Source organism: Sphingobium sp. L-44, assembly GCF_056859495.1.
Genome location: NZ_JBSXOQ010000096.1, coordinates 1 through 57,671, shown reverse-complemented (window position 1 = coordinate 57,671; position 57,671 = coordinate 1). Strand labels below are relative to the sequence as shown.

Sequence of the window (57,671 nt, the reverse complement as noted above, 5' to 3'; positions counted from 1 at the left end):
ACGCTCGACGATGCGGCCGCCGTCCAGCACGATGATCTCGTCGGCATCGACCACGGTCGACAGGCGATGGGCCACCACCAATGTCGTGCGCTTGCGGCTGATGTCGCGCAGCACGGTCTGGATTTCGGTCTCGGTGCGACTGTCGAGCGCGCTGGTCGCTTCGTCCAGCACCAGTAGCGGTGGGTCTTTCAGCAGGGTGCGGGCGATGGCGACGCGCTGTTTCTCGCCGCCCGACAGCTTGAGGCCACGCTCGCCGACGCGGGTGTCATAGCCCTGGGGCAGGCTCATGATGAAATCATGGATCGACGCCGCCTTGGCTGCGGCCTCGATTTCATCCTGGCGCGCGCCTTCGCGGCCATAGCCGATATTATAGCCGACCGTGTCGTTGAACAGGACCATGTCCTGCGGCACGATGCCGATCGCGGCGCGCAGCGATGCCTGCGTCACGGCGGCGATATCCTGCCCGTCGATCGACACGGTGCCGCCCTGGATATCGTAGAAGCGGAACAGGATGCGGGCGATGGTCGACTTGCCCGCGCCCGATGGGCCGACGATGGCGAGCGTCTTGCCCGCCGGCACCGCGAAGCTGACGCCATGGAGGATTTCGCGCTCGGGATCATAACCGAAGCGGACAGCGTCGAAGCGAACCGCGCCGCCCGCCACCTGCAGCGCCGGGGCGCCGGGCGCGTCCGCCACCTCCGTCTCGGTATCGATCAGCTTGTACATCGCCTCCATGTCGATCAGGCCCTGGCGGATGGTGCGATAGACCATGCCGAGCAGGTCGAGCGGGCGGAACAGCTGCGACAACAGCGTATTCACCAGCACCACGTCGCCGGTCGAGAATTGCCCCCGGCTCCAGCCCCAGACGGTATAGGCCATCGCTCCGCCCATCATCAGGTTGGTGATCAGCGACTGGCCGATATTGAGCCAGGCGAGGCTGTTTTCCGATTTTACCGCCGCCTTGGCATAGCGGCGCATGGCGGTGCCGTAGCGCCGCGCCTCGCGCTCCTCCGCACCGAAATATTTGACCGTCTCGAAATTCAGCAGGCTGTCGACGGCATGGGCGACGGCGCTGGTGTCCATGTCCACCATGTCGCGGCGCAGCTGGTTGCGCCATTCGGTGACGAGCCGGGTGAACCAGATATAGAGGGCGACCATGACCAGCGTCGCGGCGACCAGGCCGGGGCCGAACTTCACCAGGAAGATGGCGCAGACGGCAAGCAGTTCCAGCACCGTCGGCGCGATGTTGAACAGCAGGAAATAGAGCATCGTGTCGATGCTTTTCGTGCCGCGCTCGACGATCTTGGTGACGGCGCCGGTGCGCCGGTCGAGATGGAAGCGCAGCGACAGGCGGTGGAGATGGACGAAGACGTCGTCGGCCAGGCGCCGGCCCGCTTCCTGCCCGACCTTCTCGAAAATGGCGTTGCGCAGATTGTCGAACAACACGCCGCCAAAGCGCGCGCCGGCATAGGCGACGACCAGCGCCATGGCGAGGCCGGCGGCCGGTTCCAGCCCCGGCGCCATCCGGTCGATCGCGCCCTTATAGGCAAAGGGCATGGAGAGGGTGACGACCTTGGCCAGCGCGACCAGCGCCAGCGCCACCGCGACGCGGCGACGCAGCGCCGGCGCATCGGCCGGCCAGAGATAGGGGATGAAGCGCCGCAGCGTGGCCCAGGCGGGCGGAAGGGGCGTGGAATCGGGCGTGGCTGGGGGCATTTGTCGCTATTTAGGGCATGACGGGCGGCAATCCAGTGGCGCGACCATCCGGCCGGCCACGCAAAAGCGCCCCTTGTTGGAGATGATCCGCTTAACTTCGCATATTTCCCGCACATTCTGACATTTTCTTGCGCCCCGCCGATCCTATCGAAAAGTCGGGAACCGGGTGGCAAGAATAGCAAAGCGGGCTGCTGTAGGACAGCATCTTGCCCCGATGCGGCGCCCATGGCAGGCTTCGCCTCCGTCATCCTTCCCCGACAAGGAGCACGGCATGGAACCCTTTAGTGTGGCCCCCTTCAGCATGGCTTTGGCCCCCGAACGACTGTGGCAGGCGATCAATCCCCTGACCTGGACGCAGAGCGGTGGTCAGGTCGGCCTCATCAATATCGCGCTCGGCCAGACGGCACGCCCCGACATAGAGCGCACGGTGCTGAACGAGGTCGGCAGCTATGGCCGGCAGATCGGCCGGATCGGCGATGCGCTCGAAGTGCTGATCCGCCATTTCGAGACCAGGGATCTGCCACAGACGGAGCGCGATGCGCTGACGATTTTGATGGGCCAACTCGCCGAGGTCCGCAAGGTCAAGGCGCGCGAACGGGAGGGGTGATAGGGGGTTGGAACAAGGCATAGCCCCTCCCTTCCAGGGAGGGGTTGGGGTGGGTTGCGAGCGTAGCGAGCTTCTGCCCTATCGATCGTAGACCGCCGCTACGCAGCGCACCCACCCCCGGCCCCTCCCTGGAAGGGAGGGGAGTAGGGAACAGCCGCTTCTGCTCGAAGCCTGCCAATCCCCACAGGCGTCATCCTGACGACAGTCAGGATCCATTCTGCACTGCGCCAGATAGGGATTGCTGAATGGATCCCGGATCAAGTCCGGGATGACGACGATGGAGAGGGCAGCATTGGGCCGTCAGCCATCAATGACGGGAGATAGTCGCTTCCGCTCATCCCCAGCAATGTCGCGCCGGACGCGATCCGGTCGCGCGCGTGGCCGTCATCGCCCACCGCTTTCCTATTCGCCCTGTCTCTGGTCTACCCTTGGCGATGCGACAGCGCTGTTCCTCACCAACCCACCTTCTCCATCCGGCGCCTGCCCGGCGCGCAACCGGTGCGTGGGCGTCGCTTCGGCGGCGCGCGGCGGGGGCGATCCGGGCGCGGTGCGCGGACCCGCCCCCTGTTGGAGGTGACGCGTTTCCCGCGCGTGACCGGCGCGTCGCAGAGGCAAAACCGGCGCAAAAGGCCCTAAAAGCCCGTTTACACTGTGAACTTCGGGAGAGGCGTTCTCTATCTGCCCTGGCGCAGGATCGCCGGCGCCTCCCGCCATGTGCCCGGCGCAATGTCGTCGATCGTCCAGTCGCCAATGCGCCAGCGGACCAGGCGCAGGGTCGGCAGGCCGACCGCCGCGGTCATGCGGCGGACCTGGCGATTGCGGCCTTCGCGGATGGTGAGGCGCAGCCAGCAATCGGGCACGCTCTTGCGGAAGCGCACCGGCGGGTCGCGCGGCCACAGCGCGGGATCGTCGATCCGCTCGACCTCCGCCGGCAGGGTCATGCCGTCCTTCAGTTGCACGCCGCGCCGCAGCGCCGCCAGCGGCGCATCGTCGGGGTCGCCCTCCACCTGGACCAGATAGGTTTTGGGCATCTTGAAGCGCGGGTCGGCGATGCGCGCCTGCAACCGGCCATCATCGGTCAGCAGCAACAGCCCCTCGCTGTCGAGGTCGAGCCGGCCGGCGGGATAGACGCCGGGCTGGTCGACATAATCGGCCAGGGTCGGGCGCGGCGGGCCGGTGCGCTCGTCGCTGAACTGGCACAGCACGCCATAGGGCTTGTTGAGGAGGATCAGTCGTCCCACGCGTCGTCCTCCTCATCCTCGAACGCGATGCTGCCCTGATTATGGAGCAGCACCAGCAGGGCGATCGCCACATCGTCGTCGGCCAGCGCCGGATCAAGCTCCAGCGCGTCGTCCGCGCACAATTGCTGCGCCAGCGCCGCGCTGGCGCCGGTGCAGTCATGCGATGCGCCATCGACGAACAACGTTATGGCGTCTTCCGCCCGGACGAAGGCGAAGCGGCTGGCCGGATTGCGGCGCAGGGGTGCGCCTTCCGCTACCAGCGCCTGCATGGATGCCGGGTCGATCGCTTCCTCGGGTGCCCAGTCAATCTCGGGATATTTGCGGGTGCTGCTATATTCGCCGAACCAGCGGGCAAAGCCGGCGGAATCGCCCAATTGCTCCAGCACCATCGCCTGCAACCGGGCCAATGCGGCTGGCGCGATCTCGCCGGGATTGGCCTGGCGCGCCAAAGCGGGGTCGGCATAGCGGTCATCCTCCCCCAGCCCTTCGAGCAGGCGATCGGTCCAGCCCTCGATCAGTTCGCTGCGCGCCGGCGCGCGGAAGCCGACCGAATAGGTCATGCAGTCGGCGCCCACCGCGACGCCATCATGGGCGATGCCGGGCGGGACATAGAGGATGTCGCCGGGTTCCAGCACCCATTCGTCGGTCGCGTCGAATTCGGCCAGCAGGCGCAGATCGGCATGGGGGCGCAGCGGGCTGCTATCGTCGCACATCTGGCCGATGCGCCAGCGGCGGCGGCCCGCGCCCTGGATCAGGAAGACGTCATATTGATCGAAATGCGGGCCGACGCCGCCGCCGTCGCTGGCATAGCTGACCATGACATCGTCGATCCGCCAGTCGGGGATGAAGCGGAACGGGGCGATCAGCGCCGCGACATCGGGCACCTGATGATCGACCGCCTGCACCAGCAGGGTCCAGGGGCTGGCGCCGAGCGCGGCGAAGCGATCCTCCGCCAGCGGCCCCTGTTCCATTTTCCAGTCGCCGTCCGCCTGCACCACCAGCCGCGACTCGACGCCCTCCTCGCAGGCGAGGCCCGCCAGTTCCTCGGGCGCCAGCGGATTGCTCCATTGCGCCCAGGGATTGCGGATCAGCAGCGGCTTTTGCTGCCAATAGTCGCGCAGGAACAGGTCGATATCGAAATCATGCAGATGCATCGGGGTCTCGCCGGGAAGGGGCGGCGCGCGGCGCGCGGCGCGCGCCTGCCATCGGCGCGAACCCTTGCCCCTGTGCCCTGCCAATGTCAAAGCAGACGGGACCGGATCGGCAGGAGGGGCGGGCATGGCCAGGCTGTTGGGGGCGATAATGGCGGGCGGACGCGCGACCCGCTTCGGCAGCGACAAGGCGGCGGCGCTGCTCGACGGCCGGCGGCTGATCGACCATGCGATTGACGCGCTCTCTCCCCATGTCGCCGCGATCGCGATCTGCGGCCGGACCGAGGAAGCCTATCTCAGCCTGCCCGACCGGCCGGAGCCGGACATGGGGCCGCTGGGCGGCCTCAACGCCGCGCTGCATCATGCCCAGGCCCACGGCTTTGACGGGGTGCTGACCAGCGGCTGCGACATGCCCTTCTATCCGGCCGACCTGCCCGCGCTGCTGATCGGCGAGCGGGCGGCGATCCTCGATGGGCAGCAGCTGCTCGGCTGGTGGCCGGCCGCGCTGGCGCCCGAGCTGGACGCGCATCTGGCGGAGGATAATAACCGGTCGATCCGGGGATGGCTGGCGCGGATTGGTGCGCGCGCCGTGACGCTGCCGGGGCTGGTCCTGCCCAATATCAACCGGCCCGATGATCTGGCCGCGATCCGGCGCGATCGGGGGTAGCGCTCCCATTTTTTGCGGCGGGGTGCGAAAAACACTTGTCCCCCGGCGCCATCCTGCCATTGTCCGGCGCGTCGGATGCGGGGAACGGGGATTCCCATGCACCGGACAGGGGCAAGGAGGGGTGCATGGATCTGGTCCATGTCGGCGCGGCGTTGGCGGTGCAGATGGTCGTCATTCTTGGCGCCTGTCGCCTGTCCGGCTGGCTGGTCGGCCGGTTCCTGCACCAGCCACGGGTGATCGGCGACATGATCGCGGGCATCCTGCTTGGTCCCTCGCTGCTTGGCTGGCTGGCGCCGCAGGCCCAGGCGCTGCTCTTCCCGATCGAGACCCGGCCGCTGCTGCAATTTGTCGCGCAGGCCGGCATCGGCCTCTACATGTTCCTGGTCGGCCTCGGCTTTCGCAGCGCGCATTTCCATCTTCAGGCGGGCAGCGCCGTTGCGGTTTCGCTGTGCGGCATCATCGTGCCCTTCCTGGGCGCGGTGGCGCTGACCCCCTGGCTGTCGGCCATGGGGCTGTTCGGGCCGACGGTCACGCGGTTCGAGGCGACCCTGTTCATCGGCGTCGCCATTTCCATCACCGCCTTTCCCGTGCTGGCGCGGATCATCCGCGAACGGGGGCTGGGCGGCACGCCGCTGGCCGCGCTGGCGCTGTCGGCCGGGGCGATCGACGATGCGATCGCCTGGTCGATCCTGGCGATCCTGCTCGCCTGCATCGGCGCGGACGGGATGATCGCGGTCCGGGCGCTGGGCGGCGGCGGGCTGTTCGCGATCGTCATGCTGTTCCTGGGCAGTAGGCTGCTGGCGCCGCTGGCTCGCTGGGCGGAGCGGGAAGGGCGGGTCACGCCGGCCATGCTGCTGGTCGTGCTGCTGCTGTTCGGCGGTTGCGCCTGGGCGATGGACATGGCCGGGCTGCATGCCGTGTTCGGCGGCTTCCTGCTGGGGGTGGCGATGCCGCGCGGCATCCTGTCGCAGGGGCTGGCCCGCAGGCTGGAACCGATGACCATCGGTCTGCTGGTGCCGATCTTCTTCACCATCTCCGGCCTCAATACGCAGGTGACGATGGTGAGCATCCTGTCGCTGGCGCTGGTCGCGCTGGCGATCCTGGCGGCATCGATCCTGGCCAAAGGGGGCGCCTGCTGGGCAGCGGCGCGGCTGACCGGGCAGGACAATGTCACCGCGCTCGCCGTCGGCGCGCTGATGAATGCGCGCGGGCTGATGGAATTGCTGGTCATCAATATCGGCCTGCAGCGCGGCATTATCGGGCCGGAACTGTTCGCGATGCTGGCGCTGATGACGATCGTGACGACGATGATGACGGTTCCGGCGATCGACCGGCTGGCGCGCCGGAAGGGGCTGGGCGGCCCGATTGCCGATGGGCCGAACGATGACCCCGCCGCGCGCGCCGTCGTCACGCCCGGTGCTGCTTGACCGATGCAGTGCCACATCCTGTTTTCCCTTCCGCTGGAATGACCGACATGCATGCAGATTTTCCGACGTCCGACCGGGTAGTGAAGCGGGTTGTCGTTGCCGGCGGGGGCACTGCCGGCTGGGTGACGGCGACCGCGCTGGTCCGCCATCTGGGACCGCTGATCGACATCACGCTCGTCGAATCCGACGCGATCGGCACGATCGGCGTGGGCGAATCCACCGTGCCGACCTTCCGCGGCTTCCACCAGTTGATGAAGATTCGCGAAGACCGCTTCATGGCCGAGGCGCAGGCGACGGTGAAGCTGGGCATCGAGTTCAAAAATTGGGGGCAGGTCGGCGACCGCTATATCCACCCGTTTGGCACGATCGGGCTGCAATGGAGCTGGATGGCCGATTTCCATCATTTCTGGCTGCATGCCAGGGCGCAGGGCTTTGGCGGCGAGCTGGGTGAATATTGCCTGGAGTGGGTGGCGGGCGAGGCCAATCGCATGTCGCTCAGCAGCTCGGTCGCGCCCAGCTATGCCTATCATATCGACGCCGCGCGCTATGCCCGCTTCCTGCGCAGCCTGGCCGAGCCGGCGGGGGTGAAGCGGGTCGAAGGCAAGATCCGCAATGTCGAACTGGCGCCCGAGAGCGGCCATATCGCGGCACTGATGCTGGAATCGGGCACGCGGATCGAGGGTGACCTGTTCATCGATTGCACCGGTTTTCGATCGTTGCTGTTGGGCGAGGCGCTGGGCGTCGGCTTCGAGGATTGGGGCCAGTGGATCCGCACCGACCGTGCGGTCGCGGTCCAGTCCACCTCCGACGGCCCGGCCCAGCCCTATACTTCGGCGATCGCGCATGAGGCGGGCTGGCGCTGGCGCATTCCGTTGCAGCATCGCGACGGCAACGGCTTCGTCTTCGCCAGCGATTTCATGTCCGACGACGAAGCCCATGCCCGGCTGCTGGCGGAGATTGAGGGGGAGCCGATCATCGACCCGTGGCTGGTGCGGTTCAAGACCGGCACGCGGATCAGGGCCTGGCACAAGAACTGCGTTGGCCTGGGACTGGCCGGTGGCTTCATCGAGCCGCTCGAATCGACCAGCATCCACCTGATGATGGCGGCGGTGACGCGGCTGATCGAGGATTTCCCCTTCCACGGGTTCGACGACGCGCTGCTCGACCATTTCAACCGCAAGTCACGGCTGGAATTCGAGAATATCCGCGACTTCATCATCCTTCACTATCATGTGACCCAGCGCGATGATTCCCCCTTCTGGGATCATTGCCGGACGATGGAGATACCCGACAGCCTGAAGGAAAGGCTGGCGCTGTGGCAGGAAAATGGCCGTGCCTATCAATTGGGGCATGAGCTGTTCCGCGTCGACAGCTGGTCATCGGTGCTGCTGGGTCAGGGCATGCACCCGCGCGGCTATCATCATGTCGCGGCGATGATGCCCGAACCGCAGCTGCGCGAGGAACTGGCGCGGATGCGCAAGGACATTGCCGGGGTCGTGGCGGAGATGCCCAGTCATCGCGAATTCCTGCGCCGCTATTGTCCCGCAGAATTGGTCTAGTCAAAAAATGCGCATCGGTAGAATATTTTTGCAATGCACAATAAAACATAAAAAACCATTATTTTCAGTAAAATATAAATCTGTAAATCAAACCCTTAGGGACTTTAACCGATCATAGCATCATAATTGACAACGCTGGCCATTAGGCTAGCATGAACGTCCAATAAGGCTCGATGTGGGCGAGCTGTTAAAAAAGGGAGGATTCTGAAATGGGCTTACCATATTCCAGATTCATGCGTTGCGCGTCTCTGATAGCGCTAACGTATAGCGTTACACCAACGGTGGCGCAGGCGCAGGACGCAGCCGTCCAGAATGCCGAAGCCGACATCATCGTCACCGGCGTGCGTGCCAGCCTTGATCGCGCGATCGACATCAAGCGCAATTCGAGCGGCGTGGTCGATGCCATTTCGGCCGAAGATATCGGCAAATTCCCCGACACCAACCTGGCGGAATCGCTGCAGCGTATCACCGGTGTGTCGATCGACCGCGTCAATGGCGAAGGGTCGCAGGTCACGGTCCGCGGCTTTGGCGGCGGCTTCAACCTGGTGACGCTGAACGGGCGCGCGCTGCCATCGGCCAATGTCACCTCCGTCGGCGGCGACCAGAATGCCGATTATTCGTCGGGCACCAGCCGCTCCTTCGACTTCGGCAATCTGGCGTCGGAAGGCGTCAGCACGCTGGAAGTCTACAAGACCGGTCGCGCGGCGATCCCGTCGGGCGGCATCGGCGCGTCGATCAACGTCGTCACACGCAAGCCGCTCGACGCGCGCGAGGCGGGCTTCAGCGGCACGATCGGCGTCAAGGCGCTCTATGACACCAGCGTCGAGAAGAGCCTGAGCGATCCGGCCAAGATCACGCCCGAAGCATCGGGCCTGCTGAGCTGGCGCGACGAGAATGAAGTGTTCGGCGTTTCGATCTTCGGCAGCTATCAGAAGCGCAATTTCTCGACCCGCGGCGCGACCGTCAACAACTGGAACATCCGCCGTTACAGCCAGTTCGCCGATCCGGCCAACGGCTTCGTCAACGCCAATACCCAGATCAGCAACGCGCCGACCGACCCCAACACCCTGGTGTCGGTGCCCAATGACAGCAGCTATTATTATTCGCAGGGTTCGCGCGAGCGCATCAACGGATCGGCGGTCATGCAATTCCGCCCGACCGAGACGCTGACCTTCACCGCCGACGCTTTGTTCGCCCAGAACAAGCAGCGGGAACAGCGCGCCAGCCAGGGCAACTGGTTCAACCGGCCCTTCGCCCAGGTGGAGTTTGACGGCAATCCGGTGGTCGCCACGACCAGCTATCTGCAGGAGAATATTGCCGGCGTGAAGGACGCGGCGTTTGAACAGGCCGAACGCGGCGTGCGCAACCGGCTGCAGGATTATGGCCTGAACGCGAAGTGGGAGATTAACGACCGCGTCACCCTGTCGATCGACGGCCATACCGGCCTGGCGCAAAGCTCGCCGGACAATCCCAATGGCGTCAGCTCGACGCTGGTGGGCCTGGGCGCGCCGATCGTGGCGTCGCAGTCGGCCGATTTCAGCGGCGTCATCCCGGTCCAGTCGATCACCATCAACGATGCCCTGCGCGGCAATGGCAATGGCGTGCTGGATCTGGGTGATCTGGGGTCGCAGATGGGCCGCACCGTGTCCTCGGCCCAGCGCCAGCGGCTCAACGAGATCCGCGCCGACCTGGGCTGGGAACTGGATGATGGCGGCAGCCGCTTCGATGTCGGCGCCAATTACCGCACGTCCAAGATGCGCCAGACCCGCACCCAGACGCAGCAGACGCTGGGCGACTGGGGCATCAGCAATGTTGGCGATATCGCATCGGTCGCGCCGGGTGTGCTGCAGGAATATTGCCTGGTCTGCAAGTTCGACAATTTCGATGCCAAGGGCCAGGGCGCGACGCTGACCGCCTTCCAGGGCAGCGCCGTCGACCTCTATAATGCGCTGTCGCCTTATTATGCCCAGCGCGGCAATGCGATCGGCATCACCCAGCAGGAGGATAACCGGGTCAAGGAGGATATCTGGTCCGCCTATGGCCAATTGACCTGGAAGGGCGAACTGGCGGGCCGTCCGGCATCGCTGGTGGTCGGCGCGCGCTATGAACGGACCAAGGTGCGTTCGACATCGCTGGTGGCGGTGCCGCAGGCGATCAACTGGGTGTCGGACAACGACTTCACTCTGGTGGTGTCGGATGAGGTCCAGCCGGTTTCGGACAGCGGCAATTACAACAACTTCCTGCCCGCGATGGACTTCCAGATCGAGCTGGCGAAGAATTTCATCGGTCGCTTCTCGTTCAGCAAGACCATTGCCCGGCCCGATTATGGCAATCTGTTCGTGGCAAGCTCGGTCGGCACGCCGCCGCGCCCGATCGCGCTCGGTGGCTTTGCCACTGGCTCGACCGGCAATGCTCGCCTGTCACCGCTGATTTCCGACAATCTCGATCTGTCGTTCGAATGGTATTACAAGCCGTCGAGCTATATTTCGGCGGGCGTGTTCGAAAAGCGGGTGCAGAATTTCGTCGGCACCGGCCAGACGACGCGCAACCTGTTCGGGCTGCGCGATGTCAGTTCGGGCGCGGCGGGATCGCGATCGGGCACGGCACTGGCTGAACTCAAGCGGCTGGGGGCTGACCCGAGCGACGTCAACCTGTTCACGATGACGGCATTGCTGCAGCAGCAGGGCAATATCGATGCCGCGTCGCAGCAGTTCCAGGCGAACTATTCGAACGGGGCGCTCAGCCAGGCCTTCATCGACCAGGTGCTGACCGAAGTCGACCTGACGCCGGACGCCAATGACCCGCTCTACGATTTCGAGGTCACGCAGCCGATCAACAACCGGCAGGGCAAGATCTGGGGCTTCGAACTCGCGGCCCAGCATTTCTTCGGCAATACCGGTTTCGGTGTGTCGGCGGCCTATACGCTGGTCCGGGGTGACGTGGGCATCGATGTCGGCGCCGATCCGAGCGAGGACCAGTTCGCGCTGGTCGGCCTGTCGGATACCGCCAACGCCACGCTGATCTATGACAAGAACGGCCTGTCGGCGCGTCTCGCCTATAACTGGCGCGACAAGTTCCTGCAGTCGGCCAACCGTGGCGGCGGCGATCGCAACCCGGTGTTCGTGCGCCCGTTCGGCCAGCTCGATCTCAACATCAGCTGGGATGTGTCGGAACAGTTTGCCGTCTCGTTCGAGGCGATCAACCTGACCGAGAGCGACATCCGCACCTATGGCCGCGACAAGAGCAACCTGTGGTACGCGCAGGAACTGGACCGTCGCTTCCTGCTGGGTGGTCGCTTCCGCTTCTAAGGGGGTGAGCCGGGGCCGTCCTGCCGGGCGGCCCCGACTTTCACGATTCCGTCGGGCGGACTGCATCGGGGCGGGCCTCGCAAAGGGCTTTCCCTGCGCCGCCGACGCCCTACTATGGCCGCCCGTTCATGCGGCACGCCGGATATTCCATGACCAGCACGATGATACTCGATCCCATCACCCATGCCGCGCTTCGGGTCGCACCGGGCAATGGCGCTGCCTTCGGCGATGCCGTCAACCAGACCCTGATCTTCCCGACCGAGATCGACGCGATCCAGCGGGAATATCCGATCCTGATCCAGCGCGATGGCCAGGGTGCCTGGCAGCTCACGGCGCTGCTGGGTTTCGATCGCGACGAAAATCTGTTTCTCGACGCCGGGGGCTGGACCGCACGCTATGTGCCCGCCGTCCATCGGCGTGGCCCTTTCCTGATCGGCATGCAGCAGCGCGACGGCGAAGACCATCCGGTGATCCATGTCGACCTGGACGATCCGCGCGTCGGCGCGGCGGGCGAAGCGCTGTTCCTGCCCCATGGCGGCAATGCGCCCTATCTGGATCATGTCGCCGATGCGCTGCGCACCATCCATGAGGGCCATGGCCAGAGCGCGCCGGTGTTCGCGGCGTTCGAACAGGCGGGGCTGCTGGCGCCGATTGCGCTGGACATCGCGATCGACGACGCGCAGCGCTATGACATTGCAGGGCGCTTCACCATTGATGCCGATCGGCTGGAGGCGCTGGATGGTCCGACGCTGCAGGCGCTGCATCAGGCGGGCCTGTTGCAACTGGCCTATGCGATCCGCTCCTCGCTCGCCAATATCGAGGATCTGATCCTGCGCAAGCGGACGCGGCAGGCGGCGTGACGCTGCGCCAGACCCGGCGGATTGCCGCCAGCGACCTGACGCCTAGCTGGCTCGACGATCTGATGGCGGCGCAAAGGCCGGTGGTCATCGGCGGACTGGTCGATGGCTGGCCACTGGTCGCTGCCGGGCGGCAATCGGCGCAGGCGGCGATGGACCGATTGCTGGCCGATTATGGCGGGGCGCCGGTCACCGGTTATGTCGGCGCGCGAGATGCCGGGGGACGCTTCTTCTACAATGATGAACTGACCGGCTTCAATTTCGATCGGGGGCAGGCGCCGCTGCCCCATTATCTCGATAGGATTCGGGCGGATCCAGGTGGCGACGGACCGGCCATCTATATCGGGTCGACCGATGTCGACCGCTATTTCCCCGGCCTGCGCGCCGACCATGACCTGCCCGGCCTGTTCGGCGAGGCAGTGCCGACCGTCAGCCTGTGGATCGGCAATCGCACGGTCGCCGCGACCCATTATGACAGCTCGCACAACCTGGCCTGTTGCCTGGTCGGGCGGCGCCGCTTCACCCTGTTTCCGCCCGACCAGGTCGGCAATCTCTATCCCGGCCCGCTGTCGCCGACGCCGGGCGGTCAGGTGGTCAGCATGGTCGATCCGGCCGCGCCCGACCTGGCCCGTTATCCGCGCTTTGCGCAGGCGCTGGCGGCCGGCGAGGTGGCCGAACTGGAGCCGGGCGATGCGCTCTTCTACCCGGCGCTGTGGTGGCATCAGGTCGAGGCGCGCGACGGCTTCAACATCATGATGAACTATTGGTGGGACGCCGTCCCCGACTTCATCGACACGCCGATGGCGACGCTGCTGCACGGGCTGCTCAGCATCCGCGAGCGGCCGGAGCCTGAGCGCATGGCCTGGCGCGCGCTATTCGACCATTATCTGTTCGGACCGGCACAGGATGCGCGCGACCATCTGCCCGATCATGCCCAGGGACCGTTGGCGCCGCTGACGCCGCTGGAGGCGCGACGCCTGCGGGCGATGGTGATGCAGCGCCTCAACCGCTGAAAGGGCGGCGCCAATCAGCGTTGCACGCGATTTATGATAACGCTATCAATTGCGCAAATCGCAAGGAGAGGATGATATGACGATCAAGCGCGGAATGTGCCTATACGCATGGCCGCTGGCCCTGGGACTGGCGCTCGCCGCCTGCCAGCAGGCGCCGGAACAGAAGGGCGAACAGAAGACCGGCAATGCCGCGAGCGGCAAGCGCGATGCGTCCGAATATCTGTCCCAACCGCTGGTCAGCGACATCTACACCGCCGATCCGTCCGCCCATGTGTGGAACGGCAAGATCTACGTCTATCCCAGCCATGACATTGACGGGCCGACGCCCGAGGATGACCTGGGCAGCCATTTCGAAATGCGCGACTATCATGTCCTGTCGATGGACAAGATCGGCGGGCCGGTGACGGTCGGGCCGGTGGCGCTGGACGTGAAGGATGTGCCCTGGGCCGACAAGCAGATGTGGGCGCCCGACGCGGCCTACAAGAATGGCACCTATTATCTCTACTTCCCGGCCAAGGACAAGGAAGGCGCCTTCCGCATCGGTGTGGCGACCTCGAAGGATCCGATGGGGCCGTTCAAGGCGCAGCCACAGCCGATCAAGGGCAGCTATTCGATCGATCCGGCCGTCTTCACCGACGCCGACGGACAGAGCTATATCTATTTCGGCGGCATCTGGGGCGGCCAGTTGCAGCGCAATATCGGCGGGAAATATGATCCAGACGGGTCGAAGACCGACCTGAAACAGGATGACAAGCCGGCGATCGCGCCGCGCGTCGCCAGGCTGAACGGCGACATGCTGGAATTTGCCGAAACCCCGCGCGAGATCCAGATCCTGGACGACAAGGGCAAGCCGCTGCTGGGTGGCGACCATGACCGCCGCTTCTTCGAGGCGTCATGGATGCACAAGCATGATGGCAAATATTATTTCAGCTATTCGACCGGCGACACCCATTATCTGGTCTATGCCGTCGGCGATTCCCCCTATGGCCCCTTCACCTACAAGGGCCGCATCCTGGAGCCGGTCGAAGGCTGGACCACCCACCATTCGATCGTCGAATGGGGCGGCAAGTCCTGGCTCTTCTACGCCGACAGCCAGTTGTCGGGCCAGACCCGCCTGCGCAACGTCAAGGTGACGGAACTGCGCTACAATGCCGATGGCAGCATCCAGACGATCAATCCGCTGCTGCCCAAGAAGGGCGTCGCGCACTGAGGATTGAGGGAAGCGCGGCGATCAAGTCGCGCTTCCCCTTTCATGTCATGCGCCAGGCAGCGCCGTCCATTTTTCATCGCCCGCCGCATTGGCGATGACGGTTTCGACGAAGCCCATGGTTTGCAGACCGTCGCCGACCGACGGGAACCAGGCTTCGCCGCCCCGGATGCGCGTGGCGAAGGCGCGGTAGAGATTGGCGAACGCCTCGATATAGCCTTCGGGATGCCCGCTGGGCGTGCGCAGCAGCGGCAGGGTCGAGGGTAGCAGGCCCGGTCCGGCCGCGCGCAGCACTTCGGCCGGCCGATCGAGCCAGCGCAGGGTCAGCGTGTTGGGTTCCATCTGCGCCCATTCCAGCCCGCCATGTTCGCCATGGATGCGCAGCTTCAGGCCATTTTCGTCGCCGGCCGCGACCTGGGTCGCCTTGAGGATGCCGCGCGCGCCATTGTCGAGGCGCAGCAGCACATTGACGTCGTCGTCGAGCCGGCGTCCCTCGACATGGATGCTGAGGTCGGCGCAGATTTCGCTGACGCGCAGGCCCGACACATGTTCGGCTAGGTGAAAGGCATGGGTGCCGATGTCGCCCAGGCAGCCGCCCAGGCCCGCACGGGCCGGATCGGTGCGCCATTCGGCCTGCTTGTTGCCGTCGCGGTCGATCGCCTGGCTGAGCCAGCCTTGCGAATATTCGACCTGCACCAGCCTGATCTTGCCGAGATCACCGCGCGCGACACGCGCCCGCGCCTCTTCCACCAGCGGATAGCCGCTATAGGTGAAGGCGAGGCCGAAATGCCGGCCCGAGCGTTCGGCAGCGTCGGCGATCTGGCGCGCCTCGGCTAGATCGAGCGCCATCGGCTTTTCGCAGAAGACATGGAAACCCGCGTCCAGCGCGGCGATCGCCATCGGCGCATGGAGATGATTGGGTGTCACGATCGACAGGGCATCGATCCGCTCATCCGCCGGCAGCGCCTGTTCGCCCGCCAGCAGCGCATCGAGCGAATCATAGGTGCGCGCCGGATCGATTCCCAGCGCCTCGCCCGAGCGCCGGTTGCGATCCGTGTCGCCGCTGAAGGCGCCGGCCACCAGCCGCCAATCACCATCCAGTGCCGCGGCAGCGCGGTGGATCGCCCCGATAAAGGCACCTTCGCCACCGCCGACCATGCCTAGACGCAACGCTTTTCCCGCCATCCTCTTCTCCTTCGTAATTAGTCGACAGACCGTTCATTCTGCCTCTTGATCTTCCGATCATATTGGAACAGTTTACCGGTAAATAAAAGCCACAGACAAGACGGAGAGTCGAGGGTGAAAAGGGTAATGGGCTTCGGCCTGGTAGCGCTCGCAACGGGCGCAGTGATGATCCCCGCCATGTCGAGCCAGGCGCAGACCGCACCAGCGGCGCCGCCGGCCTTCAACGCCTGCCGCGCCTGCCACAGCGTGCAGCCCGGCGGCAAGAGCGGCCTTGGCCCCAATCTGGTCGGCGTCGTCGGCCGCACCGCCGGCACCCTGGCCGGCTTCAACTATTCCCCCGCGCTCAAGGCGTCGAAGCTGAAATGGGACGAGAAGGCGCTGGACGAATATCTCGCCGCGCCGACCAAGAAGGTGCCCGGCAGCCGCATGCCCATTTCCACGCCCGATCCGGCCAAGCGCGCCGCGATCATCACCTATCTCAAGAGCGTGAAATGACGGCGGCGAAGGGCGCGATGCGCGGCCCGGCTATCTTCCTGGCGCAGTTCATGGGCGATGCCGCCCCATTCGACAATCTGGACAATGCCGCGCGCTGGATGGCGCAGGCGGGCTATAAGGGCATTCAGGTGCCCAGCAATGATCCGCGCTGCATGGACCTCAAGCTGGCGGCGGAAAGCCAGGATTATTGCGATGACCTGATCGGCCGCTGCCGCGAGGCCGGGGTCGAGATTTCGGAACTGTCCACCCATTTGCAGGGCCAGCTGGTCGCGGTTCATCCGGCCTATGACGCGGCATTCGATGCGTTCGCGCCGGCCGAACTGCGCGGCAAGCCGGCCGAGCGGCAGGCCTGGGCGGTCGAGCAGCTGAAGCTGGCCGCCGTGGCCAGCCGGCGACTGGGGCTGAAGGCGCATGCGACCTTCTCCGGCGCGCTGGCCTGGCCCTTCGTCTATCCCTGGCCGCAGCGGCCGGCGGGTCTGGTGGAAGAGGCCTTTGCCGAACTGGGGAAGCGCTGGCGCCCGATCCTGGACGCGTTCGAGGAACAGGGGATCGACCTCTGCTACGAACTGCATCCGGGCGAGGATCTGCACGACGGCCTGACCTTCGAGCGCTTCCTGGATGCGGTCGGCGGCCACAAGCGCGCCAATATCCTCTATGATCCCAGCCATTTCGTGCTGCAGGCGGTGGACTATCTGCAGTTCATCGACATCTATCATGACCGCATCAGGATGTTCCACGTCAAGGATGCGGAGTTCAACCCGACCGGTCGCGCGGGCGTCTATGGCGGCTATGCCGACTGGATCGACCGGCCCGGTCGCTTCCGTTCGCTGGGCGACGGCCAGGTCGACTTCACCGGCATATTCTCGCGCCTGACCCAATATGGCTATGACGGTTGGGCGGTGCTGGAATGGGAATGCTGCCTGAAACATCCAGAGGATGGCGCACGCGAAGGCGCCCCCTTCATCGAGGCGCACATGATCCGCCGGCCCGAACGGGCCTTCGACGATTTCGCAGGGGGCGGCGATCCCGCCAACAACCGGCGCTGGCTGGGGCTCAGCTGACGCCGTAACCGACGATCGACACATGTCCCGACCGGAAGGCCGGCGGGACCAAAGGGAGAGGAGCCGACATGACGGCGATTAACCGGCACAGACTTTTCTGGCTGAGCGTCCTGGCGCTGTTCACCGCCTCGATGAGCGCATCGCTCCGCGCGGCGGTGGCGAGCAGCCTGAAGGCGGAATGGATCGACCCGATCGCCCCGATCGCGGCCGGCGAGATGATCGGCGCGGCGCTGGGATCGGCCTTCCTGGGCTTTTCCATCACCGTCTTCGTCGTCAGCGCCTTTCTCGACACGATCGGCATCCGCCGCGTGCTGATCGGCTGCGGCATCGCCTTCCTGATCGGCACGACGCTGATCGTGGGCGCGGGCAGCATGGCGACCGGCATGACCGTCTATCACCTCGTATGGCTGGGCATGCTGCTGTCGGGCATCGGCTGGGGCTTTGCCGAAGCGTCGATCAATCCGCTGACCGCCCGCCTCTATCCCGAGGATACGACCCATCGCCTCAACGTGCTGCACGCCTGGTATCCCGGCGGGCTGATCGTCGGCGGCCTTGCCGGCGTGTTCCTCGCCTCCGCGCTTCCCTGGCAGGCGATCATGGCGCTGGCCTATATCCCGGCCATCGGTGTCGTTTTGATCGCCTCCACCACCCGCTTCCCCGCGCCGCCCGCCACCGCCGGCAGCCGGGCGATGAAGGACATGATGCTGGAGGTGGTCCGCCGCCCCAGCTTCTTCATCTGGTTCGGCGCGATGTTCCTGACCGCCTCGTCCGAACTGGCGCCGGGCCAGTGGCTCGACGTCGCGCTCAGCAACCGGGTCGGCATGCGCGGCATTTTGCTGCTGGTCTATGTCAGCGCGCTGATGTTCGTGTTCCGCCATTTTGCCGGACGGATCGCCGGTCGCCTGTCCAACCCCGGCCTGCTCTGGGTGTCGAGCCTGCTCGCCGCGATCGGCCTGTTCATGCTGTCGCAGGCGCAGTCGCCCGCCTCCGCCATCCTCGCCTCCACCGTCTGGGGCCTGGGCGTATGCGCAATGTGGCCGACGATGCTGGCGTCGGTGGCCGAACGTTATCCGCGCGGTGACGCCTGGGCGCTGGGGCTGGTCGGCTCGGCCGGCGCGCTTGCCAGCTTCTTCGTGCTGCCGCGGCTGGGCGAGATGTTCGACCAGGCCAAGGTGGAACTGGCCGGTGGGCCGGAAGCCTTCACCCGCCTGACCGGACCGGCGCTGCGCGCGGTGGAGGATGCGGCTGCGTCGCAATCCTTCGCCCGCCTCGCCTTCGTGCCGCTGATCCTGCTGGTCGTATTCGGGCTGATCTGGCTGTCCGACCGGCGCGCCGGTCGCCGGGCGGAGGCCGTGGCATGAAGCTGTCGCGCAGAAACCTGATCGCCGCCGGCGTCGCCGCGGCTGCCACCCCCGCCATCGCCGCTGCGGCCGGCAAGGGATCCTCCAATGCCGCCCGCTTCTCGCTCGGCTACGCCCCGCATGAAGGCAGCTTTGCCAGCCGGGGCGGATTGCTGGAGCAGATCGCCTATGCCGCCGACCTGGGTTTTCGGGCCTGGGAGGATAATGAGGCACGCAAGCGTCCGGTCGAGCAGCAGGAGGCCATGGCCAAGGCGCTGGCGCAGCGCGGCATGACCATGGGCGTGTTCGTTGCCAGCATGCCCAAATGGGCGGAGTTCCGTCCGCTGCTGGGCAGCAATGACGATGCCGAACGCGAAGCCTTCCTGGCCGACATCCGCACGTCGGTGGAGGTCGCCAAGCGCCTCAACGCGAAACATGCGACCGTCGTCACCGGCTTCATGGACCGCAAGGTGCCGCAGGATATCCAGACCGGCCGGATCATCGATTGCATGCGCCGCGCCGGCGACATCGTCGCGCCGCACGGCCTGACGCTGGTGATGGAGCCGCTCAATACGCGGACCAACCATCCCGGTGTCTATATGCAGTCGATCGCCCAGGGCTATGCGGTGGCGCGCGGCGCCAACAGTCCGGGCGTCAAGATATTGGCGGACCTCTATCATGAGCAGATCCAGTCCGGGAACCTGATCCCGACGCTGGACGCCTGCTGGGCGGAGGTCGGCTATATCCAGTTCGGCGACAATCCCGGCCGTAAGGAACCGGGCACCGGCGAGATCAACTATGCCAATATCGTCCGCTGGCTGCGGGGCCGCAATTATGGCGGCGTGATCGGCATGGAACATGGCAATTCGCTGGCCGGACGCGAGGGCGAGGATCGGCTGGTGGCCGCCTATCGCGCCATCGACCAAATATAAGATGAGAGGAGGACGAGGATGAAAATCATCCCGACTGGCTTTGCAGGGACGGGTATCGCGCTGGCCACGGCTCTGCTGGTGGGCACACCGGCGCAGGCGCAAGACAAGCCTGGCAAGCTGGGTTTCAAGGACACGCCGATCCTGCCCGGCGGCAACTGGCACGTCCATGATCCCGATCGCCCTGCCCCCACCGTCGTCACCCCGGCGGCACAGGCCGGCGGTGCACAGGCCGGCGGCGCGCCGTCCGACGCAACCATCCTGTTCGACGGCAAATCGCTCGACGCATGGCGCGGCGAGCGCGGTCCCTGGACGCTGGAAAAGGGGATCATGACCATCCCGCCGCGCAGCCAGAGCGGCGGCGAGAATAATCTGATCTCGAAACAGGAATTTGGCGACGTCCAGTTGCATCTGGAATTCCGCTCGCCCAATCCGCCAACCAAAAGCTCGCAGGATCGCGGCAATAGCGGCATCTGGTTCATGCAGCGCTATGAAGTGCAGATCCTCGATGGCTATCAGAACCCGACCTATGCCGACGGCACGGTCGGCGCGGTCTATGCCTGGAAGCCGCCGCTGGTGAACCCGTCGCGCCAGCCGGGTGAATGGCAGAGCTATGACATCATCTTCGAACGGCCGCGCTTCGCCGCCGACGGCAGCCTGGTCCGCCCGGCCTATGTCACCGCGCTGCTGAACGGCGTGCTGGTGCAAAATCATCAGGCGATGCTGGGCACCACCAAATGGCGTTCGATCGCCCAATATCAGGCCCATGGGGAAAAGGCGCCGATCCAGCTGCAGGATCATGACAGCCCCGTGTCCTTCCGCAACATCTGGGTCCGGCCGCTGCCGGACGAAGCCATCGCAAAGGATCTGAAGGGAGCAGGACAATGATGGACCGCAGACATGCGCTGGCGGGCATGGTCGCCATGTTCGGCGCCGGGCTGTTCGCACCGCTGGCGCGCGCCGCCGGGGTGATGCCGGCCGCCGGCGTGATCGACCAGGGCGCACCCAGCCTGCAACTGTTCACGCCCGATCAGCGCGCGCTGATGACCGCGCTGTGCGAACGCATCCTGCCGGCGACCGACACGCCCGGCGCGATCGAGGCCGGCGTCCCCGCCTATATCGAGAAATTGCTGGCCGACTGGTCGGTGGCGGAGGATCGCGATCCGATCATCGCCGGCCTCGCCGAAATCGATGCGCGCAGCTGGCAGGATTACAAGATCCCCGCGACCAAGGCATCGGCCGCGCAGCATGACGCGCTGCTGACCCTGGCGATGAACGACCAGATCCCCAAGGGCGAGGAGTTTTTCGAGGCGTTCCGGCAGATGGTGATCGTGGGCTATTACACGTCCGAGATCGGGATCACCCAGGAACGCGAATATCTGCCGGTGCCGGGCGAATATAACGGCGCCTTCCCCTATTCCCAGGTCAACAAGGTCTATTCCGCATGAACCTCAACCGTCGTTCCATGATGCTGGGCGCCGGCGGCCTGGCCGCCCTCGCCGCCTCCCCCTTCGCCGCGCAGGCCGCCAGGGCCTCCGGCAAGATCGCCAGCGTTGGCCTGCAACTCTACACCGTGCGCGAGCTGTTCGCCGCCGATCCGGTCGCCACCTTGGAGAAGGTCGCCAAGGTCGGCTATCGCGAGGTCGAATTTGGCGGTGGCGGCTATGACGCCATGGACCACAAGCTGCTCCGCAGCACGATGGACCGGCTGGGCCTCACCTGTCCGTCGCTGCACATCGGCTATGATGCGCTACTCGACAAGTTCGACGCCAGCGTGGCGATGGCCAAAACACTGGGCGCGGGCACCGTCGTCCTGCCCTATATGGTCGACAAATATCGCAATGCGGAGGCGTGGAAGGCTGCGCTAGTCAACATCAACCGCTTCGGCGCGCAGCTCAAGGCCGCGGGCCTGGGCTTTGCCTATCATAATCATGATTTCGAATTCACCACTAAGCCGGACGGCGTCAGCCTGTTCGACCAGCTGGTGAAGGCGTGCGACCCCGACCTGGTGAAGATCGAACTGGATCTCTACTGGGCGATCTATGCCGGGCAGGATCCGCAGGCGCTGATCCGCAGCCTGGCCGGCCGCATCTATTCCTATCATGTGAAGGATATGCGCGCGGACCGCAGCATGACCTCGGTCGGCAGCGGCACGGTCGATTTCGGCGCGATCTTCAAGCTCAACGCCATAGCCGGCGTCCAGCATTTCTATGTCGAGAATGACCAGGCGCCCGCGCCCTATATTCCTGACATCACCAAGAGCTTCCAGACGCTGCGCGCGCTGCGCTTCTGACCACAAACCTGCCTCAAGACAGAAAACTCCAGGAGAGGACATCATGGCTTCGACAGACAGGTACGATGCGATCGTCATCGGTTCGGGCATCAGCGGCGGCTGGGCCGCCAAGGAATTGACGGAAAAGGGGCTGCGGGTGCTGATGCTCGACCGCGGCCATATGGTCGAACATGGCGAGGATTATACCTATGACGGCAAGCCCGCCTATGAGGTGCCCGCCCGCAACATCATGCCGGATCCGCTCAAGCAGAGCGATTATTTCATCGCCCAGCATGGCTATGTCGCGCCCAGCAACCAGGCCTTCTACAATAATGACCGCCTGAACCCCTATGATTATGGCGCGGGCAGCAAATTCTACTGGATCCGCCCCGCGGCGGTCGGCGGCAAGTCGCTGATCTGGGGCCGCTGGAGCTTCCGCTGGAGCCCGGCCGATTTCGAGGCGAACAAGCGCGAGGGCATCGGCGGCGACTGGCCGATCCGCTATGAGGATCTGGTCCCTTGGTACAGCTATGTCGAAAAATATATCGGCGTATCGGGATCGCGCGAGAATCTGGCCTATCTGCCCGACAGCGAGTTCCAGCCGCCGATGCCGATGAACATCGCGGAAAAATGGATGAAGCAGCGGCTGGAAACGCAATTTCCCGGCCGCAAGATGATCAATGCCCGCCTGTCCAACATGACCGAGGACAAGCCGGAACAGAACCGCACCAAATGCCAGCTGCGCAACCAGTGCGGCAATGGCTGTTCCTTCGGCGCCTATTTCTCGACCCAGGCGGTCACGCTGCCGGCTGCGCGGGCGACCGGGCGGCTGACCTTGCGGTCCGACGCGGTCGTCACCAACCTCGATTATGATCCGGCGACCAAGAAGGTCAGCGGCGTGCGCTTCGTCGATGCCAAGACCGGACAGGCCGAAACCGTGACCGCGCGGCTTGTGTTCCTGTGCGCGTCAGCGCTGGCCTCGACCCAGATCCTGATGAACTCGCGCCCGGCGGGCAGCGGCAAAAGCCATTTCGACAGCAGCGGGACGCTGGGCCGCTATGTCATGGACCATATCTTCCGCGTCGGCGTGAAGGGCGACATCCCCGGCATGGAGGAGTTCATCGAATATGGCCGCCGCCCCGGCGCCATCTATGTCCCGCGCTTCCGCAACAATGGCGACAGCGAAGATGTCGGCTTCAAGCGCGGCTATGGCTATCAGGGCGGCGCCTATCGCGAGCCGTCCAAGCCGGTCGGCTTCGGCGCGTCGATGAAGCAGGGCATGCGCAAATATGGCGGCTGGAAATTCCAGATGGGCGCCTTTGGCGAATGCCTGCCCTATGAGGATAATTATGTCGCGCTGAGCCCCGACAAGACCGACCGGTTCGGCATGCCGCTGATGCAGTTCAACGTCACCTTCCGCGACAATGAGATGCGGATGATGGCGGACGCGCGCGAACAGGGCGAAAAGATGCTGCGTGCGGCGGGCCTGACCAACGTCACCAGTTCGGTCCGCGAACATGTGCCGGGCGACGCCATCCACGAAATGGGCGGCGCACGCATGGGTGCCGATCCGCGCGCATCGGTGCTCAACCAGTGGAGCCAGGCGCATGATGCCAGCAATCTGTTCGTGACCGACGGCGCGCAGATGGCCTCCATCTCCTGCGTCAATCCGTCGCTGACCTTCATGGCGCTGACTGCCCGCGCGGTCGACCATGCGGTCAAGGAAATGAAGGCAGGCCGGGTCTGACAGGGGCGGCCCACTCCCGACGCTGTGCTGCGCCGCAAAACCGGCTATCAGGGGCCATGAGGATGAGCTTCTGATGGCCCGGCGGCGGGAAAATGGCGTGACGATCCGCGCCGTGGCGGAACGGGCCGGCGTATCGGCGATGACGGTATCCAACGTCATCAACGGCGCCGGCCGCGCCAGCGCGACCACGGTCGCGACGGTGCAGGCGGCGATCGCGGAACTGGGCTATGTCCCCAATCTCGCCGCTCGTCGCCTGGCCAAGGCGCGGGCGACGACGGTGGGCCTCATCTACAGCAACCGGCGCACGCCCTTTCTCGATGCCGTTCTGGTCGGATCGCTGCGCGCGACCAACGCCAATGGGCTGCAACTGATCCTGCGCGACGGCGATGGCGTGACGCTGGACGAGGCCGAACGCATTGCCCAGGAACTGGTGCGCAGCGGCGCTGACGCGCTGCTGCTGATCCCCCCCTTTGCCGAACAGTTGAGCGGATCGGCGATATTGCCGGCGCTCGGCGTACCCTTCGCCGCGATCGCCACCGGCACGCCGCTATCGGGCATATCGACGGTGCGGATCGACAATCAGGCGGCGATGGAGGCGCTGACCCGGCGCGTCATCGCCGATGGCCATCGCCGCATCGCCTATGTCGCCGGCCCCGATCATTACAGCGTGGTCGCCGCCCGGCTCGACGGCTTCTACACCGCCCTCCAGAGTGCCGGCCTGCGCGTGGACGATAGCCTGATCGTCGAGCATAGCGCGTTCGACCATGCGTCGGGCATGGCGGCGGCGCAGGCGCTGCTCGCCCGACCCGACCGGCCGACCGCGATCCTGTGCAGCAGCGACGATCTGGCGGCGGGCGTCATCGCCCAGGCCGGACAGATGGGGCTGACCCTGCCCCATGATCTGAGCGTCACCGGGTTCGACGACACCATCCTCGCCTCGCGCGTCTGGCCGCCGCTGACCGTGATCCGCCAGCCGGTCGAGGACATGGCCTTTCGCGCCACCCAATGCCTGATCGGCGCGCTCGGCAAGGGCGGGATGCGCGTCAGCGACGAGATATTCGACCATCAACTGGTGCAGCGCGCATCGATCGCGCCAGCCAGCACTTAGGGCTTCACCGGGTGGCGCGGATCGCCGCCCCTTCAGCGACAGGGGACAGAGCATCATGGAAACGAGCAGAAGGGAATTGTTGGCGGCGATGATGGCATTGGGCGGCGCAGGCATGGCCCTGTCCTCGACACAGGCCTCCGCACAGGCCGCGACCCCGGTTCAGGCCAAGCTGGTCCATCATGTCTTCTTCTGGCTGAAGCGGCCGGGCAACCAGGCCGATCGCGACCAGTTGATCGCCGGCCTGCGCACGTTGCGCGCGATCCCCGTGATCCGCGACCTGCAGATCGGCGTGCCCGCCAGCACCGAAAAGCGCGATGTGGTCGATTCCTCCTTCGACGTGTCGGAACTGATGGTCTTCGACAATGCGGTCGACCAGAAAGTCTATCAGGACCACGAAATCCATCAGGCCTTCGTCAAATCCTGCGAACATCTGTGGCAGAAGGTCGTGGTCTACGACATGCAGGTCGTGCCGGATCGCTGAGCCAAGCATCGCAAGGCGGCCCGATCGGCGCTAGGGTCGCTCATCAGTCTTAACGAGAGAAGATCATGATTCTGCCGGATATTCTTGCTCCCACCTATGTCCAGATGCTGGGCGCTTTGTCGGCCTGGCTGGCCAAGGCCGAGGCCGGGACGCAGGATGGCATGGCCGAAACATTGCCGGGCGCGCGGCTGGCGCCGGACATGTTCCCGCTGTCGACCCAGATCCGCTTCGCCTGCGTCCAGGCGCAGGAAGGCATGTACCGGTTGCGCGGCGAAGCCTTCCCGCCGCTGGTCGGGCAGTTGCTCGATGAAGGCCGCAACGCGGGCGAGCATCCCGGATCGATCGCCGACGCGCAGGCAAGAATAGCCGAGACGATTGCGATCGTGGAAAGCCTGGCGGCGGATGCGCCGCCCATCGATCCGGCTGCGCCGATCGCCCATGCTCTGCCGCAGGGCATGATCTTCGACCTCACCGCCGGTCAATTTGCCCGCGACTGGGCGTTGCCGCAATTCTACTTCCACATCATGACCGCCTACGCGATCCTGCGGGCACAGGGCGTGGACCTAGGCAAGGTCGATTATGTGGCCCACATGTTCCCCTATTTGCGGCCCGGCACCCTGCCTGCGCAATGAGGTGAAATAGCGGCGGCAGCGCGTACCCTGTGGTTCATGGCCATGGAGCCGCGTCGTGGCCCGTTTTCGGCATTGCCGTTCATCACCGGCCCGGCGCCGATCCTATGTCTCGGCCGACAGGGCATGGATCGGCAGCAGGGCCGCGCCGAAGGTGATCGGCGATCCATGCAGGTTCGATATTCTGACCGGCGGGCGGCGATGATGGACCGTGGTGACGAGGTCCGCCTGATGCAGGCGATCGGCCAGCCCCTGCAGGATGGTCGATGGCAAGGTGCCGGCCAGCACGATCGCCCCTGGATCGAGCCAGGCGAAGGCGGTATTGCTGACCATCTGCAATTGCTCGGCCGCCCGGTCCAGCCAGGTGTCGATCGTCGGTGCCTGGTCGGCAGCATGGAAATCAATGTCCGCGACCGAGGATAGGTCGCAACCATTGCTGCGGAGCATCGCCAGCAGATCCAGCGGGCTGGGACGCGGCAGATGCCCTGGAAACAGGCAGCCAATCTCGCCCGCCACGCCATATTGACCGCGCATCAGGCGCCCGTCGACAATGACGCCGGCGCCAATGCCGAAGCCCAGCAGCAGCACGACGATCGTGCCGAAATCGCGCAGCAGGCCACCCAGATAATATTCGGCGATCGCTGCGGCATTGGCGTCATTCTCGATCCACAGCGGCCAGCCCATTTCGGCGGACAATATGTCGCGCAGGGGCGCGTCCCTCCAGTTGGGCAGGACGTCGACGACGCTCCACCGATCGCCGGCCGGCGACAGGGATGGTCCCGGCACCGCCACGCCCAGGCCCAGCATGCGGCGTCCCAGCAGGCCGTGCCGGTCCACCAGTTCATGCGTCATGCGCCGCACCTTGCGTGCAAAACCCTGGGGATCGATCGGCGCAACGGCCTCATGATGGGTGGCGATGGTGGCGCCGGTGAAATCGACCAGGGCGATGTCGATGAAGCCCTTGTGCGCCGTCGCGCCGACCGCATAGCCGCCATGGCCGGCCAGCCGCAGGGGAATGGCCGGGCGCCCGCGGCCCTGTGCTTCCGCGCCCGGCACTTCTTCCACCAGATTGAGCCCGATCAGGTCGCGCGACAGGCGGGTGAGGGCGGTCCCGCTGATTTCCAGCGCGGATGCCAGCGCGGAACGGGACAGTGGCCCGGACTTGCGCAGCATCTGCAGGATGCGCCGCTGGTCCTTGTCCAGGGTTGGAAATAGCATGATCGATCCCGCTATCGGTGAAAAGCGACGACCGGTTATGGCGATTTATTTATTTTCACAACAATAATTAAAAATGTCATATCGCACGGCCAGAGGCGCCCCGACCAATTCAGAGGCGACGCATCATGCTCAAGACTTTCCTTGCCTCCGGCACGGCGCTTGCCGCGCTTTGCACCATCACCACGCCCGCCCTGGCGCAGGCCGCCACCGACGCCGCGCCCGCCGCCGAAGCGGCCGCCGACGCCGGCAACGGCCCCAACGACATCATCGTCACCGGCTCCACCCGCGCCCAGCGCCGCTTCGACGTATCCTATGCGATCAACACCATCTCGGCCGAGGATGTGGAGAAGATCGCGCCTGTCAATTTCGCCGACCTGATCGGCCAGCTGCCCGGTTTCCAGACCGAAATCACCGGCGGCGAAGTGCAGAATATCTACCGCATCCGCGGCCTGCCCAATGATGGCGGCTTCGTCAGCTTCCAGCAGGACGGCCTGCCGCTGTTCCACGAGAATGACGGCGTCTTCTTCCGCGGCGACGCGATCCTGAAGCAGGATCTGATGACCGACCATGTGGAAGTCGTGCGCGGCGGCCCGGCCCCGGTCTATGCCAGCTATTCGGGCGCGATCATCAACGCGATCACCGTCACCGGCAGCGACGAAGCGCGCGGCAAGGCCCAGGTCACGCTCGGCGACACCGGCCTCTATCGCCTCGACGCCTATCAGGCCGGCCCGCTCGGCAACGACACCTATTATGCGATCGGCGGCTTCATCCGCTATCATGACGGTTATCGCGACAATGGCTTCGCCAATGACAAGGGCGGCCAGCTGCGCGCCAATATCAAGCATGATTTCGACAATGGATCGATCAAGCTGAACCTCAACTATGTGAACGACCACAACGTCTTCTATCTGCCGATCCCGATCTCCGACCCGCGCGATCCCAGCGTCTCGCTCGACAAATATATCGACTATTTCAACGGCACGATGAATTCGCCGGCGCTGCGCCATGTGAACCTCAAATATCGCGACGGCACCGGCCAGATCCAGAGCCGCACCGGCGACCTGTCGGATGGCCGCCATATGCAGATGGTCAATTTCGGCGCCCAATATGATGGCGACTTCGACGGCTGGCTGGTCTCGGCCAAGGCCGGCTATACCCAGGGCAAGCTCGATTTCAGCGCCTTCTACTCGACCACCAACCCGGCCGACGGCAACGCCTTTGCCGCCGGCTATCTCGCCCGCGCCACGACGGCTTTCGGTGCGGTCGACCATTTCGGCTATACGCTGGCGGGCACCAACACCGTCTATGATCCCTACGCGGCGTCGGGCCTGGTAATGCAGGGCCAGTATCGCGACATCCACTCGAAATTCTATTCGGCCCAGGCCAATCTGTCGGTCGCCAAGAAGTTCGAGACCGGCTTTGGCACCCATGACCTCAAGCTCGGCATCTATGGCAGCTTCTATGGCGAGGACAGCCGCACCCTCTATCAGAATTACCTGATCGAGGTGGCCGGCAAGCCGCGCACGCTGGACCTGGTCGCCTATAATGCCGCCGGCGCGGAAATCGGCCGCGTCACCGACAATGGCGTGCTCAATTATGCAGCCACCCTCAATCAGGGCGACAGCGATGCCAAGATGTTCGCCGTGTTCGCCAACGACACCTGGGAAATCGTGCCGGGCCTGCGCATCGACGCCGGCATCCGTCACGAACGCTACAGCTACAAGGGCTGGGCCGCGCTGACCGAGGCGGCCAATCTGGGCGACACCAGCACCCTGGCGGACGACAGCACCCGCGCCTTCACCGGCGTGATCCTGAACCAGAAACTGAAGCCCAACGTCACCAACTGGACGGTCGGCGCCAATTACGACTTTTCCAGCCATGTCGGCATCTATGGCCGCGCCTCGCACCTCGAAACGCCGCCCAACATCCAGACGGTGATGAGCATCAACCCGACCATCATCACGACCAAGGCCGACCAGTTCGAGGCCGGCCTCAAGCTCGCCTTCGGCCGCTCCTATCTCTACGTCACCGGCTTCTACACCAATTTCGATCCCTTGAACGCCAGCTTCCTGGCCTATGATCCGACCACGGGCCGCAACGATGTCAACGTGCCCTTCATCGGCGAGGCGCAGGTGAAGGGCGTCGAGTTCGACGGCAAGCTGGCGCTGACCAACTGGTTCTCGCTCAACGGCGCGCTCACCATCAGCGATCCCAAATACAAGAATTTCGAAAGTTCGACCGGCGCCGATCCGGAACAGGCCGAAGGCAACCAGATCGTCCGCCAGCCCAAGGTCTACGGCAATATCCGCCCCAGCTTCGACTTCCAGACGGGCGACACCGACGTGTCGGTCTATGGGCGCTACACCTATATGGGCAAGCGCTATGTCGACCTCTACAACAACACCGCGCTGCCGGCCTATGGCACGATCGGCGCGGGCATCACGGCGCGCCATGGCAGCTGGCAGGGAAAGATTGTGGGCGACAATCTGTTCAACGCCCATGGCCTGACCGAAGGCAATACCCGCACCGACTCGCTGAGCGGTCAGGGCAGTGCCGAGGCGATCTATGGCCGCCCGATCTTCGGTCGCAACTTCCGCCTCGTCATCAGCAAGTCCTGGTGATGGCCCGCCGCCTCGGCCGCGTTGCGGCGTCGTTGATGACGATGGCGGCGGTGGCGATCACGCCCGTCCCGGCTCTGGCCGGGGCGGCGCGCGACGCCGTGACGGAGGCGCTGTCGCGGCGCCTCTTTCCCGTGCTGGACGCCCTTGGACACGATCCGGCCGCCCTTGCCGCCTTCCGCGCCCGGCCGGACATGGGTGCGCTGCTCCATGCCCGCGAAGATCGCCGCACGGCGTGTGCCGGCGATGTCGATTGCGTGGCACAGGCCCATATCTGGACCCCGACCGAAATCGCCCTGATGGTGCAGGCTGCGCTGTCGCTGCGTGACGTGCCGGTCGCGGACGATGGTGCCGGTGCGCAGATCCGCCGCGAGGTGGAGGGGATCAACGCCATCCTGCGCAGCTATGCGCTGGGGCAGGTGCCCGCCTATCCCGATATCGACGGCGCTGGCACGATCGACCCGCGCGAGCGCCAGGCCCGGCTGCGCGCCGCCGCCTGGATCGCGCAGACGCCGCGCAAGGGATCGGCCCAGGCGCTGGATTCCAGCATCGACTATGCCCTTGCCCTGCTCGACGTCAGCGACCGCACCGACGCGATCGGCTTCGAGCCGCTGACCGGCGGCCTCAACGCCCCCGCCATGGCGCGAGCCAAAAATATCGACTGGAAACGCTATCGCTACAGCGCGCTGATCGTCACCGGCGTCGGCCCGGAAGTCGACGGCATGGCGCTGAGCCCATTCGGCAAATATCATCTGCGTCTTGCCGCCAACCGCTTTGCCGATGGCGACGCGCCCTTCCTCATCCTGACCGGCGGCCGCGCTCATCCGCGCGCGACCCGCTTTGCCGAGGCGCAGGAGATGCGCCAGGCGCTGATCGAGCGCTATGGCGTGCCGGCCGATGCCATCATCATCGAGCCCTATGCTCGGCACACCACCACCAATTTGCGCAACGCCACCCGCCTGCTGATGGCGATGGCGGCGCCGCTGGACAAGGATACGCTGATCGTCTGCAATCCGGGGCAGAGCGCGATGATCGAAAATCCCCTGTTCGTGCAGCGCAACGACAAGGAACTGGGCTATCAGCCCGGTGCCATCGGCGCGCGCCTGACCCCCACCGAATTGCTGTTTCGCCCGTCGCGGCTGTCCGCGCGGGTCGATCCGCGCGATCCGCTCGACCCCTGAAGGGAGGCATGATGACACGTAAACTGACCTTGGCCCTGGCGCTCGGTGCGCTGGCGTTCAGCCCCGGTGCCGCCATGGCCTGGGGCGGCACCGCCCATGCGGTGATCGACCGCGCTGCGCTCGACGCCATCCCGCAGGACGGCCCCGTCTTCCTCAAGGCCTATACCGATTACATCGCCGCCTCCGCCTCGCTGCCCGACAGCTGGCGCGGGGATTCGGAGAATTTCTCGAAGATCGAGGAAGATCCCAATCATGGCTGGTTCCGGGAGCAATTCTCGTTCCTGAAGCCGATCCCGCGCTCGCGCTATGAATTCGTGATCGCGCTCTACAAACGCTATGAGACGATCAAGGACAGCGATCCGGCGACCGCCGCGCGGACCAATGTCCGCTGGACCGGCACTTTGCCCTATGCGGCGATCGAGGCCTATGACCGGCTGGTCGTCTGCATGCGCCATGTCCGCAAGGCGCAGGCCGAAGGGGGCGACATATCCGTCCCCGCCCAGCATTGCGCCTTCCAGACGATCCGCCTTGGCCATTATATCGGCGATGGCGCCCAGCCGCTGCATGACTCGATCCATTCGGACGGCTGGCGCGGCGACAATCCCGGCGGTTACACCCGCGATCGCAGTATCCACGGCCGCTTCGAAAGCCAGTTCGTCGACGGCATGAAGCTGACCGTGGCCGACATCGCGCCGCGCATCGGCGCACCCGGCCATCGCGACGGCGACATGTTCGATGCAATCCTCGCCTTCCTGGATCAGGCGGGCGATCGGATGGAATATGTCTATCAGCTGGAAAAGCGGGACGGCTTTGCCGATTTCGCCGACAAGGATGTGCGCGCCCTCGTCTATGAACGGACCGCTGCCGGCGCTGCCATGCTGCGCGACATGCTCTGCCGCGCCTGGGCGGAAAGCGCCAGCCCGCCGGCCAGGGTCGTGCCCGCGCCGCTCGATTTCTCCAACCCGCGCTTCAATCCGGAAACCGGATCGGCGCCCGACTGATTGCGTGCCTCCCGCCGTGCCAGCGCTGCGAGCAGCCGGGCATGGCGGGCATGGCCAAGGTCGAAGCGCCGCATCAGCAGGATCGCGCAAAGGCTGCCAAGGACAGGAACGCCCAGCCCCAGGCCGAGCATGCCGGCCTGGACTGCCGCAGTCTGTGCCTGCCCCGGCAAATAGCCCAGCAGGCCAAGTGTCCAGCCGGTCAGACTTGAGAAGGCCGCACCGCTTGCCTTGACCACGACGAGATAGAAGGCGAACAGGCCTGTCTCGAAGCGCCTGCCATGGCGCCATTCCACCACATCGACGGCATCGGCCAGCAACCCCCATGGCAGCATGAACATGCTGGCGAGGCCGACGCCGATCACCGCCGCACAGATGGCCAGGGCAGGTGGCCAGGACAGGCAGGCGGCAAAACCCGCCAGCCCGATGATGCTGACCCCATGCCCCATGGCGAGCAGGGCGCTCTTGCTGAAACGTCTGGTCATGGCGGTCCACAGGATCACGCCTGCGAATTGGCCGATCGTCACGGCCAGCAGCAAGGTCGCGACAAGATCGGGGCGGCGGACGACATAGCTGCCGATATAGAGCAGGGAGCGTCCGAACGCCGGTGCGGCAAATCCGGTGAGCAGGGCCAGAAGAGCCAGTGCCACGACCATCGGGTCGCGAAACGGGATGTCGATGCCGTCCTGCCTTGCGCTTTGCCGGGCGGTGCGGGCGGCACCACCGCTTGTATCGCCGCCGCAGGTCCATGCGCACAGGATCATCGTCAGGGCAAAGACGGCGCCCGTCGCCGCGCCGGTGAGCGCCAGCCGATCGAAGGACCGGGTATTGCCCGCATCTTGCACCAGCGGCGTCAACAAGGTCGCGACAATCAGCGCGCTCGCCGTACTGAACAGCAGTCGATAGCCCGAAACACGGCCCCGCGCGCTGCTGTCGCTGGTCACCTGCGCCATCAGCGCATTGTGCGGCACGTCGATGATGGCATAGGCGCCCCGAAATATCAGCAAGGCTATGGCCAGCATCCATAGCTGCCGGGCGCCAAGCAAGGGCATGGCATAGAGCAGGGCGAAGGCGATCGCGCAGGGCGTTGCTGCCACCGCCACCATCCAGCGATAGCCCTTGCCGACATGCCGCAGGCGGATCGTCAGCCGCGCCGCCAGCAGATCGAAGATCAGGTCGCCGCACAGCGCGGCGAGCATCAGCCATCCCGCCGTCGTCGCGCCAAGGTTCAGCACGTCGCTCAGCAGGAACAATATCGTCAGATCCGCGCCGCTGAAAACCAGTGCCTTGCCGAAATTGCCGGAGGCATAGGCCAGCATGCGGCCATCGTCCCGTGTCCAGATCACCTCGATCGCCCCTGATGGTCGTGACCGCACGGGGAATTGCGGAATGCGTCGCGCCTAGAAGCGCATTCTTTCATTTGTGCGACAAAGGCGTTGGGAATGGGACTGGTGGCTTATCGCCATTGGCAGCCCTTGACCACATGACAGGGCGGGCCACAGGCAGATCAGGGCCGCGTGGCCGCAGCAGGAAAGCGCATGTGACAACGCGGCCTTGCTGCCCCCGAAGGGTGATTATCGCATCGATTTCTGGGAAATCTGGAGCGGGCGAAGGGATTCGAACCCTCGACCCCAACCTTGGCAAGGTTGTGCTCTACCCCTGAGCTACGCCCGCTCTTGGCGGCCGGGAGAGTGTGTCCCTCTCGGCGGGTGGCGGCGAACTAGCAGTGGTTTCCAAAGTCGGCAAGGGCTGAATTGCAGAAAAATGAAAAACTTTTTGAAAAAGGAAAAAATCCCCCGTTTTCCGGGGGTTTTGGCGGTGTGATTAAATTGGCGGGTGGCGCCGGGGCGAACGCGGCTGCGGATCGGCCCATGGCGAATCGTCGAATCATGCCGCCTTTGGCCATGGTGTGCATGTATCTGCGCGATATTGGTGATGGCAGCGCTGCCGGTGGTCGCGGCTTGACAGTGGCGGGCGCGACTTCCTAGTCCCCGATGCAAAATCGGACCAAGGGGACGCGCTTCATGAAAATCCTGCCGCTGCCGTTGATGCTGTGCGCGCTGCCCGGCGTCGCCGCTGCCCAGGCGCCCGATGTGACGGCGGATGAGGCCGCGTCGATCGTGGTGACGGGCACGGGGCTGAGTCTGCCGCCTGGGACGCCGGCCTATGGCTCTGTGGTGATCGACCGGGATCGGCTGGAGGATGCGGCGTCGGGGCGGATCGAGAGCGTGCTGGCCGATGTCGCGGGCTTCCAGCAGTTCCGCCGCTCTGACAGTCGCGCGTCCAATCCCTCGAACCAGGGCGCCACCCTGCGAGCGCTGGGTGGCAATGCGTCGAGCCGGACGCTGGTGCTGCTCGATGGCGTGCCGGTGGCTGATCCCTTCTTCGGCTATATCCCCTTTTCGGCTTTGGTGCCCGACCGGCTGGCGCTGGTGCGGGTGACGCGCGGCGGCGGGAGTGGCGCGTTCGGGGCCGGCGCGGTCGCCGGCACGATCGAACTGGCCAGCGCCACCCGCGACCAGATGCCGCACTTCGGCGCCAGCGCCTTCTATGGCAGCAGGGATGCGACCGAGCTGTCCGCCAGCATCGCGCCGGATCTGGGCAGTGGTTACGTGTCGCTGTCCGGTCGCTGGGATCGGGGTGACGGTTTCCAGACCACGCCCCGCGACCAGCGCGTCGCCGCTACCGTGCCCGCCGCCTATGACAGCTGGTCGACCAATTTGCGCGCGGTCGCGCCGATCGACGCCACCTCGGAAATCCAGTTTCGCGGCACCTTGTTCCAGGATAATCGCACGCTGCGCTTTGCCGGCGCCGACAGTGTGAGTCAGGGCCAGGATGCCAGCATCCGCTATATCAGCCGCGGCCGCTGGCAGGTCGATGCGCTCGCCTATCTCCAGGCGCGCAACTTCTCCAATATCGTCATCTCCTCCACCAGCTTCCGCAAGTCGCTCGACCAGCGCAACACGCCCTCGACCGGGATCGGCGGCAAGATCGAGCTGCGCCCGCCGGTGGGCGAGGAGCATGTACTGCGCATCGGCGTGGATAGCCGCTTTGCCACCGGCGACATGTATGAGGATGCCTATAATGCCGGCGTCGCCAGCAACCCGCTGACATCGCGCCGCCATGCCGGTGGCGATCAGATCACCAGCGGCATCTTTGCCGAGGATGACTGGACGATTGGCAATCTGGTCCTGACCGGCGGCGTGCGCGCCGATCGCTGGTCGATCCGCAACGGCTTCTACAAGGCGGTCAGTGCGGCCGGCCTGGTGACGCAGGACAGCGCCTACGCCAATCGCTCCGACTGGGAATTTTCCGGTCGGGCCGGCGCGCTCTACCATGTGAGCGATGCGGTGGCGCTGCGCGGCGCGGCCTATAGCGGCTTCCGTCTGCCCACGCTCAACGAGTTGTATCGCCCCTTCGTCGTCTTCCCGATCACCACCCAGGCCAATGCGGCGCTCAAGCCCGAGAAGCTGAAAGGTGTGGAGGGCGGCATCGACCTGACCCCGACATCCGGGGTGCAGCTGTCCGCCACGCTCTTCTACAATCGGCTCGACGATGCGATCGCCAATGTCACCATCGACAGTGTCACCCGCAAGCGGCAGAATGTGAACGCGATCGTGGCCAAGGGCGTGGAACTGACCGCCAGCGCGCAGCTGCCGGCCGATTTCTCGCTGCTGGCTTCCTATGCCTATAGCCACAGCAAGGTCGATGCGCCGGGCATGGCATTTGACGGCTTCGCCCCGGCGCAGGTGCCGCGCCATTTCGCCAGCGCGACCCTGGCCTGGGCGCTCAAGGCCGGGCCGGAGCTGTCGGCGACGCTGCGCTACACGGCCAAGCAATATGAGGATGATCTGCAGAGCGATGTGCTGCCCGATGCGCTGACGCTGGACGCCCTCGCCCGGTTGCCGATCGGCCATGGCATCAGCCTGGTCGCGCGCGGAGAAAATCTGTTCGACGAGGATATCGTCACCCGCAATGCCGGTGGATCGATCGATCTGGGCACGCCCAGGACGCTTTGGATCGGCGTCACCGTGCGCGGTTGAGCCTATTCCCGTCGCGCAGTTTCTTGTGCTCGCCTGGTTGCTGCTGGCGAACCTGATGGCCTTCATGCTGTTCGGGTTCGACAAGCGTCGGGCCGTGCGGGGGATGGCGCGAATCCGCGAGCGGACCTTGTTGCTCTGGGCGCTTGCAGGCGGGACGCCGGGTGCATTTGCCGCGTGCCAACTCTTTCGTCACAAGACGCGCAAACAACCTTTCGTCCGGCTGCTATGGCTGATCGCCGCGGCGCAGGCGTTGGTCCTCGCCGGATGGGCGATGATCTGATTTTTCATCTGTCGGTGACCAGACCCGCTGAAGAACTTCGGCCTAACGCTCTGAAAAATAACATTATGCGATTTTCGACCCACTGGGCGAAACCCGCTAAAGGGCTTCGAATAACGCGGATGACCCGTTAAAGCGCTACAAGCGATTATAGCCCGCCATATCCCTTACAAATGGAACAAAAAAAAGGCCGGCAGAACGCCGGCCGAAATGGCCAGTTATCTCGAATGATCAGGCTGCGTGCTTCCGTTTCGCAATCCGTTGCTCGCGCACCTTGCATTTCGCTCGAAGAGACCTGGGACTGCGCAATGGAGAATAGGCACCACGACGCGTATCGATGATGTGACGTCGTTCAAGCCGCTGCAGAGCTTGGAGAACCAGCCTTGGTTCGAAGACATGTCCCAAGCCAGCCAGATAGAGCAGCGCAGGTGTCGTGCACCATGGCAAGCCGATGTAGGTCATGGGCGCATGGCTCGCTTCTCCGCTCAGGGTAAGGCCCCGCGACACTGCTGCACAGCAGGTCTCCAACGAGACAGGACGCCCCATCTCCGTCGTGAAAATATCATGTAGCGAACGTGTGAGGCGCTCGATGTGGTGGATGCTATGATAGGTAACCAACATACTCTCACTCCTTCTACGAATTTTTCGATGGTGCGATCAGAGGCGTTTGCCAGCTTCTTTGGCGAACAAATCTTCGACAGATCGTCGATCCCAGCCAGTGGGACCGAGGCGAGGAAACCGACGCTCGTCGTGAAGTTCTGCCGGCATCCTCCGGCCGCTTCCCCACCGTGCGAGTATCTCGCCGCCGCTTATTCGTTCCCCAGCCAGCTTCAGGACAGAAGTGCGGCACAGCCGTCCATCGTGCAGGATCGTCGACGCCAGTTCACACTTGAGGGCACAACCCATCGCCCGCGGATACAGGTTGAGAACTTCCTCAGCATCCCGGCGTGACATTGCTGTCTCGAAGGCGAAGGCGTGCCCCGACCTCTCGAATTGGCAGCGCAGGATCTCGGCGACCTGATCCGCTGCGACTTGAATTCTGCGGGCGAGCGGTGCTGCTCCACTCACTAGGCGAAACCTCACCCGGCGATCGCGGAGACGTCCAATGATCGGACCCCACGGCTTTTCTCCACCGCCAAGTTGCACCAGAACCTTGCGCAGGGGGCGCCAATGACTTTCGCCAGCGGCATCGATGACAGGGCTGCTTTCGATCTCCTCGATAAGATCGTCCACATCCGACTTTGATACCTGAAGGCCCCTGTACATCTCTTGGACGATGCCGTCGGGTATCGCAGATATCTGTCCCATGCAGACCAACTGCTCTATGCCGTACGCCGGTATGCCCAGACGCTCCGTCACGCTCCCGAGCGTCGATCGATCCTCGATGTGCGGCTTGAGTTCTTCCAGCCTCCTTAGCGAGAAAACGGCATGGACGCGCTTCTGGCCGCTGGCCGCCCGCGCATCGATCAGCCCCAGCCGACGCAGGCGGGTGATCTGGAAGGTCGAAACGCCAAGGAGCGTTGCGCCCTGCTCAGCGTCACCGGCATAGTCGACAAAGTCAGCAATGAACGTCCTGTCTTTAGTCGCCAGATGCGGCACCACCGACTTCAAGACTGCACGGTGCGTAGCGCTCGGGAAATAACTCCATATCCGCTTTCGAAGGCTGGCCAAGTTGGACATCACCTCGTCTGCGTCGCCGTTGGAGGCGATCTCCTCAAGCATCCGCGACAGCGGACTGGGCCATCGGTCAAGGCATTGCGCACCCGCGACCAACGTGTCCAAGATTTGATCACGATCCAGGTGGCGAACCTCGCCTCGTCGCGTGCTATCCAGCCCATTCACAAACATTCCGAACCGCCAGATGAGGTCGAAAACGAACCCTCGCTCCATTCCAGCGAGTTGTTCCGGCAAAATCGCTTGTGCCGCCTGATGCACGTTCGCATCAGGATCCAGCAGCCTCACTATTGGCGCAGCGATGTCGAACCGCTTTGCATCGACCCGAAATCCACAAACCGAGCTGAGGTCAAATCGGCATTCCGGGTTATCGCAAACTGAAATGCCATGTGATCTCTGCCAGCCCAATTCTTCAGAGCATTGCGGACATTCGCTCATCAGCCACTCGCCAGTGACGTGACAGAACGGCACCAAAGCATGGCTCCATATCGCGCGGTGATAGGGCGCGTGGGCCAGTTGCGACGCGCATACTCTCCTAACGGTGAAATCCAGATCCCGGCGGGGCACTGCGGCGCCGAAGAAGGACACCAGAACCTGTCCATCCGATCGTTCGACTGCTCGATAGCGGCGCTTCTCCACCTCATCCACAGGAGCACGCAGAACGTGAGCGATTCTGCCGCTATCGAACTGGGGATCGACCGGCATAACGAACGCTCTTGCGTGGGAAGCCCCTGAAGCATGAAGCGCCGGCCAAGTCGTTTCGTAGACGTTCTCCGCGCAGGTTCTGGAGAATAGGCCCATCAGACTCTCATCCTGCGGTATGTCCTGCGTTCCCCACATTAGGCGGGGAATGCCTGAAAACCTTTCGGTGGAAGTCTGGCTACTTTGTGTCGTGCAACCGCCCATCAGCCACCTACTTCCGCGAAGAAGGGATTCTTGAGAATGATCGCCTGATCAACGGCCCAGGTCTCGGTGGCGGACTGGAGATCGCAAAGTTCGATCATCTCAGCCTCACGACGACATGCCCTTCCCAGCGCTACGCGAACGAGATTGACAGCCATGCCAAGTCGCCCACCTGAAACCTCCATGATGCATGCGGGGATGAGGCCATCTCCAAGTCCCGCAGTCTTGGGCATAAGGTTCTTGGCCACGATTGCCCGGTCAAGGCGCTGAAGGAATCCTGCGAAATCCTTTCTGTCCTGCTTGGACGTCGTGTACGGTTCGATATCGGCTGGCGGCATCATACGGTTTGAAAGCTGGACGTTGCTTTGGAGCATGTCCTTGGCTTCGCTGGTTCCAACGAGAACGAGCGGCACGATGCCGTCGTCCAAAAACCGCTTCAGTCTATCCGTAACTTCGTCGGTCATCTTCGAGCCAACAGCGAGATGCTGAACCTCGTCGATCACCAGAAGTTCGACGCCATGATTTGCGATCTGAGTATAGGCCCGGCGCCGAAGGACTTCCTCGGTGTCGCTGGCGCTGATCAGTTCATCACCCAGTTCCGTGAGCACGGCGACCCACCAGCCGCGCACCTTGATTTTTGGATGTACCGACAAGACCACCACGGGACGACAGCGCCCCTTGTCCTCCTCGGGCAATCGCGCCTCCAGCTTCTCAGCATATTTAAGGATGATGGTCGTCTTGCCCGACCCGCTGGGAGCCAACACGCGCAAGGCGCGCTTGCGCTTTCCAGGCTGCGCCAATCCCAGGAGCCTCAGTTGATCGATCTTCGCGAAGACCGGATAATGTCGCGGGTTGGAGACGAAAATCTCGTCATATCCGTCGATGATCGCAGACTCATTAACGAACGCTGCGGTCGACTCGGCCGGAAAGGGATTTCCGGTTTTCGGAAGGAAATCCTCCTTAGTGAACAGCTTGGGCGTGTTAGCCATCATTCGAACTCCCTGAAACGGTCATCATCGTCGTCGCTGCCCTCAATCGGGGGCTGAGCCTCACCGATGTCGAGATCCTGCTTGTCGTCACCGTCGTGCGTTTCGTCCTCATCCCCCAAATCCTGCTCTTCTTGGTTGCTCTGGGATTTGGATTTTCCTGTTCCCACACCTGGGCGGTCTGGCTTGATGTCCGCATCCTCGCGCATTTCGTTCGTCTGATGCTCGATGATCGGTCCCATGCCGTGATGAGTTGGCTCGGCCTCCTCTAGGGTGACTTGCATGTGACCAGCCGCCGACTGCCCCGTCATCCGCGCGACGGCCCGGCGCTCGCGAGGCCGCATTTCTGGCGCCAGCTCCAGGATGAGATCATTGAGCTGGCGCCGCGCATCCAGACGTTCTTCGACGGAGTTGAATGCGAGGCTCTTGCGCTTCGCCCAGTCTTTGATCTGACGGTGCTGCCAAAGGGTCAGGCCATCGGCGTAAGCCTGATCAACGCACGGCAGTTCCACCCACCTGTTGGAAACGTGATTCCATACCCAAACGCATCGCAGGTTGGCAGGATTATACTTGATCCTGACCGTAGCCACGGTCGCGCCGCTCTTCACCCTTCTGTTGTGCGGCTCGGCTCCGACCAACTCATCATTCAAATGCCGGCTGATGATTGCGTCGTGAAACGTGAGCCCGAACAGCCGGATTCCACCTCGATAGAGTCGCCGCCCATGCAGGGTGACACCTGTGTTGATATCGATGCGCGTCTCGTCCAGGATCATGTCGCGGCCATGAGCTTCCATGGACATTTGCCATTTGTTGGCCGGCTGCACGCCTAGCGCACTGTGAACGGTCACGTGGTAGGCGTTCACGAACTCGGAAATAAGGAACTGAAGCTCGGTGAGCGTCAGCGCCGCCTGCTTCTCAGGATCGATGTTGAACTCACGCAGCAACGCTGGCGTGAAGGTGTAGCCCGGCAGCTTTTCAAGCAGGTAAGTCTTGAGCGTGTAGAAGAAGCGCTCGAGCATCGCCTTGTGCCGGGGCGAACCAACCGCAGCCAGCTGCAAGGTAATACCAAGATCGGCGCAGACCTGCTGGAAGGATGCAGATGCGAATCCGGTACCGTTGTCGGCGATCAGCCTGTCCAGCTTGCCGTTGATTCTCTGAAGGACCGGATAGCGCGCAGCCATCTCCGGTCGGATCTGCTTCGGCCGATTGGCACGACGGATGACTTCTGCCGCAGTGTGGTGATTGGGCGGAACGAAGTCGAGCATCCAACCCAGGATGCAGCGCGAGTAGACATCCATGATCACCGTCAGCCATGGGCGTCCTGCCGGCATGCACCGATCGGCGTCGAAGACCGTGACCGCATCGAGCACGGTGTCGTCGATCAGCCCGATGGCCAGAATCTTTGTCGGATTGAGCGGCTGTCCCTGGCCGTCCCATCGTGATCGCGCGGCCGCCTCGCCGAACTTGCGGGCGTAGCTATCTCGGTTGAGCCCCGCGTTTATGTATCGCCTGACGGTCTCCTTCGACGGACAGTCCAGAGGAGGGAGAGCCCCCTCCGCGCGAACGGCGTTCCTTTTCGCGATTAGGTCTGTCATCTCGGCGAGGGCATCCACCTGACGACGCCCCGAATCATCATAGTACCAGGACTGTAGCTCCTGCAGCGCCTCGATCACCTCAGGGTCGAGCCTCGGTTCGCGGGAACCAAGCCCGGTCTTGTTCATAACCTGGGCAAGGGTAGCGACCATGGGATCCAGCTTGCGAAGCCAGGTCCGAATCGTGCTGATTTCGGGACAGGTCATCCGAACGACGTCCGGGCGTTCGAGCGCGATAGCCTCGACCCTCGCCTGGAACCGCTCGTTCCAGATCCGATCCTTGATGCTGCCCATCTTCGGATCGTCGCCTCCGGTCGCGACCTCCGCGATCGCGCGCAGAAAGTCTCGACGGACCTCAGCGTAAGGGTCCTTCGCCAGGATCTGCTCGCGATCCATGTCGAGCGCCGCGAGGTCGGCCGGCACGGCGGTTGGTGGCGCATCCAGGACTTGTATGCGGCCTTGGGCAAGCATTTCTTCAAGCCACGAGACGTCGGGAATGCGCAGTTCGCCGGTTAGCGGATCGACGACCTTGAACTGCTTGTGTTCCCGCAGACAGTCGATTTCGAGCAGGCCCTCGGCGAACACCCTCTTGAAGAGAAGGCGCCGACCGTCGTCGAGTAAGACGACCTTTCCGAAGATGCCGTTCACCGCGGCATCCACATATTCATTCTTCATATGATACTCCTGACTACATGGCGTTCGCAGGCGCGTAGAGGCACCAGCGGCGGCCGGAGAGCCTCCGTGTCGTTTTCGTCCAGTAGGTTCGGGAAAGAGTGCGACTGCGCCGGAATGGCGCGTCAGCTTCGTTCCGCCAGCATTACAGCCGGGGCGGAGTGATTATGCAGCAATGAGGCGGCCGGCGACCATCCCGGCCTCAAGCCACGCGATCGTGGGCATCGTCGGGTCCGGATCGTGATCCGAGTCGAGATGATCGAAAGACTGAACGATCTGGCCGGCCGCATCCAGGTCGACCAAGTCGCAGAGCGACAGCGACAGTGTGCTATCGACAATGTCGTCGACGTCGCGATCCAACCGCCGGAGGAGGACCATTCCGCCGCCTCGGCGATCGAATTCGAGCCGGGAGTAGCACTCGCATTTGATCCCGGCGATCACCGCCTGTGCGCTTGGCACGAGCCAATTATAGGCATCTGACATTGAACACCTCCTTTGGTTGATCGGCTTCAGGCTGCGCGCGACAGGGGCTTCTCGAGCGCGTCAAAGAGGCCCGGAATAAAATCGGGAAGCGGCGGCACCGCGCGCACCGCACTGTCGCGACTGATCTTCCGGTCAAGATCGATGGACACGATACGGTGCACCATCATGGCGCAGACCACCGCCATCCCGTTCGCCGGATCGGAAGCGAGCGCATCGGCAAGGCGCCCCAGAGAGACCGTTCCCAAGCTGTCCAGCAGGTCTTGGGCGATGTAGCGCTGCCGGATCGTGATAGGCACGAAACGATAGGTCTGAACGAACTCGCAATTGGCGATGAACGTGTTCGTTCCCAACGAGGACCTGACCTCCCTCACATATTTGGCACCCAGAGCTTCGGCGGCCAGCTGGCCGAGCCAAACCTGGCGCCGCGCCTTTTCGGTATTGAAGGCAGCCCAGTCGTGCTTGAACTCGATCAGGGAGAGGGTCAGGTCGTCCTCGAGCCGGGCGCGATCTAGGACCGTGCTCCATCTGCCGCTAGACGTGCGAAGTTCCACACGACAGGGCTGCCCCCAAATCTTGACCGTGGAAGTGACGCTTTCGTCTTTCCAGGCCGCAGTGAGATCGGTTCCTGCCTCGATCGGGATCGTGCACCGGCTACGCGCCGAGGCGTAGGCGGCATTCATGGTCCAGGACCGGCCCGACATCGTCGTCCTGATCGAAGGCCCCACAGTGGGCCGTACGATCGTCAGGACTGCGTCGCCGCCGACTTGCGGCAAGGCGATGTCGAACTGATGTGAACGGAGATCGGATTGCTGATGCAGCGGCCCGCTTCCTCTTTTTCTCCCGTTTCCGCCTGTCCTTCTGGTGCGAGAGGAGATCGATTTTTCTAGTCTCATACAGCCATCCTATACATGATAGGGTTCGCATATATGCGATCTGCATTCAGCCACAAGACCCAGCAATCTTAAATGTGATATATTTTGCAGTTTGGAGGAATCCGGGGGTTGCAAAAGGCATTTTCAAACGGCGAGAGCGTGCTAGTGGAGCGGTTGTGCAGGAACCTTCCGCCCATCGCCGGACCGAAGAAAGCGTGTTCAATCGGCTCAAGTATCAGCCGACGGACGACGACTTCGTGTTTCTCCAGACGCTGCAACCTAAGCAGCATGGGGAGCTGATGGCCCGCCTATCCGCTTTTGCGGACATGGAAGCTGGCACTAAGACACGTGTGGCAGCCAAGGCGGCAGGCGTCAGCGAGCCTACGATGTTCAGGCTCAAGAGGATCTGGAAGGAAACCAAAGATCTGAAGAGCATCGCTGGGCTGACCGCGAGAGCCAAGCGTGGCGTCACCAAGACCGAAGACTTCGCGAAGGCGTTCGACATCGCGTCAAAGATGGCAGAGGATCCGGAAGTCAGAGACCTACCTCTGAAGGTGTTTGCGTCCCGGATCAGCGAAGCAATGGGCAAGAAGATCTCGGTCAATGGCGCCGGCCGGATCGCAAGGGACGTCCTGCGGGAACTCAGATCCGCCAAAGGCAACCTCTCCAACGCCTATGGTCGCGACGTGTTTCTGGATGCGACTGCGGTTTCCCTGACTATACAAGATGGCTCCGGCAAGCTGCAAATCGGTATTCTTGCTCTCTTGGTCGAGCAAGCGTCCGGCCTAATTCTCGCGGCGCGGGTCGCTACGGAAGATACTGCAGGTGATGCACAGGCTCAGGTACTGAAGGAAGCGCAGGACTTCGTCGCAAACGAGCGCGTGGACGTTACGGCGCCAGAACTTGCCGCGTTCTGGGCGGCCATCGCGCCGCAAAGCGATCCCGAAGCCGTCGATCTGGGGCATCGCCTGACCGAAGCATTTGGGAAAGACCATGTCGATCAAACCGGCCAACGCCGCTTCGGACGTAGGACGATCCAGTACATAGGACCAGTGATCGGACGATTGCGGCTGTTACCCGGTGCGACCGTGGGAGGGGATGTTAAGGTAGCTAAGATCCGCGCGCTCGGCCGGGTTCCCATGTCGCTCTCGCAGGCCCAATCCGTCCTAGACGGCATAGTGACCGAACATAATTCCAAGATACTTAATCGCCTGCGGCAGGATGCCATCGTCCCGCCGCAGGCCACAAAGTTCGTACCCGGCGCGATAAGTGCGACCCTGAGCAAGACTACGCCACCTCCGCCTCCGAGGCCAATACGGATCTGGGGCTGATCCCATGGCGGCCGGCCGCCAGAATTTGCCTTTCGCTAACCATTGAATTGGTGGCAGGCGCGGCCAATCTTGGGCGATCGGCCCCTCAAACTGACGGCGATCATCGGCCTCACCTCCAACAGCCTCCTTCCCCCCAAACGATCGAGGTCGCTTGAAGCAGCCGTCTGAGACGACGGCTTCGCGACGTCCTGCAACCGAATGACGAACCTGCGGTGAGAAGCCTCGCCGCCTGCGTTCGCGCGCCTCGAATTCAACGATCCTCTCACTGCCGGTGGCGACCGCTTCGCCTCGGCTGACTGCCTGAGAAAATCATCAGATGAGAAAGGAAAATGTCCATGTCCAGTGGCAGCCCTTATGACATGTCCGCAGTAGGTCCCCACCGCAGAGCCGAAGTTCTGCGCCGCATCCGCGTGCTTGACGCCTACCTGGCAGGAGAAATCGCCAGTCCAGAGGCGATCGCCGAACTCGGCCTTTCCGTCCCTACATTCTGGCGACTGCTTCGTGTCTGGCGTCAGTCGAAGCGCCCGGACCTGATCGGCGCCTCGGGACGCGAGCGAAAGCCGCGTATCCCCGTGACTCCCGACCAGAAGAAGATCATCGAAGAGGTCGAGCGCACACACCCCCAGACGCCGATCAAGCAGCTGGCCGCCCTGTGCCTCGAACTCGCCGCGGTGCGCGGCGTCGAAATGCCCGGAGGAAAGAACATCAGGAATTATGCGGGCGAGTATCGGCGTTCCCATGGCCTGCGTCCACCCGGGGTCCACGACATCATCCTGGGTTTCTGCGCCATCGACATCCCGATCGAGCATCCCGAACATGGCGTAATCGCTCCCATCATGTCCATCCTCCTAGACGTTGGCGAGGCTCCCATCGTTCTGGGCCTATCGCTCACATTGGGCGAGCCGACGCCTGCGCTTGCAGCACGCACGATCCTCGATGGCATAGCGCGAGCGGACTGCCCCCGAATTACGCCAGCCCGGCTTGTTGAACTTCCGCTGGGAACTGACCCGACCTGGCAGGCGCTAGCGAACGCTACATCGGATGCAGGCCTTCCGACAAAAACCCAACTTCTTCGCCCACGGTCCGGACAGAAAATCAGCGCCTTGCTGGGCAAGCGTCCAGCCGGGATCGTCCTGTTTCCCAATCTGACGGCTCGAGCTGCAGGCGAACGGATAATTCGCATGCGGCCGGGAGACCCGATCTCGCTCGAGAACGCTGAGACCATGTTGAAAGCACGTTTGGCCAGAGCCTTCCCCGGCATGCGCATGGCCATCACCAACGACGCGGAGGCCAGGGGGCGCCTATCCGCCAGACTTCACGATATCGCGATTGGCGTCGAGTGACGTAAAAAGCAAGTGCCGCGACTGAAGGCACCCAGAAAAGTTGCCCTGCCTACAAGTCTTTCCGTCGCACGACGCTGTTAGCGTTCCTGGCGCCATAGGCGAGCATGTTGGACACGAAATCCGCCTCGTCCGACAGGAGGTCCGCCAGGACGTTCGTGACCGTCCTCGACCAGCAATGCATGACATAGGAATCGCCCATGACGGGCGACTTCAGCAGCAGACACCAGTCGCCATCTTCTCCTCGCACTCGATCGAGACGATGAAGCGCAGCCAGAAAATCGCAGTTTGGACGAACAACACGAACCCACGCTGTCGCAAGCTGACCTCCAATGTCCCTATTTTCGCGCTCTGCCGCGAAAACGGCGAAATCGGCTATCCACTCTGCGCTTGATAGCGCCTGCCCGATCCACCGATCATATGCGGCAAGGGCAGGTGCGTCCTCTGCCTCCTCCCGCCGCGACCTTTCATCGCCACCTTCCTCATCGTGCATAGCGGCTGCTCCATGTCACCCCTTCGAAGTCAGCGCCCTGTCCTGTGGAGCGGTAGTGGTCGCCGTAGACATGGGCATCGAGCCAGGCTTCTTCGGCGTCTCGGTCTCGGACTTCCTTCCACCAAACCTTCATCGTCGGATTCCACGCATACCCGCGCTCCTTGAGAAGCCCCCTCACGTGAAAGGAAGCGCCAAATGCGCGGACCAGCCAGCCATCTCTCGAGCCGTTCTCCATGAGGATCGCCAAAGCGGTCCGACCCGTTTCGAGTCGGGAACGAAGTATCTGTATCCCGGCATCCACCTCCGCGTGCGACACCTCCGGATCGGTGAAGTAGCCACACTGGCTCAGAATCCACCCCAGCTTAGAACTCTCGCAGCCGCGTTCCTGCCACCCAATGTCCTCGATGGAGCAGGCCCAGCTCATTCCCTCTATCGCCGGGAGCAGTTCATCGACGAACGGCCGGACGAACATCGCATTATGTGCGACCCGAATATTTGCAGATCCGATCACCTTTGCAGCCTCGGCGCGGTCAATCGAAGTACCCTCGACGAGGGTGGGAGAGACAGCCAAGCCCCGAATTGGTTGTCCCGGCTCCTGATGCCACACGTAAGGACGATCCAGTCGTGTGATGACGTGATCCTCATCATAGGTGAAGCGGCGCGCGGAGAGCTCCAGCACAACATCGGAAGCGTGGTCCAGACCGGTGGTCTTCACGGCCACGACCACGCCCACGCCTGCCACGGGGTCGGCGCCTTCCGGCGTCGGCCCCGTGGCGAGCGAGAGGCGGTGCAGGACACGCTGGTCAGCAGCCGGCGTGCCCGGAAACGCCGATTTGGCGTCCAGTCCATTTCTCATGTCTATCCTTTCGGAGATCTGCCCTCAGAGGGGCGGCCGCTCCAGCCAGATCAGTGGCAGGCGGCTTCCAGAACTGCGTCGACAATCCCTTCACGCGAACCGGCGTCGTCACCGGAGCGAAGGTCGTCGAGCAAAACAGGGTCGGCGTCGAGGCCAAGACCCAGAGCGTGCATCAGAATCGCACGCTCGCAATTGTCGATGTCAGTTGCAGCTTCCATGGCATTTCGACCGCGAAAGAGCTGTCGGGGTGCGTACATCCATGCCATCGGGTCATATTCAATGCCCTCCCTCTGAAACCTCGCACTGACTTCCGTAGCCACAAGAAGCAGGCGTCCGAGCTGACGGTTTGTCATCATCACGTGCACGTCGCCGCTGCAGTCTGGTGACAATGGGTCCAGAGGCTCCCACCTGAGCGCGTTGAATTGTCCTGTTGGTTCCAGTCCTACTGGTATTCGCATGGTGTCGCACTCCCACAAAGCCGGGGCTGCCGGCTGGTTGATACCTCGGTTTTTGTTCTTGGGAGCCTCAACATAGCCGATCGGCTATATAATTCAATATCTGTTGAAATATTATTTTTAGTTTTTTCGGTTAACTCCAGTTTACAATTGGGATTGCCATTTCACACGATGGCCACTAATTCAATTTTCATGGAAATGTCAGACGCCCTTTCTGCTTTGAGCGCCTTGTCTCAACCGACAAGGCATCGATGTCTGGAGCTTCTTGTGCAGAGAGGTCGGGCTTCGGCCGGCGAGTTGGCAGAGGCGTTGGGCACGCCCGCCAACCTCCTGTCGAGCCATCTTTCGATCCTGTCGGCAGCGCGCCTGATCACGTCGGTCAGGGAGGGACGGTCAATCATTTATTCGCCGGACAAGGCTCGGCTGGCTGACCTGATCAACCATCTCGTCTCTCTGGCCTCTGCTTAGCCTGGTTTCAAGGCGCACGATAAGCACCCCGGCCTGGTTGGCCTACATGGCGATTTCGTGGGCAACAATGTCGAGATGCGTGCAACCTTCATCGCTGCGGGACCCCATATCAGGCAAGGTGTGGCGCTGGAGCCGTTCAGGAACGTCGATGTCTATCCATTGGTGACTACGTTGCTAGGCCTCAAGGCCGCTGCGTCGGATGGCACATGCCTTGTGGCCGATCAGATTCTCAAAGATCGCGCCGGGTGCAGCACCAAATGATGCTTCAAAGTCACGGGTCCCTCTGGTCTCACTCATCCATGCAGAACACCGACCGAACACGCCGACCTGTCCGTCGTCAGAACATTCGGCACAACTCGCGGCGTAGATTAGCGGAGTGCGGACCTCGTCAGGGGGTTGATGTTAGGCGGCGAACTTGCGGTGCTGCAAGCGCCGATGTTCGATGGTCTGTCGCTTGATCCTTTCGCGCAGTTTGATGATTGCCAGAGCCCTGCCGAAGTAGGCGTCGGCAGGCGTCACGTTGGCCAGGCTCTCGTGGTATCGCTGGTGATTGTAGTGCTCGACGAAGGCCTCGATGTGGGCTTCGAGGTCGCCGGGCAGGAAGTAGTTTTCCAGCAAGATGCGGTTTTTCAGGGTCTGGTGCCAGCGCTCGATCTTGCCCTGGGTTTGGGGATGACACGGGGCGCCGCGGACATGGCTCATCTTCCGGGCCTCGATGTATTCCGCCAGCTCACCCGCGATGTAGCTGGGGCCATTATCGCTGAGTAGCCGGGGTTTGTGCAGCACCGTGGCGCTGTCGCAACCAGAAGCCGCCAGGGCGAGGTCCAGCGTGTCGGTGACGTCCTCGGCTCGCATGTTGGTGCACAGCTTCCAGGCGATGATGTAGCGCGAGAAGTTGTCGAGCACGGTCGACAGATACATCCAGCCCCACCCGATGATCTTGAAGTAGGTGAAGTCGGTCTGCCACATCTCGTTCGGCCGCATGGTTTTCGTGTGGAACTGATCGGCAGCCTTGATCGCGACATAGGCCGGGCTGGTGATCAGGTCGTGGGCCTTCAACAGGCGGTAAACCGTGGATTCCGACACGAAGTAGCGCTGCCCATCGGTGAAGCGCACGGCCAGTTCCCGGGGGCTCAGCTCAGACTGTTCCAGCGCCAGCTCGATGATCTGGTCGTGGATGCCCGCCGGGATGCGGTTCCACACCCGGCTCGGCGCCGATGGCCGATCTTCCAACGCCTCCGGCCCGCCTTCGAGGTAGCGATCATACCAGCGGTAGAATGTCCGACGAGGGATGCCGAGTTGGTCCAGCGTGCGCTTGGCCGACAGGTGCGACTGCTCGACGGTTCTGATGATCTCGAGCTTCTCGGATGCGGGATATCTCATTCGTCGTTGCCCCCATCCGCGACCATGCTTTTTTTGAGCAGACGGTTTTCCAGTGTCAGATCGGCCACGCATTCCTTCAGGGCCCGGGCTTCGCGGCGCAGGTCCTGGACCTCTCCGGTGGTCGCGGCACGGGCGGTGTCGCCGGCCAGGCGGCGCTTGCCAGCTTCCATGAACTCCTTCGACCAGGTGTAATACAGGCTCTGGGCAATGCCTTCCTTGCGGCATAGCTCGGCGATGCTGTCTTCCCCGCGCAGGCCATCCAGCACGATGCGGATCTTGTCCTCGGCCGAAAAGTGGCGCCGGGTCTGTCGGCGGATGTCCTTCACTACCCGCTCTGCTGGGGCCTTGGCGGGCGATTTTACATTGGAGGATCTGGGCTTCATCTTCGTTCCTTCGTCACTACGACGAAGCCCAGATCCTCCTTAAATCACAACCTCAAATCTGTGCCATTGGTGCTGACGGCGGACAGGCTGGGGTATGGCGACCGGCATGTGGGACGCCATGTTTTCGAAATGCGCTGCCCGCGCGACTTTAAGCGCTGACGGCAGGTTGGAAGTCGCAAGTGCCATGTCGGATATCGGTACAGGCACCTATACAGTGATGACGCAGGTCGCCGCCGACACGCTCGGTTTGCCAGCAACTTCAATTACAGCTGTCTTGGGAGATTCCAGTCTTCCACAGTCGCCGGTCGAGGGCGGATCTTGGGGCGCGGCCTCGGTCGGCGCGGCGGTGCAGCTTGCCTGCCAGGCAGTCGCCAAGAAGTTGGTCAAGGCCGCCGCCAAAATCGAAGGCGCGCCACTGGATGGAGCGAAGGCGGACGAACTGATTTTCGAGAACGGCCATATCCGCCGTGCCGACGGGCAAGGGCGAACAGTGACCTTCGCCGAGGCTATGGCGGCGGCAAGTCTCGACACAATTGAGGCTGAGGAAACCGCCGCGCCCGGGCCACTTGATATGATCAGCCTGATGCGTAAGTCCCGCAACACCCATAGCGCGGTGTTTTGCGAGGTGCGGGTAGATGAGGAGCTGAAGGTTGTGCGCGTCACGCGTATCGTCAGCGCCGTCGCGGCCGGCAGGATCATCAACCCCAAGACCGCGCGCAGTCAGATCCTCGGCGGCGTCGTGATGGGGATCGGTGCCGCGCTGCATGAGGAGACATTCACCGATCACCGGCTCGGGCGCTTCATGAACCACAATTACGCCGAATATCACGTACCGGCCCATGCCGACATTCACGACATCGAAGTGATCTTCGTCCCCGAGCCCGATCCCGAAGTGACGCCACTTGGAGTGAAGGGGCTAGGCGAGATCGGCATCGTCGGCACCGCTGCTGCGGTCGCCAATGCCTTTTATCATGCCACCGGCGTCCGCGTGCGCGACTTGCCGGTCACGATCGACAAGTTGCTCCGGGACTGATCTCGGCCGCGCTGTCATCGCTGACCGGCGAAAATCTTGCCTGGCCGACTCACCAAACGTGGGGCGTCCTGCTGGAGCATGATGCTCTTGCGATCAATAGCGCCTGAGAAGCGTTTCGACAGACCGGGTCACGGTGCGGTTCTTGTCCGATTTCCTTTCATCGCGAATATCCTTTTCGAGCGCCTCGCGGATGGCGCTGATTTGCCCGTCCGTGAGATGCTCGATGCCCACGAATTCGACCCGCGCCTTGTCCAGCGCGCGCAATATCTCGTCGAGCTTGGCCTGCATCGCTGCGCCATCCCGGTTCTGGCTGTTCTGGATCAGGAAGACGGCAAGAAAGGTAAGCACGGTCGTGGCCGTGTTCACGATTAACTGCCAGGTATCGGAATAATTCAGGAAGGGCCCGCTGATCGCCCATATGATCACCGCAATAGTTGAAAGAATAAAAAGCAAGGGGCTGTCCCATGATGGTAGCGGAACGCGTGGCTACAGCGGTAAAGAAGCGATCCATGGTAAGCGTAACATCCTTCGGTGATAGAGAACATGCTGCCCGGGGCGCACATTCAAACTATGGTGGTAATCGGCGCGCTCAAAGATGTCGCGTCGAACCCCTCTCCATATCATCTCCGGATCGAGATGTTGACTGACCTGAATTAGGCCGTAGACTCATAAACGCGAAGCCACAGCCGCATTGAAGCGAGTTGTACCATGGCAAGGAAGTTGGTGGCGAGTTTGTCGTATCGCGTGGCGACACGGCGGAAGTGCTTCAGTTTGGAGAAGAAGCGCTCTATCAGGTTGCGCTCGCGGTAGAGCCGCTTGCTGAAGCAGGGTTTCCACTTTCGATTGGATTTGGCCGGGATGTTCGGCGTGGCCCCTTGCTCTTCGATCAGTGCACGGATGCGGTCGGCGTCGTAGGCCTTGTCAGCCAGCACGATTGTACGCGGCCCGAGATGGTCAAGCAGCGTGTCCGCGACCTGTCCGTCATGCGCCTGTCCCGCCGTCAGGCCGAGCCGGATCGGGAGCCCTTGCGCGTCAACGACCGCATGGATTTTGGTCGTAAGCCCGCCTCGGGAACGGCCGAGACAATGATCTCGATCCCCCTTTTTACCGTCGCGGCTTGCTGGTGGGCACGAACGGAAGTGCTGTCGATCATCTGTATGTCGCCGTCGTGCGCGGCGGTGATGGCATCCATCATCCGATCCCATACCCCGGCCTTCCGCCATCGCACGAAGCGGTTGTAACAAGTGGTGCGCGGACCATAGCGGTCGGGCAGGTCGCGCCACGGCGCACCGGAGCGCAGCACCCAGAAGATGCCGTTCAGCACACGACGATCATCGACACGCGGGACGCCCCTGGGCTTGTTGGGCAGTAGTGGCTCGATCACGCGCCATTCGAAGTCGGTCAGATCATATCGGCTCATGCCAACGCATGAATCAGAACTCTGCGCGATATGAAAGAGGCTACTCGGTTCGACACGTTGCGGCCGCCGTCCAGAGGTGCAACATACAAGCCATGAGCGAGCATGCCAGTACGAAACTTCTCAACCTCGCGACCGGCTTTGCCGCGATGCAGGAATTTCTAGAAGCATATTGGGAACGGGGCGACCGAACTTCCGAAGATCTTGCCGCATTGCTCGGTAGCTTGGAAATCGATCCCGCTCAGCGGGCCGATTGGGCCGACGCGGTAAATCGCGTGCTTGGAAGCAAAGCTCGACCTAGCCGTAAGGCCATTCAGTTTATGAGTTCACGGCCTAATTAGACCAGAGGGCCGGTTTTCTTTTGCGAGTCGTTCGCGGGGAACTGTGGGGCTCGAGCGGGATTTTCGGCTAACAGGACTGCACCACAGGAGACCGCTATGCCGACCGAGAAGTACGCCGATGCGATCGCATTGCTCAAGGCTGATCACCGGACGGTCGAGGAGCTGTTCGAACAATATGAGAGTGCCAGCGCGTCCTCGAAGAAATCGGCGATCGCGCAGCAGATCTGCATCGAGCTAAAGATTCATACGCTGATCGAGGAAGAGATTTTCTATCCTGCGTTCCGCGGCAAAATCGAGGACGATACGCTCGACGAAGCGTATGTGGAGCATGACGGTGCCAAGGTGCTGGTCAACGACATCGAAGCCGGATCTCCCGATGACGCATTCTACGATGCAAAGGTGAAAGTGCTTTCCGAAGAGATCAAGCATCATGTCCATGAAGAGGAAATGAGGGGCGAGGGCATGTTTGCCCAGTGCCGCGATACTGACGTGGATCTGGTCGCTTTGCGCGATCAAATGCTGGCACGCAAAGAGCAACTGATGGAAGAGGCGAAGACGAAAGGGCTCCCCGTCGCTACGCCGACCGCCGTCAATCTTATTACTGCCTAACCGTCCTCGCCGAAGCGCGGTCCCGATCTTCGACTGAAAGTTCCGAAGTGACGCGCGTTTCGGCTTTGGTGCTTCGCTCCAATAGGGACTGTCAGGATTTCCGTGTGTGGCCGGGCATAATGGGCAACAAGGAGTCCCACTATGTCACGACGCAAAGAACCTGCCATACCGAATGAGCTTCTCGATCAGCTTTTGGCGGGCGGCGCTGCCAGTGCCGCCTTCGAGCAGGGCGGTCTGCTCGATTCGCTGAAGAAGGCGCTGACAGAGCGTGCCCTGAATGCGGAGATGGATCACCACCTCGCTGGCGAAGACGGCGCCGGCAACATGCGCAACGGCTACGGTCGGAAGACGGTAATGACCGACACCGGCAAGTTGGCGATCGACGTGCCGCGCGATCGCCAGTCGAGCTTCGACCCGCAGTTGATCGCCAAGTATCAACGCCGCTTTCCCGGCTTCGACGACAAGATCGTGTCGATGTACGCGCGCGGCATGAGCACCCGCGAGATCACCAGGCACCTGCACGATCTATACGGCATCGACGTCTCACCCGATTTGATTAGCACGGTGACCGACGCCGTGCTCGATGAGGTCGCCACTTGGCAGCAGCGGCCGCTCGATCCGGTTTACCCGCTGGTCTTCTTCGACGCGATCCGGGTCAAGATCCGCGACGAGGGCATGGTGCGCAACAAGGCGATCCACATTGCGCTGGGCGTCCGCGCCGACGGCGCAAAGGAGGTGCTCGGCTTGTGGCTCGAGCAGAATGAGGGTGCCAAGTTCTGGCTTCGGGTGATGAACGAGCTTCGCAACCGTGGCGTTGAAGACATCCTGCTGGCCGTCGTTGACGGCCTGAAGGGCTTTCCCGATGCGATCGTCCAGACCTGCATCGTTCACCTGCTGCGCAACTCGATGGACTTCGTCTCCTGGAAGGACCGAAAGAACCTCGCCAGCGCGCTCAAGGAGATTTACCGTGCCACCGACGCAGATGCCGCCGAAAAGGCGCTGACAGCATTTGAGGCTGGCCCTTGGGGGCAGCGCTATCCCGCCATCGGCCAGAGCTGGCAGCGCGCCTGGGGCGAGGTGATCCCGTTTTTTGCGTTCCCCGACGAGGTCCGCCGGATCATCTACACTACGAACGCCATCGAAGCTTTGAACTCGAAGCTCAGGCGGGCTGTCAGGGCCAGGGGACACTTCCCCAGCGACGAGGCCGCCACCAAGCTGCTCTACCTGATCTTGAATCGGTCGGAGAAAGAGTGGAAGATGCCACCACGTGAGTGGACCATGGCGAAGGCGCAATTTGCCGTGATCTTCGGCGAACGTTTCATCAGAGCCATGGCGGGCCTGATGATCAACCGCCCGGCCGCACACGGAAATCCTGACAGTCCCGCGTGTGGCGACGGAACGCCACCACCATTGCCTCCTCCGCCTCGGTCAGGGTCGTTGAATGAGGGGCCTTCGGCCCGGTCTTCAGATCCTCGACCGTCGCCCTCTTACGCCACTTCGCCATCGTCTTGGGGTTGATCCCCAGCTCACGGCTCAGCGTCGCGAGCGAAGCTTGCGATCGCTGTATTGCTGCTCGGACAGCGTGCGTGGTCGTGGCGCTCCCGTGACGTACCTGTCCCATACGGCTTCCTTCCATTCCAACGAAATGAACCGCCCCGGCTTTCCCGGAGGCTCCAATTTGTGGGAAGGAGCTTTCTTTATGAGCAAGACCCGGAACAAGTTTTCTCCTGAAGTCCGCGAACGCGCGGTGCGCATGGTTGGCGAGCATCGCGCCGATTACGGCTCGGAGTGGGAGGCGATGACCTCGATCGCCAGCAAGATTGGCTGCACGGCCGAGACGCTGCGCCGCTGGTGCCGTGAGGAGGCAAGCCGACGAACGGCACCAGCGGCGCTGGCCGCCGATGATCAGGCCCGGCTCAAATTGCTGGAGCGCGAGGTCAAGGAACTGCGGCGCGCCAACGAGATCCTGCGCAAGGCATCAGCGTATTTTGCGATGGCGGAGCTCGACCGCCGCGAGAAATGATGATGTCGTTCATCGACGCCCATCGTGAGGATCTGGGTATCGAGCCGATCTGCCATGAGTTGGCGATCGCCCCGTCCTCCTACCATGAACATGCACGTCGCCTGGCCGATCCTGGCAGGCGCCCCGCGCGTGCCCGTCGTGATGACGAGATCAAGGCGCAGATCAAGCGCGTCCACGAGGCCAGTTCCGGGCTCTATGGAGCGCGCAAAGTCTGGCACCAGTTGCTGCGCGATGGCGTGGCTGTCGCCCGGTGCACCGTGGAGCGCCTGATGGCGGCCATGGGGCTGGCGGGCGTTCGGCGTGGCAAGACGACGATCACCACGGTCAGCAATCCGAAAGCCCCGTGCCCATTGGATAAAGTCAATCGCGAGTTCCGCGTTGAACGTCCCAACGCATTGTGGGTGGTCGATTTTACATACGTCCACACCTGGGCCGGCTTCGTTTATGTAGCTTTCGTGATCGACGCCTATGCCCGCCGGATCGTGGGCTGGAAGGTCAGCACGTCGGCTACCGCCGGCTTCGTGCTGGACGCCTTGGAACAGGCGATACATGCCCGCAGGCCAGGGCCGGAAGATGGCCTGATCCACCATAGCGACAGGGGTGTTCAATATCTCGCCATGAACTACACCCAGCGCCTGGCCGAAGCCAACCTCGTGCCATCGGTCGGCAGCGTCGGCGACAGCTACGACAATGCTTTGGCCGAGACGATCAATGGCCTCTACAAAACTGAGGTCATCTGGCGGCAGCGGTCATGGCCCAGCGCATCGGCCGTGGAAATGGCTACCCTGCGTTGGGTCGACTGGTACAACAATCAACGCCTTTTCGGCCCCATCGGCTACATCCCGCCCGCCGAGGCCGAGGCAAACTACTATGCAGCCAGAGAGACCCTCGATATGGTTGCATGACTCAATTCAAAATGCCTCCGGGAAAGCCGGGGTGGTTCAAAAGGATCGCACCATCAAACCGTGGGATCAAACACCTAGGCCTTCTTTGTTTCGTCTCGCACAGCTTGCAGTCAAATTTTATTTCCGTACAGAATATTGGACCGTCCCGCTATCTGTGCAGCCTTTAAGCTATTGAGAGTACCCATGAAGATCGAAATCCTTAACAAGAAGTCCGGTGATCGTCGCCTTGCCGAAGACGTTAAGGGTATCGTGCTCGATCACCCCTCGGTTATTATGCTCAAGCTGGCCCCGGAAAAGGTCGCCCGGTTTGAGCGACGTGGCGAAGATCTTGTTCTAGTGCTCAAGGATGGCCAGGAAATCGCCATTCCGGGTTTCTTTGTCAAATATCCCGAAGGCGATACGGACCAAGGACATGCTGATGTCGGCAATGGCGCGGCTGACGCAGCCGCCGAGGAAGGCCGTAACGAATTGGTCCTGATCGATGATCAGGGGGTTGCCTGGTGGGGGCAATATCCTGAGCAGTGGTCGGAATTCCACTTTACCGAAATCGAATGGAACGATGGCGCGGGCTTCATCTGGTGGCCCTGGCTGCTGGGGGCGTTGGGTGGCGGCGCGGCGATCGCCGCCCTTGCTGGCGGTTCGGGCGGCGGCCGCGGCAAGCCCGGCGATCAGAACCATCCGCCTGTTGCTGAGGATGATCGGGCCATCGGCAGCGAGGACGGCGGTCCGATCACCGGCAAGGTGCTGACCAACGACAGCGACCCGGACGGCGATCCGCTGTCCGTGACCAAGTTCACAATCAATGGCACGACATACAATGCCGGCGATAAGGCGATCATCGCGGGGGTCGGCAAGATCACCATCGGCAGCGATGGCAGCTATTCTTTCACGCCCGCGCCCAACTGGAACGGCACTGTGCCGACGGTGACCTACACGGTCAGCGACGGCGAAGGCGGAACCGACACAGCCGACCTCGTCATCACCGTGACGCCGGTGACGGACCTGGCGGCGGCTGACGACAGCGCGACCACGGCGGAGGACACGCCGGTCAGCGGCACGGTGGCGACCAACGACAGCACCACCAGCGGGGGCGCGCTGACGTTCGCGAAGGCGAGCG

Annotated in this window: 47 protein-coding genes, 1 tRNA gene, 6 pseudogenes and 1 other annotated feature (1 of these 55 running past the window's edge); of the genes and pseudogenes, 35 read left to right on the top strand and 19 right to left on the bottom strand. The window is 63.2% G+C overall.

The features are described from left to right. Nucleotides 1–1,716: the 5' portion of an ABCB family ABC transporter ATP-binding protein/permease gene (locus AC13EK_RS14180; RefSeq protein ID WP_069337601.1), read on the bottom strand. Its footprint begins 129 nt before the window's first position; the window shows 1,716 of its 1,845 coding nt (coding positions 1–1,716); it begins with the start codon at nt 1,714–1,716; the stop codon falls past the left edge of the window. Between the two features lie 271 nt (nt 1,717–1,987). Between AC13EK_RS14180 and AC13EK_RS14175 the strand changes: the two genes are divergently transcribed. Beyond that, nucleotides 1,988–2,323: a hypothetical protein gene (locus AC13EK_RS14175; protein ID WP_069337600.1), complete on the top strand. Its 336-nt coding sequence runs from the start codon at nt 1,988–1,990 to the stop codon at nt 2,321–2,323. Nucleotides 2,324–2,997: 674 nt separating this feature from the next. Here AC13EK_RS14175 and AC13EK_RS14170 read toward each other — a convergent pair. Then, on the bottom strand, nt 2,998–3,564 hold the full coding sequence (locus AC13EK_RS14170) for a pseudouridine synthase (RefSeq protein ID WP_010336407.1): 567 nt from the start codon (nt 3,562–3,564) through the stop codon (nt 2,998–3,000). After that, nucleotides 3,552–4,718 (bottom strand): cupin domain-containing protein, encoded by a 1,167-nt coding sequence (locus AC13EK_RS14165; RefSeq protein ID WP_069336600.1) that lies wholly within the window; start codon nt 4,716–4,718, stop codon nt 3,552–3,554. The genes AC13EK_RS14170 and AC13EK_RS14165 overlap by 13 nt, the downstream gene beginning before the upstream one ends. 124 nt (nt 4,719–4,842) lie before the next feature. On the opposite strand from AC13EK_RS14165, the gene mobA reads away from it, so the two are divergent. The 7 genes from mobA to AC13EK_RS14130 all read left to right on the top strand — a co-directional run bounded on the left by mobA (nt 4,843) and on the right by AC13EK_RS14130 (nt 14,756). Then, the gene (mobA, locus tag AC13EK_RS14160; RefSeq protein ID WP_069336596.1) at nt 4,843–5,382 is read left to right on the top strand and encodes a molybdenum cofactor guanylyltransferase; all 540 of its coding nucleotides are present in this window, start codon (nt 4,843–4,845) and stop codon (nt 5,380–5,382) included. Between the two features lie 125 nt (nt 5,383–5,507). Then, on the top strand, nt 5,508–6,809 hold the full coding sequence (locus AC13EK_RS14155) for a cation:proton antiporter (protein WP_069336595.1): 1,302 nt from the start codon (nt 5,508–5,510) through the stop codon (nt 6,807–6,809). A gap of 47 nt (nt 6,810–6,856) precedes the next feature. After that, nucleotides 6,857–8,368 (top strand): tryptophan halogenase family protein, encoded by a 1,512-nt coding sequence (locus AC13EK_RS14150; protein WP_069336599.1) that lies wholly within the window; start codon nt 6,857–6,859, stop codon nt 8,366–8,368. 233 nt (nt 8,369–8,601) lie between these two features. After that, a complete protein-coding gene (locus AC13EK_RS14145) occupies nt 8,602–11,676 on the top strand; it encodes a TonB-dependent receptor (protein WP_081331652.1) in 3,075 nt (1,024 codons plus the stop codon). A gap of 149 nt (nt 11,677–11,825) precedes the next feature. Then, the gene (locus AC13EK_RS14140; RefSeq protein WP_069336593.1) at nt 11,826–12,536 is read left to right on the top strand and encodes a SapC family protein; all 711 of its coding nucleotides are present in this window, start codon (nt 11,826–11,828) and stop codon (nt 12,534–12,536) included. Next, nucleotides 12,533–13,546 carry a cupin-like domain-containing protein gene (locus AC13EK_RS14135; RefSeq protein ID WP_069336592.1) on the top strand — a complete coding sequence of 338 codons (1,014 nt, stop codon included), beginning with the start codon at nt 12,533–12,535 and terminating at the stop codon, nt 13,544–13,546. The genes AC13EK_RS14140 and AC13EK_RS14135 overlap by 4 nt, the downstream gene beginning before the upstream one ends. Before the next feature lie 76 nt (nt 13,547–13,622). Then, nucleotides 13,623–14,756, top strand: a complete 1,134-nt coding sequence (locus AC13EK_RS14130) for a glycoside hydrolase family 43 protein (RefSeq protein ID WP_069336591.1) — start codon at nt 13,623–13,625, stop codon at nt 14,754–14,756. A 45-nt stretch (nt 14,757–14,801) separates the two neighbouring features. Here AC13EK_RS14130 and AC13EK_RS14125 read toward each other — a convergent pair whose 3' ends face one another. Continuing rightward, nucleotides 14,802–15,938, bottom strand: coding sequence for a Gfo/Idh/MocA family protein (locus AC13EK_RS14125; RefSeq protein ID WP_069336590.1), 1,137 nt, complete (start codon nt 15,936–15,938; stop codon nt 14,802–14,804). 126 nt (nt 15,939–16,064) lie between these two features. Between AC13EK_RS14125 and AC13EK_RS14120 the strand changes: the two genes are divergently transcribed. The 11 genes from AC13EK_RS14120 (at nt 16,065) to AC13EK_RS14070 (ending at nt 26,003) form a co-directional block, all read left to right on the top strand. Further along, entirely contained in the window at nt 16,065–16,433 is a 369-nt protein-coding gene (locus AC13EK_RS14120) for a c-type cytochrome (RefSeq protein WP_026109143.1), read from the top strand. Further along, nucleotides 16,430–17,494, top strand: coding sequence for a sugar phosphate isomerase/epimerase family protein (locus AC13EK_RS14115; protein ID WP_069336589.1), 1,065 nt, complete (start codon nt 16,430–16,432; stop codon nt 17,492–17,494). Before AC13EK_RS14120 ends, AC13EK_RS14115 begins: the two co-directional genes overlap by 4 nt. A gap of 68 nt (nt 17,495–17,562) precedes the next feature. Beyond that, nucleotides 17,563–18,855: an MFS transporter gene (locus AC13EK_RS14110; RefSeq protein WP_004209522.1), complete on the top strand. Its 1,293-nt coding sequence runs from the start codon at nt 17,563–17,565 to the stop codon at nt 18,853–18,855. Then, entirely contained in the window at nt 18,852–19,766 is a 915-nt protein-coding gene (locus tag AC13EK_RS14105; protein ID WP_069336588.1) for a hydroxypyruvate isomerase family protein, read from the top strand. The genes AC13EK_RS14110 and AC13EK_RS14105 overlap by 4 nt, the downstream gene beginning before the upstream one ends. A gap of 18 nt (nt 19,767–19,784) precedes the next feature. Then, nucleotides 19,785–20,651, top strand: coding sequence for a 3-keto-disaccharide hydrolase (locus AC13EK_RS14100; protein WP_069336587.1), 867 nt, complete (start codon nt 19,785–19,787; stop codon nt 20,649–20,651). Continuing rightward, nucleotides 20,648–21,211: a gluconate 2-dehydrogenase subunit 3 family protein gene (locus AC13EK_RS14095; protein WP_004209525.1), complete on the top strand. Its 564-nt coding sequence runs from the start codon at nt 20,648–20,650 to the stop codon at nt 21,209–21,211. The genes AC13EK_RS14100 and AC13EK_RS14095 overlap by 4 nt, the downstream gene beginning before the upstream one ends. Next, nucleotides 21,208–22,056, top strand: a complete 849-nt coding sequence (locus tag AC13EK_RS14090; protein WP_069336586.1) for a sugar phosphate isomerase/epimerase family protein — start codon at nt 21,208–21,210, stop codon at nt 22,054–22,056. The genes AC13EK_RS14095 and AC13EK_RS14090 overlap by 4 nt, the downstream gene beginning before the upstream one ends. A gap of 43 nt (nt 22,057–22,099) precedes the next feature. Then, complete coding sequence (locus AC13EK_RS14085) at nt 22,100–23,782, top strand: GMC oxidoreductase (protein ID WP_004209527.1); 1,683 nt, start codon at nt 22,100–22,102, stop codon at nt 23,780–23,782. A gap of 73 nt (nt 23,783–23,855) precedes the next feature. Next, a complete protein-coding gene (locus AC13EK_RS14080; protein ID WP_069336585.1) occupies nt 23,856–24,890 on the top strand; it encodes a LacI family DNA-binding transcriptional regulator in 1,035 nt (344 codons plus the stop codon). 55 nt (nt 24,891–24,945) lie between these two features. Then, nucleotides 24,946–25,371, top strand: coding sequence for a Dabb family protein (locus tag AC13EK_RS14075; RefSeq protein ID WP_234792163.1), 426 nt, complete (start codon nt 24,946–24,948; stop codon nt 25,369–25,371). 65 nt (nt 25,372–25,436) lie between these two features. Beyond that, nucleotides 25,437–26,003 carry a DUF1993 domain-containing protein gene (locus AC13EK_RS14070; protein ID WP_069336584.1) on the top strand — a complete coding sequence of 189 codons (567 nt, stop codon included), beginning with the start codon at nt 25,437–25,439 and terminating at the stop codon, nt 26,001–26,003. 102 nt (nt 26,004–26,105) lie between these two features. Here AC13EK_RS14070 and AC13EK_RS14065 read toward each other — a convergent pair whose 3' ends face one another. Further along, nucleotides 26,106–27,218, bottom strand: a complete 1,113-nt coding sequence (locus tag AC13EK_RS14065; RefSeq protein ID WP_069336583.1) for an ROK family transcriptional regulator — start codon at nt 27,216–27,218, stop codon at nt 26,106–26,108. Nucleotides 27,219–27,343: 125 nt separating this feature from the next. On the opposite strand from AC13EK_RS14065, the gene AC13EK_RS14060 reads away from it, so the two are divergent. From AC13EK_RS14060 to AC13EK_RS14050, 3 genes are read left to right on the top strand one after another with little or no spacing between them, the layout of a single operon-like run. Continuing rightward, on the top strand, nt 27,344–29,839 hold the full coding sequence (locus AC13EK_RS14060) for a TonB-dependent receptor (protein WP_483022256.1): 2,496 nt from the start codon (nt 27,344–27,346) through the stop codon (nt 29,837–29,839). Further along, entirely contained in the window at nt 29,839–31,017 is a 1,179-nt protein-coding gene (locus tag AC13EK_RS14055; RefSeq protein ID WP_069336581.1) for a YdcF family protein, read from the top strand. Before AC13EK_RS14060 ends, AC13EK_RS14055 begins: the two co-directional genes overlap by 1 nt. A gap of 8 nt (nt 31,018–31,025) precedes the next feature. Continuing rightward, on the top strand, nt 31,026–32,018 hold the full coding sequence (locus AC13EK_RS14050; RefSeq protein WP_327197978.1) for a phospholipase C/P1 nuclease family protein: 993 nt from the start codon (nt 31,026–31,028) through the stop codon (nt 32,016–32,018). A gap of 68 nt (nt 32,019–32,086) precedes the next feature. On the opposite strand, the pseudogene AC13EK_RS14045 reads toward AC13EK_RS14050, so the two are convergent. Both AC13EK_RS14045 and AC13EK_RS14040 read right to left on the bottom strand, forming a co-directional pair. Beyond that, a pseudogene (locus AC13EK_RS14045) lies at nt 32,087–33,334 on the bottom strand (MFS transporter); the annotation flags it as partial. 280 nt (nt 33,335–33,614) lie between these two features. Then, nucleotides 33,615–33,689: transfer RNA gene (locus tag AC13EK_RS14040), tRNA-Gly, on the bottom strand. Nucleotides 33,690–33,769: 80 nt separating this feature from the next. On the opposite strand from AC13EK_RS14040, the gene AC13EK_RS14035 reads away from it, so the two are divergent. Genes AC13EK_RS14035 through AC13EK_RS14025 form a run of 3 tightly spaced genes read left to right on the top strand, consistent with a single transcriptional unit; the run spans nt 33,770 to nt 36,338 of the window. Then, complete coding sequence (locus AC13EK_RS14035; RefSeq protein ID WP_139149968.1) at nt 33,770–34,003, top strand: hypothetical protein; 234 nt, start codon at nt 33,770–33,772, stop codon at nt 34,001–34,003. A 36-nt stretch (nt 34,004–34,039) separates the two neighbouring features. After that, on the top strand, nt 34,040–36,058 hold the full coding sequence (locus AC13EK_RS14030; RefSeq protein ID WP_069336578.1) for a TonB-dependent receptor plug domain-containing protein: 2,019 nt from the start codon (nt 34,040–34,042) through the stop codon (nt 36,056–36,058). A gap of 37 nt (nt 36,059–36,095) precedes the next feature. Continuing rightward, complete coding sequence (locus tag AC13EK_RS14025) at nt 36,096–36,338, top strand: DUF1294 domain-containing protein (RefSeq protein WP_483022255.1); 243 nt, start codon at nt 36,096–36,098, stop codon at nt 36,336–36,338. 654 nt (nt 36,339–36,992) lie between these two features. Here AC13EK_RS14025 and AC13EK_RS14020 read toward each other — a convergent pair. The 5 genes from AC13EK_RS14020 to AC13EK_RS14000 all read right to left on the bottom strand — a co-directional run bounded on the left by AC13EK_RS14020 (nt 36,993) and on the right by AC13EK_RS14000 (nt 43,325). Then, nucleotides 36,993–38,849 carry a TniQ family protein gene (locus AC13EK_RS14020; RefSeq protein WP_483022254.1) on the bottom strand — a complete coding sequence of 619 codons (1,857 nt, stop codon included), beginning with the start codon at nt 38,847–38,849 and terminating at the stop codon, nt 36,993–36,995. Nucleotides 38,850–38,914: 65 nt separating this feature from the next. Next, nucleotides 38,915–39,904, bottom strand: a complete 990-nt coding sequence (locus AC13EK_RS14015) for a TniB family NTP-binding protein (protein WP_483022253.1) — start codon at nt 39,902–39,904, stop codon at nt 38,915–38,917. Then, nucleotides 39,901–42,165: a DDE-type integrase/transposase/recombinase gene (locus AC13EK_RS14010; protein WP_483022252.1), complete on the bottom strand. Its 2,265-nt coding sequence runs from the start codon at nt 42,163–42,165 to the stop codon at nt 39,901–39,903. The genes AC13EK_RS14015 and AC13EK_RS14010 overlap by 4 nt, the downstream gene beginning before the upstream one ends. A 162-nt stretch (nt 42,166–42,327) precedes the next feature. Continuing rightward, nucleotides 42,328–42,645, bottom strand: a complete 318-nt coding sequence (locus AC13EK_RS14005) for a hypothetical protein (RefSeq protein WP_010337096.1) — start codon at nt 42,643–42,645, stop codon at nt 42,328–42,330. Nucleotides 42,646–42,671: 26 nt separating this feature from the next. Beyond that, on the bottom strand, nt 42,672–43,325 hold the full coding sequence (locus AC13EK_RS14000) for a hypothetical protein (RefSeq protein WP_010337095.1): 654 nt from the start codon (nt 43,323–43,325) through the stop codon (nt 42,672–42,674). A 368-nt stretch (nt 43,326–43,693) separates the two neighbouring features. Between AC13EK_RS14000 and AC13EK_RS13995 the strand changes: the two genes are divergently transcribed. Beyond that, nucleotides 43,694–44,848: a hypothetical protein gene (locus tag AC13EK_RS13995; RefSeq protein WP_138984437.1), complete on the top strand. Its 1,155-nt coding sequence runs from the start codon at nt 43,694–43,696 to the stop codon at nt 44,846–44,848. Between the two features lie 335 nt (nt 44,849–45,183). Next, entirely contained in the window at nt 45,184–46,191 is a 1,008-nt protein-coding gene (locus AC13EK_RS13990; RefSeq protein WP_010337093.1) for a COG3415 family protein, read from the top strand. A 49-nt stretch (nt 46,192–46,240) separates the two neighbouring features. Here AC13EK_RS13990 and AC13EK_RS13985 read toward each other — a convergent pair whose 3' ends face one another. The 3 genes from AC13EK_RS13985 to AC13EK_RS13975 are packed head-to-tail and all read right to left on the bottom strand — an operon-like array spanning nt 46,241 to nt 47,755. After that, on the bottom strand, nt 46,241–46,681 hold the full coding sequence (locus tag AC13EK_RS13985; RefSeq protein WP_010337092.1) for a hypothetical protein: 441 nt from the start codon (nt 46,679–46,681) through the stop codon (nt 46,241–46,243). Next, nucleotides 46,671–47,537, bottom strand: a complete 867-nt coding sequence (locus tag AC13EK_RS13980; protein ID WP_483022251.1) for a DNA polymerase III subunit epsilon — start codon at nt 47,535–47,537, stop codon at nt 46,671–46,673. The genes AC13EK_RS13985 and AC13EK_RS13980 overlap by 11 nt, the downstream gene beginning before the upstream one ends. A 50-nt stretch (nt 47,538–47,587) precedes the next feature. Continuing rightward, on the bottom strand, nt 47,588–47,755 hold the full coding sequence (locus AC13EK_RS13975) for a hypothetical protein (RefSeq protein WP_483022250.1): 168 nt from the start codon (nt 47,753–47,755) through the stop codon (nt 47,588–47,590). Between the two features lie 429 nt (nt 47,756–48,184). Between AC13EK_RS13975 and AC13EK_RS13970 the strand changes: the two genes are divergently transcribed. Further along, a complete protein-coding gene (locus AC13EK_RS13970) occupies nt 48,185–48,460 on the top strand; it encodes an ArsR/SmtB family transcription factor (protein WP_010337089.1) in 276 nt (91 codons plus the stop codon). A gap of 57 nt (nt 48,461–48,517) precedes the next feature. After that, nucleotides 48,518–48,721, top strand: a complete 204-nt coding sequence (locus AC13EK_RS13965; RefSeq protein WP_138984436.1) for a hypothetical protein — start codon at nt 48,518–48,520, stop codon at nt 48,719–48,721. 141 nt (nt 48,722–48,862) lie between these two features. On the opposite strand, the gene AC13EK_RS13960 is transcribed toward AC13EK_RS13965, so the two are convergent. After that, nucleotides 48,863–50,226, bottom strand: a protein-coding gene (locus AC13EK_RS13960) for an IS3 family transposase (RefSeq protein WP_483022249.1) whose coding sequence is annotated in 2 segments (ribosomal slippage) — nt 48,863–49,876 and nt 49,879–50,226 — 1,362 coding nt in all. Because the reading frame shifts where the segments join, the coding sequence is not laid out codon by codon here. Between the two features lie 91 nt (nt 50,227–50,317). Between AC13EK_RS13960 and AC13EK_RS13955 the strand changes: the two are divergent. Next, nucleotides 50,318–51,259 (top strand): annotated as a pseudogene (locus AC13EK_RS13955) (xanthine dehydrogenase family protein molybdopterin-binding subunit); the annotation flags it as partial. A gap of 93 nt (nt 51,260–51,352) precedes the next feature. Here AC13EK_RS13955 and AC13EK_RS13950 read toward each other — a convergent pair. Both AC13EK_RS13950 and AC13EK_RS13945 read right to left on the bottom strand, forming a co-directional pair. Beyond that, a pseudogene (locus AC13EK_RS13950) lies at nt 51,353–51,770 on the bottom strand (low affinity iron permease family protein). Between the two features lie 142 nt (nt 51,771–51,912). Continuing rightward, nucleotides 51,913–52,679 (bottom strand): annotated as a pseudogene (locus tag AC13EK_RS13945) (IS5 family transposase). A 92-nt stretch (nt 52,680–52,771) separates the two neighbouring features. On the opposite strand from AC13EK_RS13945, the gene AC13EK_RS13940 reads away from it, so the two are divergent. The 3 genes and pseudogenes from AC13EK_RS13940 to AC13EK_RS13930 all read left to right on the top strand — a co-directional run. Continuing rightward, nucleotides 52,772–53,017, top strand: coding sequence for a hypothetical protein (locus tag AC13EK_RS13940; protein WP_483022248.1), 246 nt, complete (start codon nt 52,772–52,774; stop codon nt 53,015–53,017). 96 nt (nt 53,018–53,113) lie between these two features. Then, complete coding sequence (locus AC13EK_RS13935) at nt 53,114–53,626, top strand: hemerythrin domain-containing protein (RefSeq protein WP_483022247.1); 513 nt, start codon at nt 53,114–53,116, stop codon at nt 53,624–53,626. A 141-nt stretch (nt 53,627–53,767) separates the two neighbouring features. Continuing rightward, nucleotides 53,768–54,961 (top strand): annotated as a pseudogene (locus AC13EK_RS13930) (IS256 family transposase); the annotation flags it as partial. A gap of 49 nt (nt 54,962–55,010) precedes the next feature. On the opposite strand, the pseudogene AC13EK_RS13925 reads toward AC13EK_RS13930, so the two are convergent. Then, nucleotides 55,011–55,247: pseudogene (locus tag AC13EK_RS13925) on the bottom strand (transposase); the annotation flags it as partial. A 78-nt stretch (nt 55,248–55,325) separates the two neighbouring features. On the opposite strand from AC13EK_RS13925, the gene AC13EK_RS13920 reads away from it, so the two are divergent. Beyond that, a protein-coding gene (locus AC13EK_RS13920) for an IS3 family transposase (protein ID WP_407673531.1) occupies nt 55,326–56,554 on the top strand; the annotation gives its coding sequence in 2 pieces (ribosomal slippage) (nt 55,326–55,614 and nt 55,614–56,554; 1,230 coding nt in all). Continuing rightward, nucleotides 55,607–55,721, top strand: a sequence feature (AL1L pseudoknot). It overlaps the preceding gene by 115 nt. A 135-nt stretch (nt 56,555–56,689) precedes the next feature. Next, nucleotides 56,690–57,671 (top strand): Ig-like domain-containing protein (locus AC13EK_RS13915; protein WP_483022246.1); only part of this gene is annotated, 982 nt, incomplete at its 3' end.

Coding starts and splice junctions, on each gene's coding strand:
- AC13EK_RS14175 (WP_069337600.1), top strand. CDS start 1,988: ATGGAACCCTTTAGTGTGGCCCCCTTCAGCATGGCTTTGGCCCCCGAA.
- AC13EK_RS14165 (WP_069336600.1), bottom strand. CDS start 4,718: ATGCATCTGCATGATTTCGATATCGACCTGTTCCTGCGCGACTATTGG.
- mobA (WP_069336596.1), top strand. CDS start 4,843: ATGGCCAGGCTGTTGGGGGCGATAATGGCGGGCGGACGCGCGACCCGC.
- AC13EK_RS14155 (WP_069336595.1), top strand. CDS start 5,508: ATGGATCTGGTCCATGTCGGCGCGGCGTTGGCGGTGCAGATGGTCGTC.
- AC13EK_RS14150 (WP_069336599.1), top strand. CDS start 6,857: ATGCATGCAGATTTTCCGACGTCCGACCGGGTAGTGAAGCGGGTTGTC.
- AC13EK_RS14145 (WP_081331652.1), top strand. CDS start 8,602: ATGCGTTGCGCGTCTCTGATAGCGCTAACGTATAGCGTTACACCAACG.
- AC13EK_RS14140 (WP_069336593.1), top strand. CDS start 11,826: ATGACCAGCACGATGATACTCGATCCCATCACCCATGCCGCGCTTCGG.
- AC13EK_RS14130 (WP_069336591.1), top strand. CDS start 13,623: ATGACGATCAAGCGCGGAATGTGCCTATACGCATGGCCGCTGGCCCTG.
- AC13EK_RS14125 (WP_069336590.1), bottom strand. CDS start 15,938: ATGGCGGGAAAAGCGTTGCGTCTAGGCATGGTCGGCGGTGGCGAAGGT.
- AC13EK_RS14120 (WP_026109143.1), top strand. CDS start 16,065: ATGGGCTTCGGCCTGGTAGCGCTCGCAACGGGCGCAGTGATGATCCCC.
- AC13EK_RS14115 (WP_069336589.1), top strand. CDS start 16,430: ATGACGGCGGCGAAGGGCGCGATGCGCGGCCCGGCTATCTTCCTGGCG.
- AC13EK_RS14110 (WP_004209522.1), top strand. CDS start 17,563: ATGACGGCGATTAACCGGCACAGACTTTTCTGGCTGAGCGTCCTGGCG.
- AC13EK_RS14105 (WP_069336588.1), top strand. CDS start 18,852: ATGAAGCTGTCGCGCAGAAACCTGATCGCCGCCGGCGTCGCCGCGGCT.
- AC13EK_RS14100 (WP_069336587.1), top strand. CDS start 19,785: ATGAAAATCATCCCGACTGGCTTTGCAGGGACGGGTATCGCGCTGGCC.
- AC13EK_RS14095 (WP_004209525.1), top strand. CDS start 20,648: ATGATGGACCGCAGACATGCGCTGGCGGGCATGGTCGCCATGTTCGGC.
- AC13EK_RS14090 (WP_069336586.1), top strand. CDS start 21,208: ATGAACCTCAACCGTCGTTCCATGATGCTGGGCGCCGGCGGCCTGGCC.
- AC13EK_RS14085 (WP_004209527.1), top strand. CDS start 22,100: ATGGCTTCGACAGACAGGTACGATGCGATCGTCATCGGTTCGGGCATC.
- AC13EK_RS14080 (WP_069336585.1), top strand. CDS start 23,856: ATGGCCCGGCGGCGGGAAAATGGCGTGACGATCCGCGCCGTGGCGGAA.
- AC13EK_RS14075 (WP_234792163.1), top strand. CDS start 24,946: ATGGAAACGAGCAGAAGGGAATTGTTGGCGGCGATGATGGCATTGGGC.
- AC13EK_RS14070 (WP_069336584.1), top strand. CDS start 25,437: ATGATTCTGCCGGATATTCTTGCTCCCACCTATGTCCAGATGCTGGGC.
- AC13EK_RS14065 (WP_069336583.1), bottom strand. CDS start 27,218: ATGCTATTTCCAACCCTGGACAAGGACCAGCGGCGCATCCTGCAGATG.
- AC13EK_RS14060 (WP_483022256.1), top strand. CDS start 27,344: ATGCTCAAGACTTTCCTTGCCTCCGGCACGGCGCTTGCCGCGCTTTGC.
- AC13EK_RS14055 (WP_069336581.1), top strand. CDS start 29,839: ATGGCCCGCCGCCTCGGCCGCGTTGCGGCGTCGTTGATGACGATGGCG.
- AC13EK_RS14050 (WP_327197978.1), top strand. CDS start 31,026: ATGATGACACGTAAACTGACCTTGGCCCTGGCGCTCGGTGCGCTGGCG.
- AC13EK_RS14030 (WP_069336578.1), top strand. CDS start 34,040: ATGAAAATCCTGCCGCTGCCGTTGATGCTGTGCGCGCTGCCCGGCGTC.
- AC13EK_RS14020 (WP_483022254.1), bottom strand. CDS start 38,849: ATGTGGGGAACGCAGGACATACCGCAGGATGAGAGTCTGATGGGCCTA.
- AC13EK_RS14015 (WP_483022253.1), bottom strand. CDS start 39,904: ATGATGGCTAACACGCCCAAGCTGTTCACTAAGGAGGATTTCCTTCCG.
- AC13EK_RS14010 (WP_483022252.1), bottom strand. CDS start 42,165: ATGAAGAATGAATATGTGGATGCCGCGGTGAACGGCATCTTCGGAAAG.
- AC13EK_RS14005 (WP_010337096.1), bottom strand. CDS start 42,645: ATGTCAGATGCCTATAATTGGCTCGTGCCAAGCGCACAGGCGGTGATC.
- AC13EK_RS14000 (WP_010337095.1), bottom strand. CDS start 43,325: ATGAATGCCGCCTACGCCTCGGCGCGTAGCCGGTGCACGATCCCGATC.
- AC13EK_RS13990 (WP_010337093.1), top strand. CDS start 45,184: ATGTCCAGTGGCAGCCCTTATGACATGTCCGCAGTAGGTCCCCACCGC.
- AC13EK_RS13985 (WP_010337092.1), bottom strand. CDS start 46,681: ATGCACGATGAGGAAGGTGGCGATGAAAGGTCGCGGCGGGAGGAGGCA.
- AC13EK_RS13980 (WP_483022251.1), bottom strand. CDS start 47,537: ATGAGAAATGGACTGGACGCCAAATCGGCGTTTCCGGGCACGCCGGCT.
- AC13EK_RS13975 (WP_483022250.1), bottom strand. CDS start 47,755: ATGGAAGCTGCAACTGACATCGACAATTGCGAGCGTGCGATTCTGATG.
- AC13EK_RS13970 (WP_010337089.1), top strand. CDS start 48,185: ATGGAAATGTCAGACGCCCTTTCTGCTTTGAGCGCCTTGTCTCAACCG.
- AC13EK_RS13940 (WP_483022248.1), top strand. CDS start 52,772: ATGAGCGAGCATGCCAGTACGAAACTTCTCAACCTCGCGACCGGCTTT.
- AC13EK_RS13935 (WP_483022247.1), top strand. CDS start 53,114: ATGCCGACCGAGAAGTACGCCGATGCGATCGCATTGCTCAAGGCTGAT.